The 45,247-nt window shown below is 41.7% G+C and carries 34 protein-coding genes; 7 read left to right on the forward strand and 27 right to left on the reverse strand.

The window, feature by feature from the left end; all coding sequences use genetic code 11:
- The 7 genes from WCV88_05010 to WCV88_05040 all read right to left on the reverse strand — a co-directional run.
- Positions 1-6,747 (reverse strand): immunoglobulin-like domain-containing protein (locus tag WCV88_05010; GenBank protein MFA6475526.1); only part of this gene is annotated, 6,747 nt, incomplete at its 3' end.
- Between the two features lie 57 nt (positions 6,748-6,804).
- A complete protein-coding gene (locus WCV88_05015) occupies positions 6,805-7,770 on the reverse strand; it encodes a phosphoribosylaminoimidazolesuccinocarboxamide synthase (GenBank protein ID MFA6475527.1) in 966 nt (321 codons plus the stop codon).
- On the reverse strand, positions 7,767-9,047 hold the full coding sequence (gene purQ / locus WCV88_05020) for a phosphoribosylformylglycinamidine synthase I (protein ID MFA6475528.1): 1,281 nt from the start codon (positions 9,045-9,047) through the stop codon (positions 7,767-7,769). Before purQ ends, WCV88_05015 begins: the two co-directional genes overlap by 4 nt.
- Positions 9,035-10,072, reverse strand: a complete 1,038-nt coding sequence (gene purM / locus WCV88_05025; GenBank protein MFA6475529.1) for a phosphoribosylformylglycinamidine cyclo-ligase — start codon at positions 10,070-10,072, stop codon at positions 9,035-9,037. The genes purQ and purM overlap by 13 nt, the downstream gene beginning before the upstream one ends.
- A gap of 24 nt (positions 10,073-10,096) precedes the next feature.
- Positions 10,097-12,439 (reverse strand): phosphoribosylformylglycinamidine synthase subunit PurL, encoded by a 2,343-nt coding sequence (gene purL / locus WCV88_05030; GenBank protein MFA6475530.1) that lies wholly within the window; start codon positions 12,437-12,439, stop codon positions 10,097-10,099.
- Positions 12,440-12,443: 4 nt separating this feature from the next.
- Positions 12,444-13,757: an adenylosuccinate synthase gene (locus WCV88_05035; GenBank protein MFA6475531.1), complete on the reverse strand. Its 1,314-nt coding sequence runs from the start codon at positions 13,755-13,757 to the stop codon at positions 12,444-12,446.
- Between the two features lie 4 nt (positions 13,758-13,761).
- The gene (locus WCV88_05040; GenBank protein MFA6475532.1) at positions 13,762-14,610 is read right to left on the reverse strand and encodes a bifunctional 5,10-methylenetetrahydrofolate dehydrogenase/5,10-methenyltetrahydrofolate cyclohydrolase; all 849 of its coding nucleotides are present in this window, start codon (positions 14,608-14,610) and stop codon (positions 13,762-13,764) included.
- Between the two features lie 62 nt (positions 14,611-14,672).
- On the opposite strand from WCV88_05040, the gene WCV88_05045 reads away from it, so the two are divergent.
- Positions 14,673-15,767, forward strand: a complete 1,095-nt coding sequence (locus WCV88_05045) for an IMP dehydrogenase (protein MFA6475533.1) — start codon at positions 14,673-14,675, stop codon at positions 15,765-15,767.
- Positions 15,768-15,771: 4 nt separating this feature from the next.
- Here the strand turns inward: WCV88_05045 and WCV88_05050 are convergent, their stop codons facing one another.
- The 6 genes from WCV88_05050 to WCV88_05075 form a co-directional block, all read right to left on the reverse strand.
- Complete coding sequence (locus tag WCV88_05050) at positions 15,772-17,160, reverse strand: amidohydrolase family protein (protein MFA6475534.1); 1,389 nt, start codon at positions 17,158-17,160, stop codon at positions 15,772-15,774.
- Positions 17,157-21,113 (reverse strand): DNA-directed RNA polymerase subunit beta', encoded by a 3,957-nt coding sequence (gene rpoC / locus WCV88_05055; protein ID MFA6475535.1) that lies wholly within the window; start codon positions 21,111-21,113, stop codon positions 17,157-17,159. Before rpoC ends, WCV88_05050 begins: the two co-directional genes overlap by 4 nt.
- Before the next feature lie 5 nt (positions 21,114-21,118).
- Entirely contained in the window at positions 21,119-24,379 is a 3,261-nt protein-coding gene (rpoB, locus tag WCV88_05060; GenBank protein MFA6475536.1) for a DNA-directed RNA polymerase subunit beta, read from the reverse strand.
- 216 nt (positions 24,380-24,595) lie between these two features.
- Complete coding sequence (locus tag WCV88_05065) at positions 24,596-25,894, reverse strand: UDP-N-acetylmuramoyl-L-alanyl-D-glutamate--2,6-diaminopimelate ligase (GenBank protein ID MFA6475537.1); 1,299 nt, start codon at positions 25,892-25,894, stop codon at positions 24,596-24,598.
- Complete coding sequence (locus WCV88_05070; GenBank protein ID MFA6475538.1) at positions 25,878-26,216, reverse strand: hypothetical protein; 339 nt, start codon at positions 26,214-26,216, stop codon at positions 25,878-25,880. Before WCV88_05070 ends, WCV88_05065 begins: the two co-directional genes overlap by 17 nt.
- Complete coding sequence (locus tag WCV88_05075) at positions 26,213-28,075, reverse strand: S8 family serine peptidase (protein ID MFA6475539.1); 1,863 nt, start codon at positions 28,073-28,075, stop codon at positions 26,213-26,215. Before WCV88_05075 ends, WCV88_05070 begins: the two co-directional genes overlap by 4 nt.
- 89 nt (positions 28,076-28,164) lie before the next feature.
- Between WCV88_05075 and WCV88_05080 the strand changes: the two genes are divergently transcribed.
- Both WCV88_05080 and WCV88_05085 read left to right on the forward strand, forming a co-directional pair.
- On the forward strand, positions 28,165-29,172 hold the full coding sequence (locus WCV88_05080) for an asparaginase (GenBank protein ID MFA6475540.1): 1,008 nt from the start codon (positions 28,165-28,167) through the stop codon (positions 29,170-29,172).
- Positions 29,169-30,224, forward strand: a complete 1,056-nt coding sequence (locus tag WCV88_05085) for an AI-2E family transporter (GenBank protein ID MFA6475541.1) — start codon at positions 29,169-29,171, stop codon at positions 30,222-30,224. The genes WCV88_05080 and WCV88_05085 overlap by 4 nt, the downstream gene beginning before the upstream one ends.
- A gap of 60 nt (positions 30,225-30,284) precedes the next feature.
- Here the strand turns inward: WCV88_05085 and WCV88_05090 are convergent, their stop codons facing one another.
- Positions 30,285-30,656: a DUF559 domain-containing protein gene (locus WCV88_05090; GenBank protein ID MFA6475542.1), complete on the reverse strand. Its 372-nt coding sequence runs from the start codon at positions 30,654-30,656 to the stop codon at positions 30,285-30,287.
- Between the two features lie 271 nt (positions 30,657-30,927).
- On the opposite strand from WCV88_05090, the gene lexA reads away from it, so the two are divergent.
- A complete protein-coding gene (gene lexA / locus WCV88_05095; protein ID MFA6475543.1) occupies positions 30,928-31,539 on the forward strand; it encodes a transcriptional repressor LexA in 612 nt (203 codons plus the stop codon).
- A gap of 207 nt (positions 31,540-31,746) precedes the next feature.
- Here the strand turns inward: lexA and WCV88_05100 are convergent, their stop codons facing one another.
- The 11 genes from WCV88_05100 to ruvA are packed head-to-tail and all read right to left on the reverse strand — an operon-like array spanning position 31,747 to position 39,200.
- Entirely contained in the window at positions 31,747-32,538 is a 792-nt protein-coding gene (locus WCV88_05100) for a ribonuclease H-like domain-containing protein (protein MFA6475544.1), read from the reverse strand.
- Positions 32,525-33,271 carry a PD-(D/E)XK nuclease family protein gene (locus WCV88_05105; GenBank protein MFA6475545.1) on the reverse strand — a complete coding sequence of 249 codons (747 nt, stop codon included), beginning with the start codon at positions 33,269-33,271 and terminating at the stop codon, positions 32,525-32,527. Before WCV88_05105 ends, WCV88_05100 begins: the two co-directional genes overlap by 14 nt.
- 3 nt (positions 33,272-33,274) lie before the next feature.
- On the reverse strand, positions 33,275-34,183 hold the full coding sequence (locus WCV88_05110) for an LCP family protein (GenBank protein MFA6475546.1): 909 nt from the start codon (positions 34,181-34,183) through the stop codon (positions 33,275-33,277).
- Positions 34,149-34,379, reverse strand: a complete 231-nt coding sequence (xseB, locus tag WCV88_05115) for an exodeoxyribonuclease VII small subunit (protein MFA6475547.1) — start codon at positions 34,377-34,379, stop codon at positions 34,149-34,151. The genes WCV88_05110 and xseB overlap by 35 nt, the downstream gene beginning before the upstream one ends.
- Before the next feature lie 10 nt (positions 34,380-34,389).
- Complete coding sequence (gene xseA / locus WCV88_05120; protein ID MFA6475548.1) at positions 34,390-35,475, reverse strand: exodeoxyribonuclease VII large subunit; 1,086 nt, start codon at positions 35,473-35,475, stop codon at positions 34,390-34,392.
- On the reverse strand, positions 35,475-35,741 hold the full coding sequence (locus WCV88_05125; GenBank protein ID MFA6475549.1) for a hypothetical protein: 267 nt from the start codon (positions 35,739-35,741) through the stop codon (positions 35,475-35,477). The genes xseA and WCV88_05125 overlap by 1 nt, the downstream gene beginning before the upstream one ends.
- A 2-nt stretch (positions 35,742-35,743) precedes the next feature.
- Positions 35,744-36,223 (reverse strand): hypothetical protein, encoded by a 480-nt coding sequence (locus tag WCV88_05130; protein ID MFA6475550.1) that lies wholly within the window; start codon positions 36,221-36,223, stop codon positions 35,744-35,746.
- Entirely contained in the window at positions 36,211-37,125 is a 915-nt protein-coding gene (locus tag WCV88_05135; protein MFA6475551.1) for a gluconeogenesis factor YvcK family protein, read from the reverse strand. Before WCV88_05135 ends, WCV88_05130 begins: the two co-directional genes overlap by 13 nt.
- Positions 37,122-37,832, reverse strand: a complete 711-nt coding sequence (locus WCV88_05140) for a sugar phosphate nucleotidyltransferase (GenBank protein MFA6475552.1) — start codon at positions 37,830-37,832, stop codon at positions 37,122-37,124. The genes WCV88_05135 and WCV88_05140 overlap by 4 nt, the downstream gene beginning before the upstream one ends.
- Positions 37,823-38,647: a peptidoglycan bridge formation glycyltransferase FemA/FemB family protein gene (locus tag WCV88_05145; protein MFA6475553.1), complete on the reverse strand. Its 825-nt coding sequence runs from the start codon at positions 38,645-38,647 to the stop codon at positions 37,823-37,825. Before WCV88_05145 ends, WCV88_05140 begins: the two co-directional genes overlap by 10 nt.
- A complete protein-coding gene (ruvA, locus tag WCV88_05150) occupies positions 38,640-39,200 on the reverse strand; it encodes a Holliday junction branch migration protein RuvA (protein ID MFA6475554.1) in 561 nt (186 codons plus the stop codon). The genes WCV88_05145 and ruvA overlap by 8 nt, the downstream gene beginning before the upstream one ends.
- Before the next feature lie 43 nt (positions 39,201-39,243).
- Between ruvA and WCV88_05155 the strand changes: the two genes are divergently transcribed.
- Both WCV88_05155 and uvrB read left to right on the forward strand, forming a co-directional pair.
- A complete protein-coding gene (locus WCV88_05155; protein MFA6475555.1) occupies positions 39,244-40,890 on the forward strand; it encodes a cation:proton antiporter in 1,647 nt (548 codons plus the stop codon).
- A complete protein-coding gene (gene uvrB, locus WCV88_05160) occupies positions 40,868-42,823 on the forward strand; it encodes an excinuclease ABC subunit UvrB (GenBank protein MFA6475556.1) in 1,956 nt (651 codons plus the stop codon). Before WCV88_05155 ends, uvrB begins: the two co-directional genes overlap by 23 nt.
- 9 nt (positions 42,824-42,832) lie before the next feature.
- Here the strand turns inward: uvrB and WCV88_05165 are convergent, their stop codons facing one another.
- Together WCV88_05165 and WCV88_05170 are read right to left on the reverse strand one after the other, a co-directional pair.
- Entirely contained in the window at positions 42,833-43,729 is an 897-nt protein-coding gene (locus WCV88_05165) for a hypothetical protein (GenBank protein ID MFA6475557.1), read from the reverse strand.
- 177 nt (positions 43,730-43,906) lie between these two features.
- Positions 43,907-44,413: a hypothetical protein gene (locus WCV88_05170; protein MFA6475558.1), complete on the reverse strand. Its 507-nt coding sequence runs from the start codon at positions 44,411-44,413 to the stop codon at positions 43,907-43,909.
- Between the two features lie 330 nt (positions 44,414-44,743).
- On the opposite strand from WCV88_05170, the gene WCV88_05175 reads away from it, so the two are divergent.
- Positions 44,744-45,247: hypothetical protein (locus tag WCV88_05175; protein MFA6475559.1), on the forward strand; the 504-nt coding region annotated here is incomplete at its 3' end.

The raw sequence follows: 45,247 nt of genomic DNA on the forward strand, positions 1-45,247 counted from the left end.
CTCTGGTGTTGGCTCTGGTGTTGGCTCTGGTGTTGGCTCTGGTGTTGGCTCTGGTGTTGGCTCTGGTGTTGGCTCTGGTGTTGGCTCTGGTGTTGGCTCTGGTGTTGGCTCTGGTGTTGGTACAATCACCGAAGCGGCAATAACATTTACAATACGAGTGCTTGAATTAGAATTATTTGCATCATCAGTCGCAGTATAGGTTAGAGTATAAGAACCAACCGCAGTAGTATCAACTGATCCAGTAATTATTACTACAGGAGTTGCATCAGCAGCATCAGTGGTAATATAACCGGATTCGACATACGTATCTCCCTGAGTTAACGTCAGTGGATTATCTCCAGTGAGAGTAATAGTTGGAGCAGTTGTATCTACAACATTGACTGTGCGCGTGGCTGAACTGGTATTTTGGGATAAATCAGTGGCCGTATAAGTAACAGTTTGCATGCCTAATGTTGTTGTTGTGATACTACTGGCATCTGACAATACTGCGATTGTTCCATCAACATCATCTAAGGCGGTGGCTCCGGCGTCAGTATAAACAGATCCATATTCAATAGTAACTGGATTAGAATCAAGCACAGTAATAACTGGCGCTATATCATCAATACCATCATCGGTTGGATCTGTTGCATTAGCATAATAAACTACGGTGCGCACATAGGCTGAACCTGCATCGGTACCATTATCATCATCACGCTGAGCACCCATCACGGCAGTGGTGCCATCAAGTGATACGGCATAACCATAATTATCCATTGTGCGACCATCTCGGGCGGTCAACTCAGTTTGTTCAACCCAATTGGAATCAGCATAATGATAGAGATGAGCCGAACCAGCACTAGTCCCTAAATAATTTTGATACGCACCCACTAAAGCTAAATCGCCATCCACTGCAACAGTTGTACCAAACCCCATACCAGGTTCTGCAAAAATACTTTCTTCATTCCAAGTAGAACCATCGTAACGATAGATGTAAGCTGCATCACGATTTCCCGTACCAACTAAAGCCACATCACCCGAAATAGATACGGCTGAGCCGTAATATGCAGTAACACGATTGTTGCTGGCGGTTAATTGTGCTACCTCGTTCCAGCTTAAACCATCGTAACGGTAGATATAGGCAGCACCAGCATAAAATAAGCCGGCCACTTCGTGACCATACGCTCCCACTAGAATAGTTTCGGCATTAACCGAGACTGCTCCGCCAAAGTAGTCACTGTCTACTCCATCACTCGGTATTAATTTAGTTTGTTGGCTCCAACTTGAACCATTATAGTGATACACATAAGCGGCTCCAGCTGTGCCGGTGTTATTACTATGTCTTGGTTGAGCTCCAATGACAATAGTATTATCATCCACCGCCACGGATATGCCATAATAATCACTCCACCCGCTGCGGTCACTGGCGGTGAGTTTGGTTTCCTGACTCCAACTTGAGCCGTTATAACGATACACATAAGCGGCTCCGGAAATGTTATGCTGATGTGCTCCAATCACAATCACATCGCCACTGATAGCCACGGTGTAGCCAAAGTAGTCTCCCGAAGTGACATCACTGCCGGTTAATTTTGCTTCCTGATGCCAGGTTGATCCATCAAAACGATAAACATAGGCGGCTCCACCTCCTGTGTGTGAAGCCGCTCCGACTACAAAGACATCACCGCTTAAGGCTACAGTTGAACCAAAGTAATCGTCAGAGTTACCATCACTGGCGTAGACTTCACTTCTGGTTCCACCACCTAATTCCACATTATCGGCCATGCCATCATCATCCGTATCGGCATCGATTGGATTGGTGTTAAATTCTATTACCTCGTCATAATCATTTAAACCATCATCATCACTATCACTATCGTTAACGTCTGATCCGTAAATAATAGTTTCATAATAATCCATTAAACTATCATGATCGGTATCGGTCTGTGACAAAGCACAACCAGTGCTAGCCACTGTATCCGTACCAGCCAAAGGGCTGGTGTCTGGGCAGAGATCTTCAAAATCACCTACGCCGTCGTTATCAGTATCCACTGACGGTACGGCACAACCATACTCATTAATAATATCTCCTGCATCTAATGGTAACGTTGTGCTCGGGCAAGAATCGTCACCATTAGACACCCCGTCACTATCAGAATCCAAGGCTACGAGTGGTGCTAGATCGACATCATCAGTTAATAAATCATTATCAGTATCAATGTTGGTCGGATCTGTTCCGGCACTAATTTCTGCTGCGTCAGTAATATTATCTCCATCAGTGTCAGCTGCTACTGGATAGGTTGGGGCAGTGATATCATACCAAAACACCGAGCCAGATCCCACTCCAGAATCATCATCCGATTGCGCTCCAACCACTGTTTGGTTGCCAGCTGCAGCTACAGCCGAACCAAAACTATCGGCGCCACCAGCATCACCCGATATAAGCTTAGTTGTCTCTGTCCATGTACCATCATAACGATAAACGTAAGCTGAGTCACCATTGTCGGTTTCACCATCATTGGTACTATACGGTGATCCAACTATAACTGTACTACCCGTTACGGCGACGGCACTACCATATTGATTATTAATCACTCCATCACCAGCAGTCAGAATAGCTTGCTCTTCCCAAGTAGTACCACTCCGCCGATACACCATCGCCGATCCAGTTGCACCGACTACAACCACATCATCATCAATAGCAACATTATTACCTGATACTCGCCCATCACTTGGTGTGAGCGTGGCTTGTTCTGCCCATTCAATACCATTGTAGCGATACACATAAGCGGCTCCAGAATTCCAATAATCATCAATCGCACCTACCACTAAGTAATTTCCATCCATGGCCACATCATCACCAAAATATCCATAAGTACTATTATCTGCCAAGGTCAAAATTTGAGTTTCATTCCAACTAGATCCATTCCATTTATAAATATATACAGCACCACCATGAGCCACACTACCACGATTATGCGGTCCACCCACTGCAATGGTATCACCCTGTATCGCTACATCATTGCCGAAGTTGTCATATGAAGTACCACCGTTGCTGGCTATCAATTTAGCTTCTTGTACCCAACTTGAACCATTGTAACGATAAACATAAACAGCACCGGCATCTGTGACATTGCCATCGGCCCATTGGGCACCTACTACGGCCACATCACCGTCAATGGCTACGGCGTTGCCAAATAAATCTACTCCGCCACCATCACTAGCCGTCAACCTTGATTCGCGGTTCCAGGCTGATCCGTTATTACGATAAACGTAAGCCGAACCATCAGCCGAAGCCCCAACTAAGGCAATGTTTCCTGCTACCGCCACGGCACTACCAAATGAATCATTATCGGCGTCACCAGTAAATTGACCGAGGGATTCACCGACAGTCACTTCTGCACCATCAGTTAATCCATCATCGTCACTGTCGGCATCTAATGGGTCAGATAAATATATATGTACTTCATCCCCATCATTAATACCATCATCGTCACTGTCGGCATCAGCACTACTGGTTCCAATAGTTAATTCGTCAGGATCTATTAATCCATCATCATCTTCATCAGCCGCACCCGGATTAGTACCAACCGCAACTTCATAATTATCCGCCAGAGTATCGTTATCACTATCCGTATCAGTTGGACTGATACCGGCCGTTACTTCCCAACCATCTTCTAAGGTATCTCCATCTGAATCTGGATTCAATGGGTCTGTACCATAAGTAGCTTCATCTCTATCGCTTAAACCATCATTATCATCATCTGGATCAGGACGCGAATAGATATATACCGCTTCACCACCGCCACCAGTGCTGACTAATACCAGTTCGCCGCTGACGGCTACCGGTTTACCGTAGTAATCGGCATCGCCAGAATCACTAGCAGTCAACTCTTCTTCCTCCGTCCAGGCAACGCCATCCCAGCGAAAGGTATACGTTTTGCCGATATCCAGCATACCAGACACTGCCGAAGGTGAACCAATCACCATGAATTCATCGCTGATATCCAAGGTTGATCCAAAATAATCATAATCCGCCTGGTTGCTGGCAGTCAGTTTCTCGGTCTCATTCCAAGTGCTGCCATTCCAGTTGTATACATAAGCCGAGCCAGATGAGACACCAGTATCATAACCATCGCCTGGTGCACCGACCGCAACCACATCATCTTCAACCGTTACAGCAGCACCAAACGAATCCATTGGGCCACCATCACTAGCCGTCAATGTAGTTTCTAGTACCCAGCTGGAACCGTTCCAACGGTAAACGTAGGCACCACCCTCTTCATCATCATTGCCGTCAGCATTGTAATTCTGGTCACCAATGACCAACACATCGCCGCTTAATGATATAGTCGGATTAGTTAAATCCGTTTCCAAAATTCGATCATAGTTAGTATCGGTACCAACCATCTGGGTGGATTGGTTCCAAGTGCTACCGTTATAATGGAAGGTATAAACTGCGCCCACATTAATATAGCCATGGTTATTATAATAATAATCACCCGTATATCCGTTTGCACCCACTGCTACAAAATCACCAGCAACGGCAACTGTATAGCCAAAACCATTATTAATTTGCGCAGTACTGGGTGTTAAAGTTGTTTCCTCGTTCCAGGTAGTACCATCATACCGATATACATAAACGGCCCCATAATGATAATCACTTCTAGAATCTCCACCAATTATTAACAGATCATTATCCAGCGCAATGGAATGACCAAAATCATAAGTATCATCACCGGTTAATTCCGCTTCGTTATTCCATTGGCTACCGTCCCAGCGATAGACAAAGACACTGCCTAAATCTGGAAATGATCCCCAGGTATCGGTAGGATCATCCCGGATCGAACTCACTACAACTACATCACCATCAATCGCAATTTTTGCTCCATAATTGGTGGCACTACCAGTTGCCTCTAAAATGGCTTCAATTTCACCGGCTGGTAATAACGGATAGGCATCTACACCATCATTAATACCGTCATCATCACTATCGGCATCGGCTGGGTCGGTACCGGCATCTACTTCATCGCCGTCTTCTAAAGTATCGTCATCACTGTCGGTATCAAGCGGATCAGTGTTGTAATCATTAAGCTCTGCTCCGTCCCACAAACCATCATAATCGGAATCGTAATAACCGGTCATAGTGCCTAACTCTATCTCTTCACCATCCAACAACCCATCACCATCTCCATCGGCCGAATGCGGATCTTCGCCATGAGATACTTCCCAACCATCGGTTAAACCATCATTGTCCGTATCACTGTCGTAAGGGTCTGTAGCAATGGCTATTTCTGTGGTGTCACTTAAGCCATCACAGTCTGAATCGTCTGGATCAGTACAGGTTGAACCGGAACCAGTACTACCAATTTCTTCATGGCCGTCCAATATGCCATCGTCATCAGAGTCATCATCGTTGGGATCTGTACCGGTGTCACCAACCTCGATTCCATCCATCAGTTCGTCGCTATCTGTATCGGAATCAAACGGATCAGTTAGATATGTATTAACTTCATCCCCATCATTTAATCCGTCTCCATCAGTATCATTATCCATTGGATCGGTACCGTAATCGTTCAATTCTAATCCGTTTGTGAGACTATCACTGTCCTCGTCCCTAGACTCTACTAATGTGGAGCCCAGACATGTTCCACTATCTGTGCACATTCCCATTTCAGTTATAGTGATTGGCCCAACTACCGCATAACCGTCACTATTACCGTCACCATCGCTGTCAGCCGATTCATACCGTATATAATATTCCTTAGGATAACTATCTGAGCAGTAATTATTAAAGTTTTCGGTCAAAGTTGCACCTGTACTGACATACGATGCGATATCAGCTTCGTCATGCGATGTGCCATAGGATTCATAACTGCCGACTTGCAGATACATGGTACCAGATGTTGAAAATATAGAGCCATCTTCTTTACTAACTGTAAATGTCCCTTCTGTGCCTCCATTACTGTAGTCGTATCCAATCGATACTTCTACTTGAAGTATAGACGTACTAGAATCATCTTCATTTAAATAGGTCGCTGATAAATCAGGGTTATTTGTTGAAGTAGAATCGGAAGCGACGAATGTAGAAAGCCAGTCAGGCAAATCGCATGTGCCTAATTCCTCATTACTGGAAGTATAAGATTGGCCAACCTGATAATCCTCCATCAATATTCCTTCCAAAGTGATCCTATTCAACTCTTCGGTGGTCGACTTACTCTTGCCGTTATAAAGCACTTGAAAATGGAGATGTTCTCCGGTACTTGGCCCAGTAGTACCCATTAGACCAAGTAACTGACCTTGCTGTACCGTGTCGCCTTTACTGACGGTCACGGATCCGCTCTTCATATGCATATACCATGTGGTATAACCGTTGCCATGGTCGATGGCAACGTAGCAGTTGATTCCTCTCTCTGTGCATACTCCCTCCACAGCCTCGTTGGTAGCATGTGTGACTGTGCCACTGGCTGCCGCCAATAAATTAACATCCTCCTCAAGGTCACTGTCGCTGCAAGTTGTTCCGATATTATCGTCAAAATCAACTGAATAATAGCCACCAGCATAATTTTCTCCTTCATCCGTGTGATACCAATCACCTGAGTCATTGACGGCGGTATTCACACACCAAGTGTCCGTTGACGGTAATGGGATTTTAAGCTCCGGGCCTGCGTATTCTGCGGCTACGGATTGAGCCTGTAACGCCATGATAACCAAACTGCCTATAAACAAAAACAAGAGCCTTTTAGCTCTGGATTGCATAAATATCACCATATAAAATGTCGTTAATTGTGTAGCAGGCACGACACTGTGCTGTTCAGGATAAGTTTATTACAATTTGACGGGATTGTCAAATTGTAGAGCTGCAATCAATCGCGTCTCTACAGGAACATAGCTATCTGGATACATAAATTCTTTACCCGTTATCATCTCATATAGCTTAATATAACGTGATGATAATTCTATCACCAACTCTTCCGGAGCGTCTGGTAAAACTTTATCTTTATAAGGATCGCAGTGTTCGACAAACCATAAGCGTAAAAATTCTTTATCGATATGCTCATTGGTGCCGGCTAACCAGAAACGCGATGAATCTGGTGTGTGGATTTCATCAATTAAAATTATGGTACCATCTGGCAGTTTGCCAAACTCGTATTTAGTATCAACTAAAGTTAAACCATGTTGATTGGTAATGGTTTGTCCGCGGGCAAATAATTTTAAAGCTACATCAGCACAGTAATCCCAATCCGCTTGAGTCATTAAACCATGAGAGACAATTTCAGCTGGAGAAATATTTTCATCATGCACATCACTTTTGGTACAAGGGGTAATAATCGGTTGAACAAAGGGTTGATTTTTGACCATGCCATCGGGTAAAATGTTCCCACAAAAATTTCGTTCACCTTTACTATAGGCCACCCAAGCTGACGTGCTGGTCACACCAGATAGGAAGCCGCGCACCACAAACTCAATCGGAAAGACAGTACATTTTTTAGCCAACATGGCATTTGGGTCAGGTACGGCCAATTGATGATTCGGTACAATATCTGTGGTTTGGTCAAACCAAAATTGCGTAATTTGATTCAACACTTGCCCCTTAAATGGAATGGCCGCCAGCACCCGATCAAAAGCCGATTGTCGATCGGTGGTTATTAATAATAATTTATCACCTAAATCATAGGTGTCTCTCACTTTACCTTGATATTTTTTTACTGATTTATTACCAAATAATTCAGTAAAATTAGTACTGGTGAGACAATGAGATAATTGATCGTGGATTTTTTTAGTATCAATCATACAATGATGTGACAGGTTTGTGAAAAGGGATTAAACAATATGTGCGTATTAAGAATATTGGTCGCCAACTGCATGCGTTTGGTTAAATCAGGTTCAGTAAAAGTTAATTCCCAAACAATCCCTTTATCGATATGCTTAACACTAGTTAAACCAAATCGAGTCTGTAATGTTTCAGCTATAGTTTTACCTTCAAAATCTTCGGCGTATCGAACTAAGAAAGATACAGTATGAGGATTAGTCGCAGCTTGTGTTGTGTAACGTTCTTTAGAGGTGTTTAATAATTCACCACTGTCAACTAAAGTGGTTATTAAACTAGAATTATCTGTCACGGTATCATCATGCCAAACCTCATAATGAGTTTTGCGACTAACACTGACAGCATAACCTTTTTGGTTAAGAGCTAACTCAATGGTTTTGGCCGCATTGTCGGTGATGATTAGATCAACCAACATTTGGAAGGAATTATTACCCGATTGATACGGTGCAATCTCAGTCTGCGGTGGTTGGTAAGTTAATTGATATGGTTCTTGGGGTGGGGTTTGTTCTAACCAGGCACGCAAGTTAGTAAATAAAGATTCGCCACCGCGTTCGAGCCGTTCCGGGTGTGGCATATACGCCACCACATTTCCGGCTGGATTACAAAAACCAGCAATCCCCCACATGGCACCATTGGGTGTAGTGGGAAATTCATTTATAATTTCACCCGCACTGGTGCAATACTTAAATAAAATCTGATTATGTTGCTCAAGCTCGGCTAATAAAGCTGGTGGAAATAAAAATCGACCTTCACCATTGGCTACCGTTGCCGGTATCACCGCACCAGCGGCTAAATTCGTGGTCACACAACTGCGGCCTTGGGGTGCCACATTTTGTATGTTGACCGTATCGTGATAAAAACCCGTGCCGATAATTTGCCCACCTTTCACCCGTGTATTGATGGCGACAGCACCGGCTAAAGCATTGTTGGCTAAGCCAGGAATCAAACCAGTTTCGACCAACACCTGGCAACCATTACAAATACCAATCACTGGTTTACCTTGCGCCGCCGCCTGTTTAATATGTTCCATGATCGGATCCAACGCCGCAATGATGCCAGCCCGACCACGATCTTCATAAGCAAAGCCACCTGGTAAAACATAGGCATCATAGCCACCAGCTAATTTAGCTACTTCGTTCCAGCGAACAAAATCTGCTTCTAAACCAGCATTAACTAAAGAGCGCCGTGTCTCATTTTCACAGTTTGTACCGGGAAATAAAATAATGGCTACACGAAACATACGTCTTTTTTACCGGCAATAACTTCACCAATTAAATACGTCTTTAAATCAGCTTGGGCTTTAAACTCAGCTAATATTTGATCACGGTGTGCGGCTGGAACCACCACCACCATACCAATGCCCATATTTAAGGTGACATACATATCATCTTCTGGTACCTCACCAAATTGCTGAATCGCTTCAAAAATCGGTAATATTTCCCAACTGCCTTTGGTTATTTGCGCTGAACAATGCGCTGGTAAAATTCTGGGAATATTTTTTATCAACCCACCACCGGTAATATGCGCCAAACCATGCACCTCATATTTATCTAAAATCGGTAGCACATGTTTGGTGTAATTTTTATGTGGTTTCATTAATAACGCACCCACTGATTGTGGTAATTCCGCCATGACGTCGCGCACGGTAAATTTTTTAATATCAAAAAATACTTTGCGGGCTAATGAATAACCGTTGGTGTGTAAACCTTCTGAACCTAAACCAATTAAGGCATCACCCACTTGAATTTTACTGCCATCAATAATTTTAGATTTTTCCACCACGCCCAACACAGCGCCAGCTAGATCCCACTCGCCTTCGGTGTATGTACCGGGCATCTCCGCTGTTTCACCGCCCACTAAAGACATACCATACTGAGCACATTCTTCCGACATACCTCTGACTAAATCTTCCAGTATGTCAGGTTCTAATTTGGCAGTGGCGACATAATCTAAAAAGGTGAGTGGTTTAGCCCCCTGACACAACACATCATTACAACTATGCGCTACCATATCACGGCCCGCTTGATCGTACATATTCATCATACCGGCGATAGCCATTTTGGTACCAACACCATCGATACTTTGTACTAACACCGGTTCTTTATAGTCTTTTACCAAATCGGTTATTTCATAAAGTGAACCGAACAAACCTAAACCAGTTAAAACCCTTGGAGTGAAAGTGGTTTTCACATGCGGAATTATTCTCTGTACGGCTGCATCGCCGAGTTCAACATTAACGCCTGATTCTTTATATGTGATTGCCATAATAATAAAACAATAATTATTTTTTTATAAAACGTTTCTTAAACCATTTAACCAGGTTTCGGCTAAAGTTGTCACCGACTGTGTGATAACTTCTTTGGCTCCATCAGTGATGATAAATTGTTCATCAGCACTGATCGTACCAAGCGGTGTTACTGTGATATGGAAGTTTTGCGCATGACGTTGCACGGCCAGTAACACTTGGGGGTCTACTTCTATCACAAACCCACCGGTTTCGCTAAACAATTTCTGCACAACAGTTAAATCTTGCCCTGGCACGGTTTGTAAATCAATTTTTATACCGGTTCTAAGTTCACCTCGGCCACCAAAACACATCTCGGCTAAAGTCACGAGCAAGCCGCCATCGCTGATATCATGACAAGTTTGCACTAAACCTTGTTCAATCACATCAGTGATAAAATTAATTTCCTGATCAACTTGTTTAAAATCCGGTTGCGGGACATTGGCACCATATTCATGAAATAATTCATATAAGACCGAGCCACCGAGTTCATCTTTGCGTTCACCGATTAAACAAATCATATTACCGGGTTGAATAAAATCTGGTGTAATCGCGGTGGTGACATCGGCTAGACGACCAAAACAACCGACGATGGCCGATGGATTAATGGCTTGATCTTCCGCTTGATTATATAAAGACACATTGCCAGATACGATGGGTACGGGTGCTTGTTCGTAACCTTTCACATGAATGGCGCGCGCCGCTTCGGCTACACCGCGCACCCCTTCGACAAATTCCCACATCTGTTCTGGCTTTTCTGGGTTACCATAATTTAAACAATCCGTTAAACACCACGGCGTAGCCCCAACACAGGCAACATTGCGCATACTTTCCACTACAGCATTAACCCCTTGCCAATACGGTGAAATTTTTCCATAGCGTGGATTACCATCCACACTTAAAGCCACGCCAACTTGTGAACCATACTCAACTAAGGGTGCTATCACTCCAGCGTCGGCCATACCCGCTTCTATTTCTACTAAGCCTTGCACATTTTTATCATAATGCTCATACACCGGTTTTTTACAGGCGACCGCTGGATGAGCTAACACGCGCAATGCTAACGCAGTGAGATCACCATAATCAAGTTTTGGTTCTTTGCCAGAATATTTTTTTGGTGTTAACTCACGGTCATAACGTAGACCGGCTGTGATATCTGATGGTTTGGCATCTAACACTACTTCGCCGTGATATGAGGCTGTGTAATTACCGGCTTGGACAATGCCCACCACAGCGGCTTGCGCGCCATTAGACACCTTAGGTAAGTCCCATGTTTCATTATAATGTTTCAGAATCACTGCCGTGGCTTTAGGTGAAGCTACCCACATTAATCGTTCTTGAGTTTCCGCCATTAGTATGACAGCGGCCGTTAAATCATCTTCTCCGACTGGCACTTTATCTAAATCAAGCTTGGCACCATAACCACCGCCTTCAGCTAACTCAACTGAGGCACACAATAACCCACCGGCGCCTAAATCTTTAAAACCAACTTCGCTTAATAGATTTTGGTCTTTTAGGATACGGAACAGATCGTAGGTTGAACTAAGAATATGCCGCTCTAAGAAGGCATTGGGTTCTTGCACAGCACTTTTATTAGCAGCGGCGTTGGCTGTTTTTAATTCGGTTGAAGAAAAGGCGGCGCCACCAAACCCACTGTGGTCGGTTGGTTTACCGACAAGAATAAAATTATAACCTTCAGCCTTAAGGGGGGCACGGGAATGAATTAAATCGGCCTGAGCGGCTGTACCCAGCACCACCACATTGACTAAACAATTACTATTAAATGATTCATTGAAAAATGTGTCCCCGGCTAGATTTGGAATGCCTAAGGGGTTACCGTAACCGCCGATACCAGCTATCACACCGTGTGCCACCCATTTATTTTTATTGAGATAGATATCACCAAACCGTAACGGATCAGCCACGGCCACTACTTTTGCTCCCATACACAACACATCACGTACTAAGCCACCAATTCCCGTGGCGGCTCCTTCATACGGCACCACCTGAGATGGATGGTTATGGGATTCATGCCCCACCACAATGGTGTAATCAATATCATTTACTCGATCAATCCACACGGCACCAGCATCTTCCCCCGGACCGATCACAACATGCGGACCTTTGGTATAAAAATTGCTCAAATATTTTCGGCTCGACCGATAAGACGTGTGTTCACTGCCTTCAATGCCAAAAGCAATCAACTCGGTTAAAGTTGGGACGCGCTTTAAAATGACGTCTTGTACCGCCTTAGCCTCAGTGACAGTTAAGCCAATTTTATATTGTGCCAAAAGAGCTTCTATCTGTTGATCGGATAAAGTAGATAAATCTAACTTCGGTTCGGACATAATATTATGGAACTTGGATAGTGGCTTTACGTTCGGCTCCCACTGATACCAAACTGACCGGTGTGTTAACCTGATCGGCAATAAAAGCCAGATAATCTTTCATGTGTTTAGGCAAGGCTTTATAACCATGGGTAATAATAGTAGTGAAATCCGCGTCAGTGAGATTTTTCCAGCCAGGTAAGGCTTTATACACCGGCCGACAATGCCGCATCACTTCTAAATCGGCTGGCAACTCAGTAAGCAGAGATGATTTATAGCGATACTTTATAGCTACTGGAATATTTTTTAAACCACCTAAGACATCTATTTTAGTAACCGCTAAACTGGTTAGCCCATTGATTCGGGCGGCATAATTTAATTGTACCAAATCGATCCAACCACAGCGCCGTGGCCGCCCAGTGGTGGTACCATATTCCTGGCCGCGTTCTCGCAGATAATCTCCCATACTACCCTTAGCTTCGGTTGGTACGGGGCCAGACCCGACGCGCGATAAATACGCTTTAACTACTCCAATAATCTCATCAATTTTAGTGGGGCCAATACCTACTCCAGTACAAACGGCTCCGGCAATTGTGTTGGATGAAGTCGTATGGGGATAAGCACCATGATCGTTATCTAATAATGTACCTTGGGCTCCTTCAAATAAAATTCGTTTACCAGAATCCAAGGCTCGGTTCACTTCTAATGACACATCGCCAATATAAGGTTTAAGACGTTGACCGAATTTATAATAGGTTTGAAAGATAGTTTCTTTGTGCAGTGGAATACGTTGCTGATATAATTTTTGCAGGGTGTTCTTTTTTAATTCAAAGAGCTGATCAAACTTTTCACGGAAGATTTTTTTATTGAGCAGATCAACCATGCGAATACCAAACCGTTCGGCTTTGTCGGCATAGGCCGGCCCAATACCACGACGTGTAGTACCGGCCCCTAAAACACCTTTATAATCATCGATCATGCCATCCATAATAATGTGGAACGGGAAAATAACATGTGCCCGTTCGGAAATGAGCAAATTTAATTTAAAACCCTTAGTTTCAAAATTATCTAATTCTGATAATAATACTTCTGGGTCAATCACCATGCCGTTACCTAACACAATTCTTTTCTTGGCATACAACACACCGGATGGTAACAGGTGTAATTTATGGACGACGCCATCGACCACTACTGTGTGCCCAGCATTATTTCCACCTTGAAAGCGCACCACGTAATCTACGGTCGGAGCTAAGAAATCAATTACTTTTCCTTTACCTTCATCCCCCCACTGTGCACCGACCACCATAATCGCCTGTGCTTTTAAGATACGTTTGGACATAGAATTATTTAGCTCGTTTAATAGCACATTTTACTGTGTTTTCGATCAATTTAGCCACTGTCAGTGGTCCAACCCCACCGGGTGTCGGAGTGACTATACTAGCTCGTTTTGACACAGATGTAAAATCAATATCACCAGACATTTTTTTACCAACAAAAGACACTCCCGCATCAATTACGACAGCGCCTGGTTTTATCATGCGGCCAGTTAATAACCCCTTCTTACCCACGCCGGTAATAATGATGTCGGCGGTTTTGGTATAATCGGCTAGTTTTTGGGTTGATCGATTCAAAACGGACACCGTCGCTTGTTCATGCATTAACATATTGGTCAGTGGCCGACCCACCAGACTACCGGCACCAATCATGACAACTTTTTTCCCGACCAGTGGCACATGATGATGCCGTAAAATCTCCAAGATAGCACCTGGTGTAGGTGGTTCGATCCAATAACTACCGGTGATCAGCTTACCTAAATTGGTTTGCGTTAAACAATCAACGTCAATGCTCGGGTTAATACTTTCTAGCACTTTACCGGTATTAATCTGGCGCGGTAAGGGTAATTGTACAATTAAGCCGGTTAGATTATAGTGCGGCTGTTGTAAAGATTTCACTTCATTAATCAATTGCGCCGTGGTAATTTGGCTCGGTAGATGCATTAAAATGAAATCCACCCCACAACCAGTAGCCGATTCGCCTTTCTTACGCACATAAGTGAGTGATGGTTTGTCATTACCCACTAAAATCACTCCCAACTTAGGTTGAATGCCACGTTGCACCAAAAGCGGCACTTGATGTTTAATCCGCTGATATATTTTTTTAGCAATAGTGTGACCGTCAACAATGATCGCCATGTGTCTCTTTTCATATCACACTTGACGTGGACTGTAAACTTACCTATACTGGCTCTTAATATATGCATGATTTATTAAACTTTCCACTCGCCTTAACCTTTGATGATGTTTTATTGATTCCACAAAAATCTGAGGTGTTGCCTCGTGATGTACAATTAGGGACACAACTGACCAAAAAAATCCGGCTAGATATCCCATTATTATCTTCCCCAATGGATACTGTCACTGAAACTACTATGGCCATAACCATGGGTAAACAAGGTGGTTTAGGTATCATTCATAAGAATATGCCGGAAGAGCAACAAGTTGCCCAAGTTCAGGCAGTCAAACAAGCTGGTTTATTAGCCGGTGCTGCTGTCAGTGTTGGAGAAAAAGCCATGCATCGCGCTGAGGCTTTAGTCGCAGCCCGAGTTGATGTGCTAATTGTAGATAGTGCTCATGGCCATTCCAAAGGTGTTTTAGACATGGTGCGGTATTTAAAAAAAACCTACCCACAAATACAAGTGATTGGTGGAAATGTCGCCACCGCTGAAGCCACGAAAGATTTGATTAAAGCCGGGGCTGATGGGGTTAAAGTTGGCATTGGGCCCGGTTCAATTTGTACTACGCGTATTGTCGCCGGTATTGGTGTACCACAACTGACGGCTATTATGTTATGTGCCAAAGAAGCCAACTGGGCGGGTATACCAATTATTGCTGATGGTGGCATTCGTTATTCTGGAGATATTGTTAAAGCCTTAGCCGCCGGAGCTAGTGCTGTCATGATGGGTGGCGCTTTAGCCGGCACTGATGAAGCTCCCGGTGAAGTAGTAATCGAAAACGGTATTAAAATGAAATCTTATAGAGGCATGGGTTCATTAGAAGCGATGGAACTGGGTAGCAAAGATCGATATTTACAAGAGTCCGTGATAGAAACAAAAAAATTAGTACCAGAAGGCATTGTTGGTAAGGTAAAATATAAAGGTCCAGCTGATGCTGTGATCTATCAATTACTGGGCGGCTTACGCGCCGGTATGGGTTACTGTGGTGCCGAAACGATTACACAATTACATGAACGCGCCCAATTTGTGCGCATCACTAATGCTGGTATAAAAGAAAGTCACCCCCATAGTTTGTCCTACATGTCCGATGCGCCGAATTATACGCTGAACGGGTAATTGATCACAACTTTACGCGTTTACGTAAGGCTTGATGATGATCTTCTAATTGAGTGAGTAATTCACTTTCATTGACTAAATTGTGTCTGCGCCCACTAATCACAAACCGGCCATTCACCATGACATCACGGGCGGTATAACCACCGTGGGTGATGAAATTACCCAATAAGGTTTCTGGTTGCATTGGATCGAACGGTACAAACATACGATCTTTCAGTTTCCAAAAAGTCATATCCGCTTTATAGCCAGGTAAGATTTTACCAACCGTTTTGCCTAACCCCACAACATCGGCTCCTTGATTGGTTAGCATCAAAAACAACTCCTCAAACGTTGCTGGGTGCTGCGAATCTTGATGCATCAATTTACTTTGAAACGCTTCTGAAACTAAATCTAAGCGACTTTTTGAAATCACGCTATCTGTTCCTAGGGCTAATTTTTTACCCAACCCAGCAATCTGAAAATTACCATACTGAAACTGTCCAGATTTATGTAACCGGTTCGAAGTTGGTAAATGTGCGATACCCACTTGATATTTCGCCAATAGTTTAATCTCATCAATGGTGAAATGTACGGCGTGTGATAATACTAAGCGGGGTGAGAGCAATTTGGCTTTGGCTAAAACTTCAACCGGGCGCATCTGGTGTTTTTGAATCACAGCCTCAACTTCGGTTTGCGTTTCACCGCAATGAATAGTGAGAATCAATTTTGGATGTTTCACAAACCAGCGCCGAAGTTCGATCAACTCGGGTAGTGTCATGCGCTCTAAAGTATGAATTGTAATACCATGCGTCAATAAAGGATCATGTTTGCGCAAGGCTTGCGCGGCTTTAGCGATACTAGCCGACGGATCAGTTTTACTGGCCACACTGATAGCATCAACCAAACGAATGTAAGCTTGTTTGGCTGCGGTGGTGGTGGCGATCGGCGTATGATAATGCGACAAGACTGTGGTGGTACCAAACTTTTGTTGCTCGGTAAAATCGCCTAAGGCAGAAATAGTTTGATCGGCCAAAGTCATTGCCCGTTCAACTTTGCGTGCATAAACTAGAGCTTCTTCTGTCGTAGCTTGATGATCTTTTAACAGTGTAGTAGAGCGCAACAAATACATCGGCGGGTGGGCGTGGGCATTAACAAACCCCGGCAGTACCACTACCCCACCCCGCAAAGCCGCATCGTAGATTAAATCAACTTTAGTTCGATACTGCTTAGCCTGCGCGGCCGGTAACACTTTTGTAATCGTATCTCCTTCAACCAAAACAGAAACGTGTTTTTGATAGGTTAATTGATTGGCCTGATTAGCCGTCACTAAGAACGGTATGCGATCAAGCAAGACACTCCGCGGTATCGCCCGACTGGTTTGCCAGATGTAGCGATCAGCGTGTGGATGAATCATGCTAGTTCAGCAGTCATTTCGGCTTCACGACGTTCACGCGATTTGGCGGCACGTTTCTCTCTAATTTGTTTCTCTTCGGCATCAATCTTGGCCGCCATGGCTTTGTGATCTACACCATACCCGGTACCAACTGGAATTAATTTACCAATAATCACATTTTCTTTTAAACCACGTAGATAATCGACTTTTCCAGTGACAGCTGCGTCAATCAACACCCGAGCGGTTTCTTGAAACGAAGCCGCGGATAAGAAACTATCAGTCGATAATGATGCTTTGGTAATACCGAGTAGAATATTTTCTACTTCCGGAGCTTTACCATTTGTCTTCTTCACTTCAATGGCTGCTTCTAAAGCAATATCCCGCGTGACAATATCTCCGGCCACCAAATCGGAATCACCCGCTTCAACCACACGGAAGCGAGAGAACATTGATCGAACAATAATTTCGACGTGTTTATCATTTAATTTTTGACCCTGAGAAGAATAAATATATTGAATCTCTTTAGCAATATATTGTTCCACCGATTCTCGACCACGTAAGGCATATAATTCCTGTAAATCAAGATTGCCTTCACAGAGTTGTTGGCCACGTACTACTAGATCACCTGGTTTAACCCAAATACTGTATCCGACTGGTACGGGCATTTCGGCCACTTGTTCTTGTTCACTGAAGATCTGAATTTCTCGATCGGTTAAAGTTACTGCACCGGCACTCTGCGCTAACACCGGTTTACCAGATTTCTCCGCAACCACATCACCCACTTGTACTTTTTGACTATCGGTCACTTTAACTTTCATGGTTTTGGTGCGACGATAAACTTCTTTGGTATTACGCACTGCTTTGATGGTGATAATTTTTTGTTTACCGGTTTCGATAATATCATCAATCTTGCCATCAACATCAGACAAAACAGCTTTGCGTTTAATTGGTCTGGCTTCAAACAATTCTTCCACGCGTGGTAAACCTTGAGTAATATCACCACCGGCCACACCACCAGTATGGAAAGTCCGCATGGTCAACTGCGTACCAGGTTCACCAATGGACTGAGCAGCAATAATACCTACAGCTGTACCAACATCAACCAAACGATTATGACCAAGATCATAGCCATAACATAATTGACAACAACCACGCTGCGTTTCACAAGTCAGCACTGAACGTAATTTAACTGACTGCAATTTAGCTTTTTCTAAGAGTGGTAAATGTTTTTCAACCACCAATTCGTTCTTTTTTACAATCACGGTTTTACCATCTTTCACGTCTTCAGCTACCACACGACCCAACATCCGGCTGGATAGTGTTAAGCCCATCTCTTCACTATTAGCTACTGTCATCTCGCGACCTTGTTTGGTGCCGCAATCATACTCACGAGTGATAACATCTTGAGCTACATCAATTAACCGCCGTGTTAAATAACCAGCGTTAGCCGTACGTAAAGCAGTATCTGTCAAACCTTTACGAGCCCCATGCGTAGAGATGAAGTATTCCAATACATCGAAACCTTCTTTAAATGAGGAGCGCACTGGCAACTCGATGGTTTCACCAGATGAGTTAATCACTAAACCTTTCATGCCCATCATCTGGGTTAATTGTCCCCAGGAACCACGCGCCCCTGAATCAATCATAGCAAAGGCGGAACTATTTTCATCAAGCGCATTTTGACAAAAACCTTGAATTTCATTTTTGACTCTGGTCCAAATTTCAATGACTCTTACCCGGCGTTCATCATCGGTCAGTAAACCGGTTTCATATTGATTCAACACTTCGTCGACCTGAGCCTGAGCTTTGGCCATTATTTCTTTCTTCTGAGGTAGAACCGGAGTGTCGTCCATGCCCCAACTTAAACCAGATTTTGTGACATACTCAATCGCTCGATCTTTAATATCATCAATTAATTGTACGGTACGATCATCACCGAACAGAGCAAAGACACGAGCAATGATGTTTTTTAATTCTTTCTTGTCGATCAATATGTTTACATAACCAAAGTCAGTGGGCAATAATTGATTAAACAAGATTCGACCGGCCGATGTTTCGAGTAATTTACCTTCCACTTTCAGCCAGACGCGGGTTTGTAACTCAATGCGATCAGTTTGGTAGGCTAACAACACTTCATCATAATCTGCAAAGTAAAGTTTCTTACCTTTGGTGGTATCGCGGAGCAATGTCATGAAGTAACAACCCAAGACAATATCCTGTGAAGGTGTTACAACTGGTTCACCCGTGGCTGGTTTAAGTAAGTTCTTGGTTGATAACATTAACGTGGCGGCTTCTTCTCTGGCTTCACTCGTTAAAGGGACATGCACAGCCATTTGGTCACCATCAAAGTCAGCATTGAACGCGGTACAAACTAACGGATGAATTTGAATGGCTTTACCTTCAATCAACACTGGTTGAAAAGCTTGAATACCCAGCCGATGTAAGGTTGGCGCCCGATTGAGCAACACATATGAAGTTTTAGTAATCTCTTCTAAGATATCCCACACTTCGGAACGACCGGCTTCAATGAACCGATTAGCACTGCGCACATTATAAACGTACTCACGTTCAATTAGTTTTGAAATCACAAACGGTCGGAATAATTCCAAGGCCATGCGTTTTGGTAAACCACATTGGTTTAATTTCAAATGTGGACCCACCACAATGACAGACCGGCCGGAGTAATCGACTCGTTTACCGAGCAAGTTCTGCCGGAACCGACCTTGTTTACCCTTCAACATGTCGGCCAAAGATTTCAACATGCGTTTTTGACCAGTGGCGGCGGTGACAGTTTTACCATGACGGGCACCATTATCAATTAAAGCATCAACGGCTTCTTGCAGCATCCGTTTCTCGTTCCGTTGAATTACTTCTGGTGCATTCAATTCTTTTAACCGTTTCAAACGATTATTGCGGTTAATCACCCGGCGATACAAATCATTCAAATCTGAGGCAGCAAATCGACCACCATCAAGTTGCACCATCGGGCGCAAATCTGGTGGAATGATCGGCACGGTTGTCATGATCATCGAGCTCGGAATAATGTTGTTCTTTTTTAGATTTTTCACCAGTTTCAGCCGGCGAATGATGCGTAAAGCCTGATTTTTTGACACTGTCTTCATGTCTTCATCTAACTCGGCAATCATCTTATCTAAATTAACTCGCTTCAGTAATTCATGAATCGCTTCGGCTCCGATACTGGCTTCAAATAAATGGCCATACTTCAAAGACAAATCTTGATATTTTGTTTCAGAAATAATTTGCATCGGTTTTAAATCACGCAATTCTTTCTTGGCCATATCGACGGCTTCATCTAAATCTTTCAACTTTTCGTCGCGCATGATGGAGACATTAACCAATTCAGCTTCAAACTTATCGGCGACTTTGAGTTGTTTACTCGGTGCCGTTTCTTTAGCCACCGCTTCGTCTTTTTGCTGTTTCAATTGCGCTAAAACTCGGGCATTATCGGCTTTAATCGCTTTACGTTTTTGTTCAGCTTCAACATCAATCTGCTCAATGGTTTGAACTTTTAAATCTTCATTAACATCAGAAATGATAAAGTTCGCAAAATAGATAACTTTCTCCAGTGATTGCACGGAAAGATCTAAAATTAAACCAATTTTGGATGGGACACCGCGTAAAAACCAAATATGGGAAACGGGGGCACATAAATCAATGTGACCCATGCGTTCGCGCCGGACGATGGAACGAGTCACTTCAACACCACATTTATCACAGACGATGCCTTTGTAGCGAATTTTTTTATATTTACCACAATAGCATTCCCAATCTTTGGATGGTCCGAAAATCTTTTCACAGAACAAACCATCTTTTTCAGGTTTTTGCGTACGATAATTAATTGTTTCTGGTCGAGTGACTTCACCGTGAGACCAACCATGAATATCGTCTGGTGACGCGATCCGTAAACGGATGGCGTCGAAATCGTTGGTACGGGTTACTTGGTATTCTGCCATATATGTTAAGCGGTTAGTTGTTCAGTTGGCTCAGGTGGTGTTGGAGTTTCGGTATCAACTTCGCTCCCTAATACCCGACCATCTTGAGAAAATAATTCAACAGATAAACCTAAACCTTTCAGTTCGCGTACTAACACATTGAAAGATTCCGGTACGTTCACTTTATGAATCGGTTCGCCCTTAATCACAGCTTCGTAGGCTTTTGATCGACCCGGTACATCATCAGATTTAATCGTCAAAATTTCTTGAAGCATATGAGCAGCACCGTAAGCTTCTAGCGCCCAGACTTCCATTTCACCAAAGCGCTGACCACCAAATTGAGCTTTACCGCCTAATGGTTGTTGTGTAACCAATGAGTATGGCCCGATTGAACGTTGGTGAATCTTGTCATCCACCATATGATTTAGCTTCAACATGTAGGCAATACCGCAAGTAATTTTATGAATGAATCTTTCCCCAGTGCGACCATCGTTTAACACGATCTTGCCGTCTTCTGGGAAACCGGCTTTTTTCAATTCGGCCTTAATATCAGTTTCTGAAACACCTTGAAATGGCATGGCGGCTACTTTATAACCAAGTGACCAGGCCGCTAAACCAAGATGAGTTTCTAAAACCTGACCGAGGTTCATACGAGAAACGATACCGAGTGGGTTTAACAAAATATCCACAGGGCGACCATCTTCCATATAAGGCATATCTTCAACTGGAACGATTCTAGAAATAACCCCTTTGTTACCATGCCGACCGGCCATTTTATCACCGACTTGAATTTTGCGTAATTGCGCAATGGAAATTTGAATCGTTCGAATTACACCGGAGGGTAATTTATCGCCATTATCTTTGGAGAACATTTTCATATCGACTACTTTGCCGTGTTCACCATGTTCTAAGTATAAAGAAGAATCCTTGACGTCTTTAGATTTTTCACCAAAGATAGCGCGCAATAATTTTTCTTCAGCGGATAATTCAGTTTCACCTTTAGGTGTAATTTTACCGACGAGAATATCACCAGATTTAACTTGGGCACCAATGCGCACAATACCATTTTCATCAAGATCTTTTAATTTTTCCTCGGACACATTTGGAATATCACGTGTGACTATTTCCGGACCAAGTTTAGTATCACGCACATCAATGGTATATTCTTCAATATGAATGGAGGTATATTTATCTTGCTGTACAACTCTTTCAGAAATCAAGATAGCATCTTCATAATTACCACCTTCCCACGGCATATAAGCCACTAAGACATTTTGCCCTAGAGCTAATTCACCATTTTGGGTGGAAGCACCATCGGCCAACACATCACCGGCTTTTATTTTCATACCCGGTTCTACGATTGGCTTCTGATTCATACAGGTCGAGGCATTAGAACGAAGGAAATTACCTAAATTGTAAGTATCAATGCCCTCTTTGCCGCTCACGATAATTTTATGAGCACTCACTTCGGTCACTTCACCGGCATGTTTAGCGGCAATGGCCTGGCCAGAATCAACCGCAGCACGGAATTCCATACCTGTGCCAATAATTGGAGCATCCGGGCGCACTAAAGACACCGCCTGGCGTTGCATGTTTGTGCCCATCAAAGCGCGCACCGCATCATTATGTTCCACAAATGGAATCATAGCGGTAGCCACAGAAATAATTTCTTTCGGCGAGACATCAACGTAATCAATGTTCCAGACATAATCTATTTCTGGTTTACCATATTTACGCACTTCCACTTTTTCTTTCAAGAAATTACCTTTGTCATCTAAATCAACAGTCGCCGCTGTAGTAACAGAGCGTTCTTCCTCAAAAGCATCAACATAAACAATTTCATCACTAACATGTGCGGTTTTTTTCTTAGGATCTTTAATAACTTTACGATAAGGTGTTTCAATAAAACCATAGGCATTAACATGAGCGTAGGAAGCTAAATGACCCACTAAACCAATGTTTGGTCCTTCCGGTGTAGCAATCGGACAGATGCGACCATAATGAGTGCGATGCACATCACGCACTTCAAACCCAGCGCGTTCGCGCGATAAACCACCTGGACCCATGGCCGATAACCGACGCTTGTGTTCCAATTCCGCCAATGGATTGGTTTGATCCATAAACTGAGATAACTGTGAACTCATGAAAAATTCGCGAATTGAACCAATCACTGGGCGAGCATTAATCAACTGACCGGGTGTTAAGGTAGAAATATCTTTGGTACTCATGCGATCTTTCACAATGCGCTCCATGCGCGCTAAACCAATGCGGAATTTATTCTGTACTAACTCACCCACCGCCCGAACACGCCGATTGCCCAAATGATCAATATCATCAGCTTCTTCTTGATTATTATTTAAACGGATAATTTCTTGCACCACGGCAATCACATCTTCGCGCATTAAAACCCGTGTTTTCGGACTGATTTCTTGATCGAACATGAACCGCTTGTTGATTTTATAACGGCCGACGCGACCAAAATCATAGCGGTTAAAATTAAAGAACATGGCATGAATCAAACCCCGGGCATTATCCACGGTGGCTAAATCGCCTGGACGAATGCGTTTATAGACTTCTTTTAAACCTTCCCCTTCAGATTTGGAAATATCCTTAGCTAAAGTGGCTTCAATATATTTATTCTCAGCATCGGTATCAACATCTTGGAACAGTGGAATAATGTCGGTGTTATTGGAGTAACCAAACGCCCGCAATAATGATGTGATAGGCACTTTACGTTTACGGTCGATCTTAACATAGATAACATTGTTGGCGTCGGTCTCAAATTCCAACCAGGCACCGCGGTTCGGAATAATTTTGGCACCATAGTAATTGCGTCCGCGAATATTTTCTGAGGTGAAAAACACACCAGCCGACCGAATTAACTGTGATACCACTACCCGCTCAATGCCGTTGACAATGAATGTCCCACGATCCGTCATAAGTGGGAAATCACCTAAATAGACTTCTTGCTCTTTAATTTCTTTTGAGCGCTTATTAACTAAGCGGGTATTAACACGCAACGCGGCTTCATACGTGACGTTTTTGGCTTTAGCCATGTTTTCATCAAAGCGTGGTTCATCCAAGTAATAGTCATCAAAGTGCAGCTCCAAATCACGACTGGTAAAATCACTAATGGGCGAGATTTCATCGAACAGCTCTTTTAACCCTTCACCTAAAAACCAGGCATAGGAAGTGCGTTGGACTTCGATTAAATTAGGCAAGTTCGTCGCGTCATGGATGGGCGCGAAGGTCTTGCGAAAGGACGGTATATCACTGACATTTGCCATAGGGTTGAGAGATAAAAAATAAGCCACTACTAGAGCCACTAGTAGCGGTATTTGTTAAGTTAGTTGTAGTTTGACATCGTCACTCGGGCTAATAGAGTGATAGTGAATAAAGTTTTTTGAGCTTCTTGCAACACAAGTTCGAGTCAAAAGATCTTTGCTACTCTACAATCCAGCTTGACAAGTGTCAAGGGTATAGCCGGGGTGATTGTCAATTAGTTATCCACAGATTCTCCCCAATTCTTCTCTTGCCACCGTGCGATCATCCCAGGGTTCTTTCTTCCCTTTGGCGCGGCAGATTTTTTGATCGGCGCCTTTACAGGTTAAAAAGACAATATCACCGGGTTTGGCTAACTGGAGAGCTTGTTTAATGGCGACGCGACGATCAGGGATAACCCAATAAGTTTGTTGGTCGATTTTTCCTGAAGCAGCCACACCCTTAGCCACTTGCTGCATAATCACCATTGGGTCATCATCATACGGGTCTTCATCGGTGACGATAACAAAATCGCACAACTCACCAGCCACTTTGCCGTTCTCGAACCGACGCGAGGTGTCTCGCCCACCGCCAGTACTACTGATTAGGGTAATTAATTTCTGGTTAGGTTTTAACTTTCTCCAAAATGAGTAAAGTAATCTTAGACTGACTGGTTCATAAGCGTAATCGACAATCACAGTGAAGGGCTGACCGAAATCAATTCGTTCCATCCGGCCTGGTATTAATTTCACTTGTTCTAAACCATGTTTAATCGTGGGATAGTCTAAGCCTTGTGTTAGAGCCACGCCAATGGCTGAGGCAATATTATCTAAATTCCATTCACCTAATAACTGGCTCGTCATGGGATAATCGTTCACGGTAAATTTTAAACCGTCACTGGCTTCAACGACATTAGTAATGGTCAAGTTAGCATTAGGCTCACCATGACGCGTCCAAATAATTTTAGTTGGAACGGTGGCAGTATCAATAAATTCCTGGCTGTAGGCACTGTCACCGTTCAACACTACGGCCTTGGGTCGTTTGACTGGTAAACGCACAAGATGGTGAAACAATTCCAGTTTGGCTTGTTTGTAGGCCTCAAAACTACCGTGTGCTTCAATGTGTTCAGGAAATAAATTTGTCCAGACACACACATCATAATGAATGCCTAAATGCCGCCATTGTTTAATCCCCTCAGAGGAGGTTTCGATCACCGCATACTGACAGTTGGCTTGTACCATATCGGCTAAGAGTTTTTGTAATTGACTGCGCCCCAACATCGTCATCTTGGTTGGGTTCAACCACTCTTGATCACCAATTTTAAAATTAGCGGTCGTAGCGATACCAACTTTATAACCCGCCGCAGTGAGGAGCGACCAAATTAAATTACAAGTGGTAGATTTACCTTTGGTACCGGTCACACCAATGATGGTAATTTTTTCTGACGGATAACCATAACGCCGTGCCGCTAAACGGGCAAACCATTTATGATATAAATCTATCGCTGCGGCCGGTAACAGCCGTTTAATTAGCTGCTTCATGAATATAATTTAACATCAACACTAACATGTGAGCCACTGTTACGGAAAATACCAATAACCATTCTAACCAAACAATTAAATTCACTCGATTCACATGTCTTTTTCTTAGCCAATCGGTTAACACTTGAAAAATATATGACACTGAGGTGAGCGCCGCTAACATGCCAAAAAAAGACAACCAAATACTTTGCATAAACCAGGCGACACCGACCACGACACTAGCCAATAATAACCACCACGTAGCTCGATGCGGTGGGTGCACAAAAAAAATGGTTAACCACAGCACTAAAATAGCCACGTATCCTACAACTATCACTATCATAATTTGATTGTCTTTATTTCACTCATACTACTAATATTACCTAAATCATCGATCGCTCGCACTTTATAATAATACCGCTTATCCGGTAACACATTGGTATCGAGATAAGAGGTCTTTTTCACAGTCAAACCAAATGATTTATATTGGCCAGAGCGAATCCGGGAACGATAGATTTTATAACCAACCACATGTTCATTCTTTGGTTTATACCAACGCAACTCAACGCCAGTGGTTGTTTCTTTAATAATACGCCAAGCCGGACGTTTAACGATAGTATCAATGACATAATTATATTGTGCTAAAGCCGACACCCTATTTTCACTGTCAATTGTTTTTACGCGCAATTCATAATATTTTTCATTACCGCTAAGTAAACCAACTGGCAGATAAGATCGATTGGATTGTAAAACACCAGCTGTTACCGGATCAACACTGTCTTGTCCAAAATAAACATAGTAGCCCACCACGTCGGCTGGACTGAGCGGTTCCGACCAATAAAAATACGGAGTGGCATCAGTTGTGCGCACACCGGATGTTAGATGTGTTTGTTTAGAAGACGAACCATAGCCCTCTATATCCACAGCTGACGGACCAGCCTCCGCCACAACCGTAGCAAGCGCTTGTGCCACATTTAATCTGCCGGCACCTAATGCTGGGACATTAATATCGTCAACATTATTTAGCAAAGCGGCGGCTACTTCAGCTGGGGTTAATGTGTTATCAGCGGCCAATAATAAAGCGGCCGCACCACTCACAATCGGTGTGGCCATGGAGGTGCCGGACATATAACCATACTCATCGGTCAAATCTAATTGGATATCGGCATCGACATAAAAAGTGCTTAAAATATTATCACCCGGTGCCGCCAAATCAACGCAATCTGCCCCATAGTTGCTAAACCAGGCCATGTCATCACTACTATCAGTCGCACCAACCCCGATCACATTGTCATAACAAATTGGATAATATGGTATGGTATTTAAATTTAAAAGTTCATTGCCAGCAGCGGCCACTAACACAATACCAGCATTGGAGGCATCTAATAACACGGCTTGTTCGGCTGCACTGAAACTGGTTCCACCATAACTCATACTGATCACATCAGCCCCATTGGCTATGGCATAATTAACCGCTGATGTAACAGCCGATACATCACTTTCACCATTTTCAGTAAACACTTTTAACGGCATTAATGAAACTGTCCAGTTTACGCCAGTGACACCCACACTATTATTACCGGTGGCACCAATTAAACCTGCCACGTGCGTACCATGACGCACATAGGTAGAACTAAATGAATCGGATGTGGGATGAGCCGACGGGTTATTATCATGATTGATAAAATCCCAACCGTGCTCATCATCCACGTAACCGTTACCGTCATCGTCAATATTATTATCAGGAATTTCACCAGAATTTGTCCAAATATTATCAACTAAATCCGGATGATCAGGATCGATGCCAGTATCAATAATGGCGACAATAATGGCACTGTCACCGGTGGTACTATTCCAGGCGGTTGCCGCATCAATATCAACATCACTATTTTGTTCTAAATGCCACTGGCTCGGATAATACGGATCAAGCGGTAAAGTGTTCGGTAAAACTGATAGATACCGTTTAAAATTTGGTTCAACCAACTGCACCCGCGGATCTTGGCTTAAAACAGTCAGCGCTGTCGGCACATCTTCGACCGGTAATATAGTAAAAGGTTCAGTGGTACTGGCCGGTTGATCTTTCCATTGCACTAAAACTTCATTGGGAACATAATCATCAGCCAGCACTGGTATAGCACTATGCCAAACAACTATAGCAACGGTTCCAACTGCTAACCAGGCTCGATTCATTGCATATACCATACTTGAAAAAACCGAAATTGTCAACTATTTTTTTAACTTCATTTTATCTCGGAATAGCCAATTCATTATAAAATGTTATACTAGTGGCCATGAAACGAATCTGTATTATTCATACCGGTGGCACCATCACTATGGCCAAAACCGCCACTGGTGTGTTAGCGCCCAATATGACTGGGGAGCAAATCGACCAATATGTTCCGGCTCTAAACCAAATCGCCAATATCGATCATGCCATTTTGTTTCAATTGGATAGTTCAGACATGACGCCACATCATTGGACACTTATCGCCGAGGCGATCAATGATCGCTATCAAGACTACGATGGTTTTGTAGTCTTACACGGCACCGACACTATGGCCTACACCGCTACGGCGTTATCATTCATGCTGGGTAATTTAAGTAAGCCAGTGATTATAACTGGCTCACAATTACCCATTTCTGAAATTGCCTCAGACGGTGTCACTAATTTATTACATGCCGTTCAAGTAGCCTGCACGGACTTATCTGAAGTCTGCATCTTATTAGGACATGCTTTGCTCCGCGGTAATCGTTCTAAAAAAATGTCTCCGTTTAGTTTTGATGCGTTTGTTTCTCCAAACATCCAACCATTATGTGAAGTGGGTACAGAACTCAGATTTTCTGATCATTGCATTAACCGTCGCAGCGCCACCTTACATTTACAAACCAATATGGTCACTCATGTAGTGGTGATTAAAATATTCCCAGGTATTAGTACCTCACTTATTTTGGATATGATACCGGCGCGCACCAAAGCTGTGATTATTGAAGGTTATGGAACGGGCAATTTCCCGCTCGGTGATGATGGTATTCAAGCCGCTCTAACACATATTAGTGAACAAAACATCATCATTGTTATTGCCACACAATGTGTTTATGGCGCCGTCGAATATGAACGCTACCAGGGTGGTTTTTTTGCTAAACAGTTAGGCGCTTTATCGGCTCAAGATATGACCAGTGAGGCGGCTTTAATTAAACTCATGTGGGTGTTAGGCCAAACCTCAAACCATGACGATATCAAACGTCTTTATCATTCTAATTTAGTCGGCGAATTAACTGAACGTGAAACAAATATATGACCATGGCCATACCATTTAAAACCATTCAAGCCCGGATTTTTTTAGGCGCTTTAATCGGTATTACCCTACTTTTTATTTGGATGATACAGGCTTATATCTACCCAGTATTCTGGGCGGCTGTGATGGCCGCTTTGTTTCATCCACTTTATAAACGGATTAATAAATTATTTAAGCATGATAATGCGGCTGCTGGGTTAACTGAGTTGATTATTGTTTTAATTGTGGTTATACCTTTAGCTGGTTTGGTATGGTTAGTAGTGCAACAAGCCATCGGTGTATATCAAACCTTTGGTAATAAAGACACGTTTGTATCTATCAACACTTATCTGCAAAATTTATTGAATACTCCATTTATTGTCGAACGCTTTGGCAGTATTAACATTACTGAACAATTAACCAGTGTTGGAGCTGATTTATCTAAATATATTTACAGCTTTATTACCACTGCCGGCCAAAACACAGCCCGGGTTTTAATTCAGCTCTTCATAATGTTGTATACATTATTTTTCTTTTTGAAGGATGGTTCACACTTTTTAAAAACGATTATGCATTTGTTGCCATTAGGTGATACCTATGAAGAACGTTTATACGATCGGTTTGTTTCAACTACCCGCGCTACTTTAAAAGGGACGATTGTTATTGGAGTAATTCAAGGCACGGCTGGTTGTATTACACTATTATTGGCCGGCGTGCCCGGGGCATTATTTTGGGGAGTGATTATGATTGTCTGTTCTATTATTCCTGGTGTTGGCACCTCTTTGGTTTTGATACCAACGCTAATAACTCTCGTCATAATGGGTCAATGGTGGCCAGCGGTCATTGTTTTAATTGGTTGGTTATTTGCCACCACGATTGATAATTTTATTCGTGGACCCATGGTCGGAAAAGATGCTCAGATGCATCCCTTATTTATTTTGTTCGCCACTTTGGGTGGGTTATTATCCTTCGGTTTATCCGGTGTCGTGATTGGCCCAGTTATTACCGCACTACTACTTAGTATTTGGCAAATTTACGAAGAAAAATATCACGACGATTTAGTAAAAATGGGGTGAGAGAGAGATAGACCTCTCCCCTAGCCCCTCTCCTTCTGAAGGAGAGGGGAATGAAGGATATTAAAAATATCCTTGTATAACATCGATCACAGTCTCTATATCATTGATCACTTGATCATTAGTGAATCGTAATACTTTAAAGTCATGCCTCTCTAGTATTATAGTTCGCTCTATATCATGTGGTATTTGATTCTCATGAACTTTACCGTCAACTTCAATAATCAAACGTAATTCAAAACAGTAAAAATCAACGATGTATTGAAATAACGGGTGTTGTCTGCGAAACTTAAAACCGGCTAACTGATGTCGTCGTAAACGCTGCCATAATTTATTTTCAGCGACTGTTGATTGATGACGAAATAACTTAGCTCGTTCCGTGAGCTTATGTTGCAACTGAATTTGTTTATATTCTTTTTGTGTACGTACAAACATAAAACGCGACCCCAAACCCAGGCCGCGCTCTTTCTGAAACTAGATTAGCACAGAAAATAATATATAGCAAGCCCTTCCTTAAGACCTCTCCTCTAACCCCCCTCCTTCAGAAGGAGAGGGAATAAAATGAAACATAATCTTGCATTCTTCTTTCTCCCTCCTCTCCTTCTGAAGGAGAGGAGGGCCGGGGAGGAGAGGTCTACCGAACAAATACCGAAGTTATCCACAGCCCTACTTGACGTTCGGTTTTTATTCGGTTAAGGTTATCCACATGAATGCACTCACCAAAAAGAAAAAACAGATTCTAGATTTTATTCAGTCCTTCCAAACCAGTAAGGGTTACTACCCTACTCTGGAGGAGATAAGAAAAAAACTTGGATTACGTAGCTCGTCAACGGTTCATCAACACTTATCTGAGTTAGAAGACATGGGTATGATTGAACGCAACTATGGTAAGGCGCGGGATATTAAAGTGTCCACTAGCGAACCATACATTGCCGGCAGTATGGCGGAACTACCCATTGCCGGTTTAATTACCGCTGGTTACCCAATTGAAGCTGTCGAAGAACGGACTGAAACCCTGACTGTTCCCAGACATATGATCGATAATAAAAATGCTTATGTTCTTAAAGTGAAGGGTGATTCAATGATTGAGAGTCTAATTACCGATGGTGATTATGTAGTAGTACAGAAACAAGATTATGCTAGTAATGGTGACATTGTCGTAGCTTTACTTGAAGATGGTAGTGCTACTTTAAAAGAATTTCACAAAGAGAAAAATTATGTTCGTCTCCAACCGCGTAACCAAAACTATAAACCAATTCGTGTCCGTAATGTTATTATTCAGGGTCGTGTTTTGGGAATAATTCGTAAATATATATAAAGACAAAAATTTGCTATATGTCGTTTTCATCAACAAGCACAGTTCCCATAGAAATGCTCCCAGGCATTGGGCGCCGTACTGCCAAAGTACTTCGCTCTATGCATGTACTAACCGTTGGCCAATTTAAAACTGTGCCGGAAAAATTACTAGTGGAGGTATTTGGTCCAAGTATTCTTAGTTTATACTCAATTGTCTCTCCAAAAATATCTAGAGGAGACGTTCCTGATAAGAAGATTTCCCGGATAACACAGTCACATCAGAAATCCGATCGAGTTGATAATCGCGTCTATCATTATCACGATAGGAATACACCGTCACAGTTCGGTCGGTCAAATCAAGTAAGTCAGCCTTGGTTGTTAAAATGGTTCGGGCTGAATCAGAAAGTTGCAAGATAGTTAACTCAACTGGCTGATGTTCAGTGAACGCCTGGTGTAGTTGTTGCTGCACAGTAGGTGTAGTTGACCATTGCACTGGCATGCGAAATAATTCACCGCCGGAGGTATAGAGAATATAGCCATGCCGACAACCATACTCATAAACATCTTTTGTGATACGCACATCATCTAAACAGTATTTGGCTAGAGCCGCCATGTTACCCTCGCGATAATATTTAATCGCATCTAATCCACTGCCGGATTTACCTTCCCCGAGTGTGGCCTGAGCGACACTTTCAAGTTTCATCCGAAAACCCAAAGTGCGATGAATGTCTGCCAATATATCTACTTGCGGTAATGTAGCGATTTGTAAACTTTTGAAATATGGTTGCAGTACCACATTATCGAAAGAAATTGAATTGAAACCAATTATAGTCGGTTTTTCGGTATTCAAAATTGCTTCCAATTTTGGAATATCTGGTTCATAGAAACTAAAATATTGGTTTTGAGTATAGGAATACAAACCAATAAATGACACACCTAATTTACTATTTTGGTTAAACCCACCCACTTCCGCAAAGGTTTTTTGGGTTTCCAGATCGTAAACGATACTAGCTTTTGACATATTGCTTAGCTTGAGCTGATTTAGGACAGATTTCGATAAAATCACAATGTTTACAGCGCGAGCTTATGCGCGGCAGCAATTGTGTGTCGGTTCTAATCTGATTCACCTTCTCAATTAGTTCTTCTTTGATCGGCTCAAACAGATCGTCACTGATGTCTATACTATACCATTGATTACTGGCTAAATAAAAATAAGACGCTTTATAGACCGGTTTGGGCTGATTGGCTTGAATAATTAGAGCATACACAGCCAACTGTAAGTCTGACACTTCATCTTCTTTAAACTGACCGGTTTTATAATCGATCACGTGTAAGCCTTCAGGGTCTTCATCTACCCGATCTATCCGCCCTAATACTTTTATATCTTCAGCTATGTCAGTATCATAATAGTTTTCTAGCATGACTGGGGTTTTGGTCAAATCAGTTTTATAGGAAAATAATTTTAACATCTGCAGGGCTTTAATCCCCCATTTTTTTTCATCAGCTAAATCAGTAAAGCCTTTTCTATTTTCTTTCCACCGCTTACGTAACAGCTTTTCTAGCACTTCATAATTACGCTCCACTGGTAAATATTTTTCATAAAGATCCTTCAAACTATTATGCACATGTGCCCCCATAGTTAGATACGGTTTAGGAGTTTTATAGTCATCCCCCAAATAATCAACATAAGTAAACTTATACTGTTGCGGACAGGTTTCATACATGGTCAGCTTAAACGGAGATATCTTAAACATTACCTACCTGAGATATTTATTTACCAGATCTTTTGTTCCCGCTTCATCGAGCACCCAATAATACAGGGATTTACCAAATGATGGTGTATAAATGCGTTGCCCCTCACCTGGTAAAACCACTTCTTCCATCTTTGGTAAACTAAAACTACGGTGTCCAATTAAATAAGCAATACCAAATGACATTAAACTAGATTGAGATAAATTTAATCTGGAGCGATCACTGCTTGATAAATAATTGTACAGACGTTGCGCTACCAACGGGTTTTTGGCTTTTTTTAAAACTGCTTGAAAAACTTCGCGCTGTTCAGCCGCGCGACCGAAATCTCCCTCAGCTTGCACGAACCGATTGTGCACTAACTCTTGCGCTTCTGTTCCATCCACGTGCCCAGTACTAATATCTACACCCCCAACACTATCGACAATTTCTGTAAAACTATCAAAAGTAATTTCGACTGTGCCATTCATAGTAATGCCTAATAATTTCTCAACTTGTGCAGTTGTCAGAGCCGCATTACCCATCCGCTCAGTGTTATCATCCCACATGGCATAAAAATGGGTAATCTTTTGTAGACCATAATCAGGATCTTCAATTTTGGTATCACGTGGCACCATCATTAAAGACATTGGGTCTGCCTTAGATTTTGGAATTGATAATATCATCAGGGCATCTGAGCGAGCACGTTCATTAGTACGCTGATCAGAACCAATCACTAAAATATGATAGTACCGTGGCTGCGTAACATAAAAGCCAATTCCAAATAAAATAAGTATACTAATAATTATTAGTATTAGTCGTATTATCCAACGACGAATCCAACGGCGACAGCCTAGTCGTTCTGGTGTTGCCTGAGTAGTGACAACAACATTGTCACTCGTTCTAGCTTTTGGTTTTACTTTCGGATGTAAGCTCACGATATTTTCCTTTAATAGTCTGAACAGACTGGTTTACTTCCGCTAAATAGACTTTTAATTCCCGTGCCAATTTTAAACCTTCTTCAAACTTGGTTAAACCTTCTTCCAGATTATATTTACCGGCTTCAAAATCATTAGTAATACGCTCTAAAGCATCGTAGTTTTTCTGAAAATCAAACTTGGTTTTCTTAGTCATAAGAACCGCATTATAGCACTTTAGATTTAATTATACCATCCTGAAAGATGGTTTCAATTTGGTCACCTAAAGTCACTTGGGCACGTTTTGTAATGACTTTATTTTTAAATTGAGTAATTGAATATCCACGCTTTAATATTTGTTTTGGATTGTAGGAATGTAACAACGCTAATAATTGATCAACATTTTGATCGTATTGTTTAATGTGTTGCGAGAGCACCAACACAGCTGTACTTACTCTCTCAGATACATGTTTATATTGATGATCCAAACTCTGGGCTTGGCCATTTAGCATGGTGTGTATTTGCGTTAGAACATCACGCTTATCTGGTACTACTAGTTCAGCGGCATTACTTGGTGTTGCAGCGCGTTGATCAGCGGCAAATTCGGCCAAAGTTTCATCGCGCTCATGCCCGATGGCGGTGACAATGGGAACTTTTAAACCAAAGACCGCGCGCACGACACTCTCATCATTGAAGGCTTGTAAATCCTCCATGGATCCGCCACCTCTGGTTAATATTACTACATCTAAACTGTTGGCATACTCATGATTGATATATTGTAGAGCCTCCACAATACTGGACACGGCCTGATTACCTTGCACATTAACCGGAAAATGAATCACTTCATAACCAGCCCAACGATTATTTAAAATTCTAAGTACATCTGTATAAGCAGCCGCATCACTTGAGGTAACCAAACCAATGCGTTGTGGAAACTTTGGTAACGTGCGTTTCCGTGCTGGATCAAACAACCCTTCTTTGGTTAATTTCGCTTTCAATAATTCATATTGCTGTTTGAGTGAGCCAACTCCGACTGCTTGAATTTTATTAACGCGTAAATGAAACTTACCCGATTTTACAAACAAATTTGGTTTACCAAATACTTGAATCTCCATCCCATCTTCAAGTGGCTGATCCAATTGAAAGGCCAGCAAAAAACAACTGACGTAACTAGCTTCATCTTTTAAATCGAACCAGACAAACCGATTTTGGGTAACATGAAAATTACTCACCTCACCTTGCACGCAGGCCGGAATGCCAGACAGGAGTTCATTGACGCCATGAACAAATTCAGAAACCGAATAGATTTGCATTAGGAACTTGGAGAATCGTGAACCAGCACAGCAATGTGATCACTACTTCTCCAAAGCATCTCAAAAAACTTACCAGTGCCCGGGTATTTAAAATGTCCATGGATACCGATGTGTCCAGTAAACCAGTCTGCTTCTTGTTCTTCTAAAAAATGATGTAAATGTTGTCTTAAGTCTTGATGTAAGGAACTATCAATATAGATGTGATAGCCATTGATCTCAGGATATTGGGTATAGCTAACCCCATTAATTTTTTCTGTATTATACATAATTATTTAATTAGTTGTTTAAGTGAATTAATATGAAAATGCTGACAGGTTGGTTGTGGTGTAGTGTGTTCACCATTGGGTCGAGTGATCCAATACATGGTCAGGTTTGGATAAGCAATTTTGATTTGATCAATATCATCTCCTCGATCGTCTACATATAGATTACCAGTTTGATTAAAGCCGGCAAGATGCTTAATCTTATCTGTATCTGTAATAATAGTTTGAATATTATTTGGAAATTTTATGTACTGTAATTTTAGGGTTTGCCAGGTAATATTACCAAACGTACAAATTACCACATGATAATCATGATCAAGATAATATTGGAGGGTTGATAAACTATCTGAATATAAATATTTCTTAATATTTTTTACCACTTCTATAGTAGCCGGATTATTTATTGACCATGATTCACCTAACGCTTGTTTAAAGCTAGTGGTATCTAATAAAGTATGATCCAGATCAAAAATTATGGTTGGCATAATTTATAGATAACTCGAGCTAGTTTTTGACCGTTAATTTTTTTAGGGTCAGTGGCACGCAGATTTCGTTCAACCACAGTGATACCGGCTTGTTCTAATCCAACTTGATTATATTTTACTAGATGTTTTGTGGTGCGATCTGTTTTAATGGTTTTATCAACTACTATTACATCCAGTGACCGTCCAATGTAGGATGATATGGTGTTGGCATAATCAGCGGCGGTGTAAGAATTAGTTTCACCATACTTGGTAGTACGGTTGCAGGTATAAACCAGTTTAGCTCTAGTATGCTGCAATGCCTCAGTTACACCTTTTACTAAGACATTAGGCAAGATACTGGTATATAAATCACCGATGGTAAAAATAATATAATCAGCTTGTTGAATGGCTTTGATTACACTGGGTAAAGCTGGCACAGCTGGTTTGAGATAGATATGCCTGATGGGAGACCGGTTAGTTTGGTTTGGTACATCGATGTTAGTTTCACCGACAACAATTTCGCCAGACATTAATTCAGCATATAGTGTGGTGGGTTTAACTGTGACAGGTAAAACTTTTCCAGAAATTTGTAACCATTGGTTCATCGTTTTTATAGCTTGTGCAATTGAACCTGATCTTATTTCCAAACCGGCTAATAATAAATTACCAATGGTATGTCCAGATGCCATACGATGATTTATCACTTTATCCCACTGTTTTGGGTCGTGCGCCAGGGCTACTAAACATCTTCTGACATCACCGGGTGGCATAACACCTAATCTCTTTCGTAATATTCCAGTTGATCCACCGTCATCGACCATAGATACAATGGCGGTCAGTGTTAATGGATATGGTTTTAAATATCGCAATAATAATGATTGGCCGGAACCTCCTCCAATTGTGACAAGGTGTGTTTGTTTCATGGTTTTAAATATCGTTCTAGTGCCGTGATATCTTCTGGTCTCCCTAAATCTAACCAGGGTTGTTGTAAATTAACCACCCGCACAGTATGATCTCGGGCTAAAGTATTAATCACGTCAGTTAGCTCAGACTCTCCTCGATTTGATGATGCGGTTTTATCCAATAGCGGAAAAATATCTTTTGTTAAGGTATAAAGACCAACATTAATATCATGACTAATTGGATGGCTGGGTTTTTCTATAATCCGAGATAACGTGTGATCGGATTTATACTCAATCACACCATAACGTTCTGGATTATTATGTTCAGTAACAGCCACTAAAGTATCGGCCGTAGATTGTTGCATGGCCTGTAAGTCGGCCACACTTAAAAGTTGATCTCCCATAGTGTAAACAAACCGATCACCTTGAATTTTATCTTTTACAGCTAACACCGGACAAGTTGTCCCATAGCACTGCTCACCCAATAATTGTATTTGATCTACCAGGATTATTTCAGCCTCAGTGGTGTATTCAAGCAAACATTTTTTTAGTTTATCAATGTGGTAACCGCCCACCACAAATATTCTCCGATAACCGGCCTCAACCACAGCATCGAGTAGATAATAAATGAACGGTTTGCCTGCCACGGCTATGATATGTTTGGGAATATCAGTGGTATACTCTTTCAACCTAGTACCTTTACCGGCGGCCGCAATAACTATATCCATAAATGTTTCATTATACTATAAGCATTATACCATAATGGACGTAACGGCTGTTCAAATGTGCCTGGTCGAGAAATAATTTCACCACCAAAGCCAAGTTTGAAACGAGTAATACCGGCAAACGGATGTTTTAGTTGATTATCTGGAGCAATGCCAAACCAATCATAGTACGCAAATTTATCTTGATAGGCAGCTTGCATAACTTGCCAGTGTAATAAATATGGCGCCATCATTGAGCGATAGTTATAATCTGAACCACCGTGTAAATATGTCACTGTGTCACCATGGTAAATAAATAATCCTGTGGCAATTGGTTTGTCTTGATAATAAGCGGTGTAGATTTTTACCATGTGATGTTTTTTTAAAACTTCATACATGGTTTCATAATATGGTTTTGGGTGGAGTCTGATAGATTGCTTGTAACTGGTTTTTACCAGCACATTATAAAAAGTCTCACTGTCTGTGTCTGATTTTATTAAAATATCTTTTTTTTCAGCCAGATGAATATTATACCGGCATTTTTGTTTCATGTTCTTTAACATAATATCGGGAGAAAGTAATGGTGTAATCAAAGTATGACTAGGATGTACATCGTTAACTTTACGGCCAAGTGTGGGTGTGAGTTGCGGTTCAAAGCGCACAAATACCGCCCCATCAGCTAATCCAGCAACATAATCACCCTGCGGAATAAACCAATAATGTTGTTGGAACGGCAATGGGTACTGAATGGCTAAAGTCGACCCTAACCATTTGATCTTGCGACCATAACTAGTCTGAACCTCACCCCACGCCGGAGATTGTAAAAACGATTTATCCATGACTGAGTAAACTCAAAGCTTGTTTTAGTTGTTGTTCGGTTGATTGAGCTGAATTGAGTTGTTGCACAACCTGACGAATTTCTTGCACAGAATAACCCAGTTGTTGCAGCGCTTCGACTAAGGTAGAAGTAGTTGGAGTCTGTTCAGTAGCATCAAGGCTGGAACGTAATTCAACCACTAAGCGCTCGGCAATTTTTTTACCAATCCCGGATACTTGAGTCAACATAGCCGTATCACCACTCCTAATCGCCTGCACAATAGTATCGGCCGACAAATCAGTTAATAACGCCAACCCGACTTTGGGGCCGACTCCTGACACACTAATCAACTGTTCAAATACGGCCAGGTCGGACGGCTGAACAAAGCCATACAAATCACTGACATCTTCACGTATAACATGATGGAGATATAAATCAATTTGATCGTTAACTGTACTCTTGTTTAACACGGAGCCTGGGACAAAAATTTTGTAGCCTAAAGACTGTACTACAACAATGAGGTATTTTTTACTGGGTTGAACCAGTTGAATTGTGCCGGATAGGAAAGCTAACACGCGCTTGATTATAACACATTTTTTTGTTATAATGTATCTCTTTATGGAATCTATCTTCCTCGAACTGAGCGCCATCATTGTGATCAGTACTGCTTTAGCGCTGGTCGCAAAATTGCTGCACCAACCGATCATTTTAGCCTTTATTGGCGCGGGTATGGTGTTGGGTCCGGCGGGACTAAATATTATTCAATCACACGAGTTGATTGATGTGTTATCCACTTTTGGTATCGCCCTCCTATTATATGTGGTTGGCATTGAACTGGATATTAAAAAGTTTAAAACTCTCTCCTGGCCAACTCTATTAGCTGGCTTTGGGCAAATCATTGGCACTGGTTGTGTAGGTTGGTTAGTAGCTTGGAGTTTAGGTTTTTCTGTAGTTGAGGCCTGGTTCATCTCTATCACACTAACCTTATCCAGTACCATCATTGTAGTAAAACTACTCAGTGAAAAAAGACAACTGGAATCGCTCTACGGTCGGATTGTGGTGTCTGTTTTGCTCTTACAAGATTTCGCCGCAATTTTAGCTTTGTTATTAGTAGAAAGTTTTGGTAACAATGTAAAAGGTGGTATTCCCTGGCTTGATCTTATTACCGTAGCCGGAAAAACTTTGGTGATTGCTAGTTTAGCCTATGTCCTGGCTAAATTTGTATTTCGTAAAATATTTTTGTTTATTGGTCGCTCGCAAGAATTATTATTTTTGTGGGGCATTGGTTGGTGTATTTTATTTGCGGCGATTGCGGTTTTATGGCACTACCCAATGGCCATTAGTGTATTCTTTGCTGGTCTAGCCATTGGCTCATTAGATTATAACTACGAGATTGCGGCGCGCATCCGCTCGTTACGAGATTTTTTCATTGTCATGTTTTTTACCTTTTTAGGTAGCCAGTTAACCCTAACCCTCAGCCCCCACCTCTATTTAAGTGCCGTGATATTATCTCTGTTCGTTTTAATTGGTAACCCAATAATTGTGTTCATTATTTTGCGTTTGATCAAACACCAAGAACGCACCGCCTTTTTTGCCGGATTAACCATGGCACAAATTAGTGAATTTTCTTTTATCTTGGCAAATCTCGGCCTATCGAAAAATTTAATTTCCCAAGAAATTGTTTCGATGATTGCGGTAATTGGTTTAATCACCATGGTTTTATCGGCCTACATGATTACTCATAACGATAAAATTTACCGTTGGATGCGACCCTTATTACGTTTGTTACCATTACCAACTCCAACCATTGATGTGGCTGACAACACTCCGGTTGAAAGTAAACAACATGTGGTTATATTTGGTTACCACAGTTCAGTTGACCCATTGGTAAAACAACTTGCCAGTGCCGGTGAACGGGTAGTGATTGTTGATTACAACCCAGATAATGCTGCTTTAATTCATCAACATCGCGTGCATTATATTTATGGTGATATGCGCGATGAAGACATTTTGGAATTAGCCAACTTAAATTCGGCTAAAATGATTATCTCGATCGTGCCCTATATGGATTCGACTATGAGTTTATTACAATATGTCAGCCATTTTAAAATTAAATGTGAGGTGGTAGTACTGGCTACGCACTTGATAGATATCGATCGGTTTTATAAAGCCGGAGCGACTTATGTGTTGCATCCAGAATCGATTAGTATGCAATACCTTATGACCGTACTAGCCAAACCACATGGCCTTTCAGCTACAAAGTAGTTTTCAGCCGACCGGTGATCAACCAGCGGCCATTAAAGCTTTAGTGGATAGTTTTGCAGCAGGGCACTCTGGTCAAACACTGTTAGGTGTAACTGGTTCGGGTAAAACTTTTACCATGGCGAATGTGATTCAACAGTTGGATCGACCAACTTTAGTATTATCGCATAATAAAACCTTAGCCGCCCAATTAGCTTCTGAGTTTCGTGAGTTTTTCCCAAACAACGCGGTACATTATTTTGTGTCGTTTTATGATTACTACCAACCTGAAAGCTATATCCCACGCACGGATACCTACATTGAAAAGACTACCGCTCTCAATGAAGAAATTAACCGGTTGCGTCATGCGTCAACGCAAGCTCTATTATCGCGTCGTGATGTTATTGTAGTTGCGTCAGTGTCTTGTATCTATAGTTTAGGTTCGCCAGTGACTTATAAATCTTTTAGTATCACATTAAAAACTAAGCAAACTTACCCGCGCCGGCAGTTATTTACCAAATTAGTTGACATGCAATATCAGCGCAATGATTTGGTGTTCAAACGCGGCACCTTTCAAGTAAAAGGTGAGGTGGTAGAAATCTTTCCGGCCATGTCTGATACTACCGGTCTGCGCTTACACTACTTTGGCGATGATATTGAAAGCATCGAAGAATTTGATGTCTTAAATAAAAATGTTACCGGCACATTAACCACAGTCGATATTTATCCGGCCACGCACTATGTGGCTCCGGTCGATAACCGCCAAAAAATTTTAAAACAGATCGAGCACGATATGGTTCAAGAAGTCGCTCAATTAAAAAAACTCGATAAAGAATTAGAGGCGCACCGTTTACAACAACGTACTCATCATGACATTGAAATGATTCAGCAAACCGGTTATGTTAATGGTATTGAAAACTACTCGCGCTATTTCGATCGTCGTGCCATTGGTGAAGCTCCTTATACTTTGTTAGATTACTTTCCGGATGATTTTTTACTAATGATCGATGAATCACACATGACTATCCCCCAAATTGGTGGTATGTACAAAGGTGATCGCTCCCGTAAACAAACCCTGGTCGATTATGGTTTTCGTTTACAGGCGGCGTTAGATAATCGCCCCTTACAATTTGCCGAATTTGAACAACACATGAAACAAACTTTATTTGTATCTGCTACACCGAAACAATATGAATTAGATCATTCACAAGTTGTAGCCGAACAGATTATTCGCCCCACGGGGTTATTGGACCCAGTGATTGAATTACATAGCACCACCGATCAAGTGACACACTTAATTAGCCAGATTGAGCAGCGTATAAAATCTGGCCAGCGTGTTTTGGTAACAACTTTAACCAAACGCTTAGCCGAAGAGCTAACTGAGTTTTTACAAGAACGTGATATTGCGGTGCAGTATCTGCATTCAGATGTGGATACTTTAGAACGTTTAGAAATCCTGCGCGATTTAAGATTAGGTGTGTTCGATGTGCTGGTGGGTATTAATTTATTACGCGAAGGTTTAGATTTACCCGAAGTGTCTTTAGTGGCTATTTTAGATGCCGACAAAGAAGGCTTCCTACGTAGTGCTACCGCCTTGATTCAAACCATCGGTCGCGCCGCCCGCCATGAAGCCGGCCGCGTGATTATGTACGCTGACCGCATGACTGACTCGATGAAACAAGCCATTGACGAAACCAACCGCCGCCGCCAAATACAATCGGACTATAACACTAAGCATCACATCATTCCACAGAGTATTGTAAAACACATCCGCGATGATCGTTTAGCCGGCGCTAAGGATAAAATGACTGACACACTACCAACCGATAAAATGTCCAAAGCCGAACTGGCTTGGCACATCGCTGATCTGGAACAACACATGGAATTAGCCTCGAGTAATTTACAGTTTGAGGACGCCGCTAAATTAAGAGATGAAATTAAAAGATTGAAACGCTAAAACTGTTGATCATTTTTTGTCAGTCACATTATTATTAATTTCACAAACCATAGCTGTACCCACCGCTCTGGTTATTGAACTTGTATCGCCATTGGTGGTATCAGAAAAACTATGTGAAACATTGATTCCATTAGATATACTTTGACTATTATCATTGACACCTAGAGAGTGAATAGTATAAGACATTTTTTGTCCTAAACCTTTTGGATAGAATTTACCATCAATTAAAAAAACATAAGTAATATGTCTGTTAGGTAATTCAAGATAAAAAGCATAATCATCCGCGGAAATTTCCGCTTCTTCTAATAAAGTAATCATATCATTATAATTATTATAATAAAGAAAATGCATTGCAGGTTCATCCAAAAAACTTTTAATATATTTTTTATCTAACCCAGCTGACCGTGGAGAGAATGTAAATAACTCTCTTAGCATAGGGTCTTGATATGCTAGTTCTCTTCCAATTTGAGGTATATTTCTTTCTTTCAATACTTCATTAAGTGGTCTTGCCTGTGGCTCAACCCCTGGTTCAGGTTCTCTACCTTCCAATAATCTTTTGGTTTTATCTACTTCTTCAATCTGACCATCTTTTACTGTGGTAGAAATATTATCTCGTAATAAATCTAAGGCTATCACGGTACGATGATGTGCCTGTGCAGCAGCTACTTCCATATTATCTGGTGAAGTGATCTCCTCTAAAGCCACGGCCTCACTTAATAAGCCAACGGCTAACATCATTCTACGTAAAAACCGACCAGATATTTTTGTCTCAGTACGCTCAGCAGTTTTATCAACATGATTATCAACTGGTGTGTCATGTTGATGGCCGGTTTCAACAGTAGTAACAACTGGAACTTCTGGTGGTTGTTGTACTTTATTTCTATGTAATCTTTCGATTGATGACATGTAAATACACACTACATTTTACCTAAGTGCATGTCAATAAAATAATTCAGCTTTTCAACGATCCGCGTAACTAACTCACACGTTCAATCCTGTGCACAAATTGACCTTGACCAAGCTAAAAAACAAGGATCGCTGAGGCGCTGAGGGGACGTGAAGACGCTGAATGATCCCTATCTATCAAGAAGGTTTCTTGAATGTAATAACTACGTAAGGGTTATGTGGAGCATCCACTGACGGAAAATAATTATATTCCAAACGCTCTGTTTGTAGAACATCGTAACCACGCGTACGTAATTGTTGACCCAATGTTAACAATAGTTGCTGTTCAAAATTTTTACCTACCCCTAAACGTAATAAACCGCCTGGTTGTAGCACTCTATCGAATTCTTTTACCATGTTAGGATCGTCCTCCCCATGAGAACCAAGCGCTACTAACTCGTGTATCGATTCATTATCCACTCCAATTAAATTTGCACGATCCCCATGAACTAGTTTAATACTAGCACCGTATTTTTCTTTGGCCGCTGCCCATACCGCTGCCTCAAATTTGTTTATCGGTTGATCAAGTGCCGTGTATTCTTCCTGATCAGGATCAATCTGTAGGCCTTCTTGAGAACGATGATGCATCGGCCTTCTGCCGGGTCCAATTTCTAATATTCTACGTTTGCTGCCTGGTTCTGGCATAAAAGTAAAAGAGATAATTAAGCTTGTTGCTATGATTACATTATACTTATCTGAGTGTCAATCACACTAACTCCACGTTTGAAGCTGCTGAAACATGTGGGTTAAATAGCTTTTATGGTTTTTGAGCTATAGTTTCTAATTCTTAGCCCGCGCTCTGTTTTTGCCAGTTGTTCCTGCATATACATTTGATCCTTAAATTGGTATAATATTCCCGAAATCGTACTTTATTAAGTTAAATAGTAATTCGTATAATATACGAAATATAGTTATTGTTAAGCATATTTATCGCATAATAACTAGTTATATGACATTACAGTCGCCAAAAATATTATGACAATTATTTTCGCAGGCCATTTCACAGTCGGAGAAAAAATAAATGAATCCCAATTAAAAAGTATTAAAGAAGCTATAAAGACCAATGGAGATTTGGCAATTTTGGTAAACGACATTGATTTTAAGAGGAAGCTTCAGTTTTTTGAAATTGGCGGAAAAAAAATGGTAATTAGACATTATGGATCACGGAAAAAATGTGGAACAACTGCTCCATTATGTGAATTACCCGAATATGACGAATTGCCAAATCTCATTGATTGGGATTTTTATGAAATGGCCTTAGCAAAAATAAAAAGTTCTAATTTAAAAATTGATGAAGTATTGCGTAAAGAAATAATTCCCACGGCTATCGAAAAAAGACTCAAACAATACAAAATAAGTAATAACATCACAAAAATATTCACCGAGCGGGAATTAAGAAATGTAGCCAGTATACGTTTAGCAAATTCCAGAAGGAATGGGGAGAAATCATGGATACCCTTGCTAGAAAAAGCAAATATC

The sequence above is a fragment of the Patescibacteria group bacterium genome, from assembly GCA_041665365.1.
In the GTDB taxonomy this organism is placed as follows: domain Bacteria; phylum Patescibacteriota; class Patescibacteriia; order UBA9570; family UBA9570; genus UBA9570.

Excerpts from the sequence above, each read along its gene's own strand:
- WCV88_05015 (MFA6475527.1), bottom strand. The coding sequence starts at position 7,770 with ATGATTGATACTAAAAAAATCCACGATCAATTATCTCATTGTCTCACC.
- purQ (MFA6475528.1), bottom strand. The coding sequence starts at position 9,047 with ATGTTTCGTGTAGCCATTATTTTATTTCCCGGTACAAACTGTGAAAAT.
- purM (MFA6475529.1), bottom strand. The coding sequence starts at position 10,072 with ATGGCAATCACATATAAAGAATCAGGCGTTAATGTTGAACTCGGCGAT.
- purL (MFA6475530.1), bottom strand. The coding sequence starts at position 12,439 with ATGTCCGAACCGAAGTTAGATTTATCTACTTTATCCGATCAACAGATA.
- WCV88_05035 (MFA6475531.1), bottom strand. The coding sequence starts at position 13,757 with ATGTCCAAACGTATCTTAAAAGCACAGGCGATTATGGTGGTCGGTGCA.
- WCV88_05040 (MFA6475532.1), bottom strand. The coding sequence starts at position 14,610 with ATGGCGATCATTGTTGACGGTCACACTATTGCTAAAAAAATATATCAG.
- WCV88_05045 (MFA6475533.1), top strand. The coding sequence starts at position 14,673 with ATGCATGATTTATTAAACTTTCCACTCGCCTTAACCTTTGATGATGTT.
- WCV88_05050 (MFA6475534.1), bottom strand. The coding sequence starts at position 17,160 with ATGATTCATCCACACGCTGATCGCTACATCTGGCAAACCAGTCGGGCG.
- rpoC (MFA6475535.1), bottom strand. The coding sequence starts at position 21,113 with ATGGCAGAATACCAAGTAACCCGTACCAACGATTTCGACGCCATCCGT.
- rpoB (MFA6475536.1), bottom strand. The coding sequence starts at position 24,379 with ATGGCAAATGTCAGTGATATACCGTCCTTTCGCAAGACCTTCGCGCCC.
- WCV88_05065 (MFA6475537.1), bottom strand. The coding sequence starts at position 25,894 with ATGAAGCAGCTAATTAAACGGCTGTTACCGGCCGCAGCGATAGATTTA.
- WCV88_05070 (MFA6475538.1), bottom strand. The coding sequence starts at position 26,216 with ATGATAGTGATAGTTGTAGGATACGTGGCTATTTTAGTGCTGTGGTTA.
- WCV88_05075 (MFA6475539.1), bottom strand. The coding sequence starts at position 28,075 with ATGGTATATGCAATGAATCGAGCCTGGTTAGCAGTTGGAACCGTTGCT.
- WCV88_05080 (MFA6475540.1), top strand. The coding sequence starts at position 28,165 with ATGAAACGAATCTGTATTATTCATACCGGTGGCACCATCACTATGGCC.
- WCV88_05085 (MFA6475541.1), top strand. The coding sequence starts at position 29,169 with ATGACCATGGCCATACCATTTAAAACCATTCAAGCCCGGATTTTTTTA.
- WCV88_05090 (MFA6475542.1), bottom strand. The coding sequence starts at position 30,656 with ATGTTTGTACGTACACAAAAAGAATATAAACAAATTCAGTTGCAACAT.
- lexA (MFA6475543.1), top strand. The coding sequence starts at position 30,928 with ATGAATGCACTCACCAAAAAGAAAAAACAGATTCTAGATTTTATTCAG.
- WCV88_05100 (MFA6475544.1), bottom strand. The coding sequence starts at position 32,538 with ATGTCAAAAGCTAGTATCGTTTACGATCTGGAAACCCAAAAAACCTTT.
- WCV88_05105 (MFA6475545.1), bottom strand. The coding sequence starts at position 33,271 with ATGTTTAAGATATCTCCGTTTAAGCTGACCATGTATGAAACCTGTCCG.
- xseB (MFA6475547.1), bottom strand. The coding sequence starts at position 34,379 with ATGACTAAGAAAACCAAGTTTGATTTTCAGAAAAACTACGATGCTTTA.
- xseA (MFA6475548.1), bottom strand. The coding sequence starts at position 35,475 with ATGCAAATCTATTCGGTTTCTGAATTTGTTCATGGCGTCAATGAACTC.
- WCV88_05125 (MFA6475549.1), bottom strand. The coding sequence starts at position 35,741 with ATGTATAATACAGAAAAAATTAATGGGGTTAGCTATACCCAATATCCT.
- WCV88_05130 (MFA6475550.1), bottom strand. The coding sequence starts at position 36,223 with ATGCCAACCATAATTTTTGATCTGGATCATACTTTATTAGATACCACT.
- WCV88_05135 (MFA6475551.1), bottom strand. The coding sequence starts at position 37,125 with ATGAAACAAACACACCTTGTCACAATTGGAGGAGGTTCCGGCCAATCA.
- WCV88_05140 (MFA6475552.1), bottom strand. The coding sequence starts at position 37,832 with ATGGATATAGTTATTGCGGCCGCCGGTAAAGGTACTAGGTTGAAAGAG.
- WCV88_05145 (MFA6475553.1), bottom strand. The coding sequence starts at position 38,647 with ATGGATAAATCGTTTTTACAATCTCCGGCGTGGGGTGAGGTTCAGACT.
- WCV88_05155 (MFA6475555.1), top strand. The coding sequence starts at position 39,244 with ATGGAATCTATCTTCCTCGAACTGAGCGCCATCATTGTGATCAGTACT.
- uvrB (MFA6475556.1), top strand. The coding sequence starts at position 40,868 with ATGGCCTTTCAGCTACAAAGTAGTTTTCAGCCGACCGGTGATCAACCA.
- WCV88_05165 (MFA6475557.1), bottom strand. The coding sequence starts at position 43,729 with ATGTCATCAATCGAAAGATTACATAGAAATAAAGTACAACAACCACCA.
- WCV88_05170 (MFA6475558.1), bottom strand. The coding sequence starts at position 44,413 with ATGCCAGAACCAGGCAGCAAACGTAGAATATTAGAAATTGGACCCGGC.